The 57,671-nt window shown below is 56.8% G+C and carries 53 protein-coding genes and 1 tRNA gene (2 of these 54 running past the window's edge); 24 read left to right on the top strand and 30 right to left on the bottom strand.

Going from position 1 to position 57,671, the window contains the following annotated elements; all coding sequences use genetic code 11:
* The 5 genes from DSM3645_RS13050 to DSM3645_RS13030 form a co-directional block, all read left to right on the top strand.
* A protein-coding gene (locus tag DSM3645_RS13050) for an ABC transporter ATP-binding protein (RefSeq protein WP_002652660.1) crosses the window boundary here: on the top strand, positions 1-560 show its 3' portion. It extends 361 nt beyond the left edge of the window; the window shows 560 of its 921 coding nt (coding positions 362-921); its start codon lies beyond the left edge, outside the window; the stop codon is at positions 558-560.
* Entirely contained in the window at positions 557-2,641 is a 2,085-nt protein-coding gene (locus DSM3645_RS13045) for a hypothetical protein (protein WP_002652659.1), read from the top strand. Before DSM3645_RS13050 ends, DSM3645_RS13045 begins: the two co-directional genes overlap by 4 nt.
* Positions 2,642-2,976: 335 nt before the next feature.
* Positions 2,977-4,389, top strand: a complete 1,413-nt coding sequence (gene leuC, locus DSM3645_RS13040; protein WP_002652658.1) for a 3-isopropylmalate dehydratase large subunit — start codon at positions 2,977-2,979, stop codon at positions 4,387-4,389.
* Positions 4,390-4,443: 54 nt separating this feature from the next.
* Positions 4,444-5,037: a 3-isopropylmalate dehydratase small subunit gene (leuD, locus tag DSM3645_RS13035; RefSeq protein ID WP_002652657.1), complete on the top strand. Its 594-nt coding sequence runs from the start codon at positions 4,444-4,446 to the stop codon at positions 5,035-5,037.
* Positions 5,038-5,216: 179 nt separating this feature from the next.
* On the top strand, positions 5,217-6,212 hold the full coding sequence (locus DSM3645_RS13030) for a hypothetical protein (RefSeq protein WP_002652656.1): 996 nt from the start codon (positions 5,217-5,219) through the stop codon (positions 6,210-6,212).
* Positions 6,213-6,475: 263 nt separating this feature from the next.
* On the opposite strand, the gene DSM3645_RS13025 is transcribed toward DSM3645_RS13030, so the two are convergent.
* Complete coding sequence (locus DSM3645_RS13025) at positions 6,476-7,774, bottom strand: IS4-like element ISBlma1 family transposase (RefSeq protein WP_002652236.1); 1,299 nt, start codon at positions 7,772-7,774, stop codon at positions 6,476-6,478.
* Positions 7,775-7,936: 162 nt separating this feature from the next.
* On the opposite strand from DSM3645_RS13025, the gene DSM3645_RS13020 reads away from it, so the two are divergent.
* The 3 genes from DSM3645_RS13020 (at position 7,937) to DSM3645_RS13005 (ending at position 12,356) form a co-directional block, all read left to right on the top strand.
* Positions 7,937-9,631, top strand: coding sequence for a putative sensor domain DACNV-containing protein (locus DSM3645_RS13020; RefSeq protein ID WP_040351820.1), 1,695 nt, complete (start codon positions 7,937-7,939; stop codon positions 9,629-9,631).
* Positions 9,632-9,979: 348 nt separating this feature from the next.
* Positions 9,980-10,417: a nucleoside deaminase gene (locus DSM3645_RS13015; protein WP_002652653.1), complete on the top strand. Its 438-nt coding sequence runs from the start codon at positions 9,980-9,982 to the stop codon at positions 10,415-10,417.
* 421 nt (positions 10,418-10,838) lie between these two features.
* Positions 10,839-12,356 (top strand): hypothetical protein, encoded by a 1,518-nt coding sequence (locus DSM3645_RS13005; RefSeq protein WP_202594935.1) that lies wholly within the window; start codon positions 10,839-10,841, stop codon positions 12,354-12,356.
* A 517-nt stretch (positions 12,357-12,873) separates the two neighbouring features.
* Here the strand turns inward: DSM3645_RS13005 and bioB are convergent.
* Positions 12,874-13,917: a biotin synthase BioB gene (gene bioB, locus DSM3645_RS13000; protein WP_002652651.1), complete on the bottom strand. Its 1,044-nt coding sequence runs from the start codon at positions 13,915-13,917 to the stop codon at positions 12,874-12,876.
* Between the two features lie 259 nt (positions 13,918-14,176).
* Here bioB and DSM3645_RS12995 point away from each other — a divergent pair, with 259 nt between their 5' ends.
* A complete protein-coding gene (locus DSM3645_RS12995) occupies positions 14,177-15,016 on the top strand; it encodes a hypothetical protein (protein ID WP_002652650.1) in 840 nt (279 codons plus the stop codon).
* 132 nt (positions 15,017-15,148) lie between these two features.
* A complete protein-coding gene (locus DSM3645_RS12990; RefSeq protein ID WP_002652649.1) occupies positions 15,149-15,712 on the top strand; it encodes a PSP1 C-terminal domain-containing protein in 564 nt (187 codons plus the stop codon).
* A 91-nt stretch (positions 15,713-15,803) separates the two neighbouring features.
* Here DSM3645_RS12990 and DSM3645_RS12985 read toward each other — a convergent pair whose 3' ends face one another.
* Both DSM3645_RS12985 and DSM3645_RS12980 read right to left on the bottom strand, forming a co-directional pair.
* A complete protein-coding gene (locus DSM3645_RS12985) occupies positions 15,804-16,331 on the bottom strand; it encodes a gamma carbonic anhydrase family protein (RefSeq protein WP_002652648.1) in 528 nt (175 codons plus the stop codon).
* Between the two features lie 4 nt (positions 16,332-16,335).
* Complete coding sequence (locus DSM3645_RS12980) at positions 16,336-16,656, bottom strand: tetratricopeptide repeat protein (RefSeq protein WP_002652647.1); 321 nt, start codon at positions 16,654-16,656, stop codon at positions 16,336-16,338.
* Between the two features lie 147 nt (positions 16,657-16,803).
* Between DSM3645_RS12980 and DSM3645_RS12975 the strand changes: the two genes are divergently transcribed.
* Positions 16,804-19,062 carry a DUF11 domain-containing protein gene (locus tag DSM3645_RS12975; RefSeq protein WP_002652646.1) on the top strand — a complete coding sequence of 753 codons (2,259 nt, stop codon included), beginning with the start codon at positions 16,804-16,806 and terminating at the stop codon, positions 19,060-19,062.
* An 83-nt stretch (positions 19,063-19,145) separates the two neighbouring features.
* On the opposite strand, the gene DSM3645_RS12970 is transcribed toward DSM3645_RS12975, so the two are convergent.
* Together DSM3645_RS12970 and DSM3645_RS12965 are read right to left on the bottom strand one after the other, a co-directional pair.
* Positions 19,146-20,324, bottom strand: coding sequence for a ribonuclease D (locus DSM3645_RS12970; protein ID WP_002652645.1), 1,179 nt, complete (start codon positions 20,322-20,324; stop codon positions 19,146-19,148).
* 118 nt (positions 20,325-20,442) lie between these two features.
* Entirely contained in the window at positions 20,443-22,008 is a 1,566-nt protein-coding gene (locus DSM3645_RS12965) for a sodium:proton antiporter (RefSeq protein ID WP_002652644.1), read from the bottom strand.
* 348 nt (positions 22,009-22,356) lie between these two features.
* On the opposite strand from DSM3645_RS12965, the gene DSM3645_RS12960 reads away from it, so the two are divergent.
* The 4 genes from DSM3645_RS12960 (at position 22,357) to DSM3645_RS12945 (ending at position 24,436) form a co-directional block, all read left to right on the top strand.
* Positions 22,357-22,902, top strand: a complete 546-nt coding sequence (locus DSM3645_RS12960; RefSeq protein ID WP_002652642.1) for a hypothetical protein — start codon at positions 22,357-22,359, stop codon at positions 22,900-22,902.
* Positions 22,899-23,624, top strand: a complete 726-nt coding sequence (locus tag DSM3645_RS28250; RefSeq protein WP_002652641.1) for a (5-formylfuran-3-yl)methyl phosphate synthase — start codon at positions 22,899-22,901, stop codon at positions 23,622-23,624. The genes DSM3645_RS12960 and DSM3645_RS28250 overlap by 4 nt, the downstream gene beginning before the upstream one ends.
* Positions 23,625-23,800: 176 nt before the next feature.
* A complete protein-coding gene (locus DSM3645_RS12950) occupies positions 23,801-24,019 on the top strand; it encodes a hypothetical protein (protein ID WP_116344400.1) in 219 nt (72 codons plus the stop codon).
* A gap of 78 nt (positions 24,020-24,097) precedes the next feature.
* A complete protein-coding gene (locus DSM3645_RS12945; RefSeq protein WP_002652639.1) occupies positions 24,098-24,436 on the top strand; it encodes a polyhydroxyalkanoic acid system family protein in 339 nt (112 codons plus the stop codon).
* A 76-nt stretch (positions 24,437-24,512) separates the two neighbouring features.
* Here DSM3645_RS12945 and DSM3645_RS12940 read toward each other — a convergent pair whose 3' ends face one another.
* From DSM3645_RS12940 to DSM3645_RS12910, 7 genes are all read right to left on the bottom strand, one after another.
* Positions 24,513-25,025, bottom strand: coding sequence for a response regulator (locus DSM3645_RS12940; protein ID WP_002652638.1), 513 nt, complete (start codon positions 25,023-25,025; stop codon positions 24,513-24,515).
* 32 nt (positions 25,026-25,057) lie between these two features.
* Positions 25,058-25,528 (bottom strand): chemotaxis protein CheD, encoded by a 471-nt coding sequence (locus DSM3645_RS12935; protein ID WP_002652637.1) that lies wholly within the window; start codon positions 25,526-25,528, stop codon positions 25,058-25,060.
* 48 nt (positions 25,529-25,576) lie between these two features.
* Positions 25,577-26,194, bottom strand: coding sequence for a hypothetical protein (locus DSM3645_RS12930; protein WP_002652636.1), 618 nt, complete (start codon positions 26,192-26,194; stop codon positions 25,577-25,579).
* 8 nt (positions 26,195-26,202) lie between these two features.
* Positions 26,203-29,247: a chemotaxis protein CheA gene (locus DSM3645_RS12925; protein ID WP_002652635.1), complete on the bottom strand. Its 3,045-nt coding sequence runs from the start codon at positions 29,245-29,247 to the stop codon at positions 26,203-26,205.
* Positions 29,244-30,125: a CheR family methyltransferase gene (locus tag DSM3645_RS12920; RefSeq protein WP_002652634.1), complete on the bottom strand. Its 882-nt coding sequence runs from the start codon at positions 30,123-30,125 to the stop codon at positions 29,244-29,246. The genes DSM3645_RS12925 and DSM3645_RS12920 overlap by 4 nt, the downstream gene beginning before the upstream one ends.
* Before the next feature lie 111 nt (positions 30,126-30,236).
* Positions 30,237-32,339: a methyl-accepting chemotaxis protein gene (locus DSM3645_RS12915; RefSeq protein ID WP_040351817.1), complete on the bottom strand. Its 2,103-nt coding sequence runs from the start codon at positions 32,337-32,339 to the stop codon at positions 30,237-30,239.
* Between the two features lie 131 nt (positions 32,340-32,470).
* Entirely contained in the window at positions 32,471-32,983 is a 513-nt protein-coding gene (locus tag DSM3645_RS12910; RefSeq protein WP_002652632.1) for a chemotaxis protein CheW, read from the bottom strand.
* 442 nt (positions 32,984-33,425) lie between these two features.
* Here DSM3645_RS12910 and DSM3645_RS12905 point away from each other — a divergent pair, with 442 nt between their 5' ends.
* Complete coding sequence (locus DSM3645_RS12905) at positions 33,426-33,788, top strand: response regulator (RefSeq protein ID WP_081444812.1); 363 nt, start codon at positions 33,426-33,428, stop codon at positions 33,786-33,788.
* A 61-nt stretch (positions 33,789-33,849) separates the two neighbouring features.
* Here the strand turns inward: DSM3645_RS12905 and DSM3645_RS12900 are convergent, their stop codons facing one another.
* On the bottom strand, positions 33,850-34,965 hold the full coding sequence (locus DSM3645_RS12900; RefSeq protein WP_131282526.1) for a hypothetical protein: 1,116 nt from the start codon (positions 34,963-34,965) through the stop codon (positions 33,850-33,852).
* A 3-nt stretch (positions 34,966-34,968) separates the two neighbouring features.
* Here DSM3645_RS12900 and DSM3645_RS28245 point away from each other — a divergent pair, with 3 nt between their 5' ends.
* The 5 genes from DSM3645_RS28245 (at position 34,969) to DSM3645_RS28240 (ending at position 40,493) form a co-directional block, all read left to right on the top strand.
* Positions 34,969-35,760 (top strand): tetratricopeptide repeat protein, encoded by a 792-nt coding sequence (locus tag DSM3645_RS28245; RefSeq protein ID WP_050769373.1) that lies wholly within the window; start codon positions 34,969-34,971, stop codon positions 35,758-35,760.
* Between the two features lie 24 nt (positions 35,761-35,784).
* Positions 35,785-37,344 (top strand): glycerol-3-phosphate dehydrogenase/oxidase, encoded by a 1,560-nt coding sequence (locus DSM3645_RS12890; RefSeq protein WP_002652628.1) that lies wholly within the window; start codon positions 35,785-35,787, stop codon positions 37,342-37,344.
* Between the two features lie 21 nt (positions 37,345-37,365).
* On the top strand, positions 37,366-38,862 hold the full coding sequence (gene glpK, locus DSM3645_RS12885; protein ID WP_002652627.1) for a glycerol kinase GlpK: 1,497 nt from the start codon (positions 37,366-37,368) through the stop codon (positions 38,860-38,862).
* An 18-nt stretch (positions 38,863-38,880) separates the two neighbouring features.
* Positions 38,881-39,096 carry a hypothetical protein gene (locus DSM3645_RS12880; protein ID WP_040351816.1) on the top strand — a complete coding sequence of 72 codons (216 nt, stop codon included), beginning with the start codon at positions 38,881-38,883 and terminating at the stop codon, positions 39,094-39,096.
* A gap of 98 nt (positions 39,097-39,194) precedes the next feature.
* Positions 39,195-40,493 (top strand): rhomboid family intramembrane serine protease, encoded by a 1,299-nt coding sequence (locus DSM3645_RS28240; protein ID WP_002652625.1) that lies wholly within the window; start codon positions 39,195-39,197, stop codon positions 40,491-40,493.
* A 19-nt stretch (positions 40,494-40,512) separates the two neighbouring features.
* Here the strand turns inward: DSM3645_RS28240 and DSM3645_RS12870 are convergent, their stop codons facing one another.
* Positions 40,513-41,799 (bottom strand): thioredoxin family protein, encoded by a 1,287-nt coding sequence (locus DSM3645_RS12870; RefSeq protein WP_161603336.1) that lies wholly within the window; start codon positions 41,797-41,799, stop codon positions 40,513-40,515.
* A gap of 1,039 nt (positions 41,800-42,838) precedes the next feature.
* Here DSM3645_RS12870 and rho point away from each other — a divergent pair.
* The gene (gene rho, locus DSM3645_RS12865; RefSeq protein ID WP_040352514.1) at positions 42,839-44,164 is read left to right on the top strand and encodes a transcription termination factor Rho; all 1,326 of its coding nucleotides are present in this window, start codon (positions 42,839-42,841) and stop codon (positions 44,162-44,164) included.
* Between the two features lie 20 nt (positions 44,165-44,184).
* On the opposite strand, the gene DSM3645_RS28235 is transcribed toward rho, so the two are convergent.
* The 14 genes from DSM3645_RS28235 to DSM3645_RS12795 all read right to left on the bottom strand — a co-directional run bounded on the left by DSM3645_RS28235 (position 44,185) and on the right by DSM3645_RS12795 (position 54,505).
* Positions 44,185-44,937, bottom strand: coding sequence for a prolipoprotein diacylglyceryl transferase (locus DSM3645_RS28235; RefSeq protein WP_002652622.1), 753 nt, complete (start codon positions 44,935-44,937; stop codon positions 44,185-44,187).
* Positions 44,938-45,090: 153 nt separating this feature from the next.
* On the bottom strand, positions 45,091-46,602 hold the full coding sequence (locus DSM3645_RS12855) for a radical SAM protein (RefSeq protein WP_116344399.1): 1,512 nt from the start codon (positions 46,600-46,602) through the stop codon (positions 45,091-45,093).
* 4 nt (positions 46,603-46,606) lie between these two features.
* On the bottom strand, positions 46,607-47,143 hold the full coding sequence (locus DSM3645_RS12850) for a hypothetical protein (RefSeq protein ID WP_154657804.1): 537 nt from the start codon (positions 47,141-47,143) through the stop codon (positions 46,607-46,609).
* Positions 47,143-47,640: a hypothetical protein gene (locus tag DSM3645_RS12845; RefSeq protein ID WP_002652619.1), complete on the bottom strand. Its 498-nt coding sequence runs from the start codon at positions 47,638-47,640 to the stop codon at positions 47,143-47,145. Before DSM3645_RS12845 ends, DSM3645_RS12850 begins: the two co-directional genes overlap by 1 nt.
* A gap of 11 nt (positions 47,641-47,651) precedes the next feature.
* Positions 47,652-48,101 (bottom strand): hypothetical protein, encoded by a 450-nt coding sequence (locus DSM3645_RS12840; protein ID WP_040351814.1) that lies wholly within the window; start codon positions 48,099-48,101, stop codon positions 47,652-47,654.
* Complete coding sequence (locus tag DSM3645_RS12835; RefSeq protein ID WP_002652617.1) at positions 48,098-48,721, bottom strand: hypothetical protein; 624 nt, start codon at positions 48,719-48,721, stop codon at positions 48,098-48,100. The genes DSM3645_RS12840 and DSM3645_RS12835 overlap by 4 nt, the downstream gene beginning before the upstream one ends.
* A complete protein-coding gene (locus tag DSM3645_RS12830; RefSeq protein WP_002652616.1) occupies positions 48,708-49,274 on the bottom strand; it encodes a hypothetical protein in 567 nt (188 codons plus the stop codon). The genes DSM3645_RS12835 and DSM3645_RS12830 overlap by 14 nt, the downstream gene beginning before the upstream one ends.
* Positions 49,267-49,803, bottom strand: coding sequence for a hypothetical protein (locus DSM3645_RS12825; RefSeq protein ID WP_002652615.1), 537 nt, complete (start codon positions 49,801-49,803; stop codon positions 49,267-49,269). Before DSM3645_RS12825 ends, DSM3645_RS12830 begins: the two co-directional genes overlap by 8 nt.
* Positions 49,800-50,357, bottom strand: a complete 558-nt coding sequence (locus DSM3645_RS12820) for a hypothetical protein (RefSeq protein ID WP_002652614.1) — start codon at positions 50,355-50,357, stop codon at positions 49,800-49,802. Before DSM3645_RS12820 ends, DSM3645_RS12825 begins: the two co-directional genes overlap by 4 nt.
* Positions 50,358-50,490: 133 nt before the next feature.
* Positions 50,491-50,700 carry a hypothetical protein gene (locus DSM3645_RS12815; protein WP_002652613.1) on the bottom strand — a complete coding sequence of 70 codons (210 nt, stop codon included), beginning with the start codon at positions 50,698-50,700 and terminating at the stop codon, positions 50,491-50,493.
* 245 nt (positions 50,701-50,945) lie between these two features.
* Positions 50,946-51,374, bottom strand: a complete 429-nt coding sequence (locus DSM3645_RS12810) for a carboxypeptidase-like regulatory domain-containing protein (RefSeq protein ID WP_050769372.1) — start codon at positions 51,372-51,374, stop codon at positions 50,946-50,948.
* A gap of 82 nt (positions 51,375-51,456) precedes the next feature.
* Entirely contained in the window at positions 51,457-52,461 is a 1,005-nt protein-coding gene (locus DSM3645_RS12805) for a DUF1559 domain-containing protein (protein WP_002652611.1), read from the bottom strand.
* A gap of 71 nt (positions 52,462-52,532) precedes the next feature.
* The gene (locus DSM3645_RS12800; protein ID WP_002652610.1) at positions 52,533-53,963 is read right to left on the bottom strand and encodes a FecR domain-containing protein; all 1,431 of its coding nucleotides are present in this window, start codon (positions 53,961-53,963) and stop codon (positions 52,533-52,535) included.
* Complete coding sequence (locus DSM3645_RS12795; protein ID WP_081444811.1) at positions 53,960-54,505, bottom strand: sigma-70 family RNA polymerase sigma factor; 546 nt, start codon at positions 54,503-54,505, stop codon at positions 53,960-53,962. Before DSM3645_RS12795 ends, DSM3645_RS12800 begins: the two co-directional genes overlap by 4 nt.
* Before the next feature lie 561 nt (positions 54,506-55,066).
* Between DSM3645_RS12795 and DSM3645_RS12790 the strand changes: the two genes are divergently transcribed.
* Both DSM3645_RS12790 and DSM3645_RS29430 read left to right on the top strand, forming a co-directional pair.
* Positions 55,067-55,148: transfer RNA gene (locus DSM3645_RS12790), tRNA-Ser, on the top strand.
* A gap of 350 nt (positions 55,149-55,498) precedes the next feature.
* Positions 55,499-56,670, top strand: a protein-coding gene (locus DSM3645_RS29430; protein WP_085970161.1) for an IS3-like element ISBlma4 family transposase whose coding sequence is annotated in 2 segments (ribosomal slippage) — positions 55,499-55,748 and positions 55,748-56,670 — 1,173 coding nt in all. Because the reading frame shifts where the segments join, the coding sequence is not laid out codon by codon here.
* A gap of 15 nt (positions 56,671-56,685) precedes the next feature.
* On the opposite strand, the gene DSM3645_RS12775 is transcribed toward DSM3645_RS29430, so the two are convergent.
* On the bottom strand, positions 56,686-57,671 hold the 3' portion of the coding sequence (locus DSM3645_RS12775) for a recombinase family protein (protein WP_002652606.1). It continues 565 nt past the right edge of the window; 986 of the gene's 1,551 nt are visible here — the last part of the coding sequence; its start codon lies beyond the right edge, outside the window; its stop codon occupies positions 56,686-56,688.

Raw genomic sequence — 57,671 nt, 5'->3', positions numbered from 1 at the left:
GGCAATTGCCAAGTGATAAACTTGTGGGCGCTTTATCGGTCGGACAGCGACAGAAACTGGCCGTCATCCTGGCCCTGGGTCATCAGCCCGAGTTGTTGATGCTCGACGAACCGGTGGCCAGTCTCGATCCGTTTGCGCGGCGGCAGTTTCTACAGTCGCTGGTGCAGTTTACCGAGGCCGAACAAAACACGATTCTTTTTTCGACGCATATCACTTCTGACTTAGAGCGAATTGCCTCGCATGTGGCCATTCTACGCGACGGAAAGCTGGCTTGGTTCGGTCCGCTCGACACGCTGAAAGAAGGTTGCAAACGACTGCGGGTCCACGCTCAGCAAGCGCTGCCGCTTGACTTTCAAATTCCTGGCGCGATCCGGTGCGAGCTGCACGGGGCGCATGCGCTGGTTTCGGTAGCCCAGATGGATGAAGAGCTCCGCGAGTCGATCGCCGAAAAGTGGCGAGCCGACGTCCAGGTCGAGGATCTCAATCTGGAAGAAATCTTTCTCGAGTGGACCGGCAGCCGTCAAGACCAGGCCTCTTCGCCAGAGAAGGTATCGTCATGAACGCCCAACTTTACCAGGTGTTTCTCACCTATGCTCGTCGGCCGATTCTGCTGTTGATGGGCGCGGTCGCCGCGATGTTGGCGGTAGGCATGTTTGTTGTCGGACTCTATGCGAATACCGGCGGAAACTCGATCGCTCCCGATGTTCCTTTGATGGGAAATAGCGCTGCGATTACCTCGGCCGATTGGAAGGCGAATCTGGCCGGTCGCCAGCCCAGCGAGTTTGACCGCTTGTTCGTCAATGATCCTCTAGGCGCTCCTCCGGCAGATCTAGCTCCCTTCACGCATGCAACCACCATAAAACTCATCAGTCCCCACTTAACCGCGGAGCGGATCGCGCAGCTTGCAGCGCTGCAGCCGTTGCAAAATCTGGAGATTCAATCCCCCAACCTACCGGAGGGCGCCTGGTCTGCGCTTGGTCCCAAACTGCGATTGCTAGAGATCCCCGCGCGGCTATTGGTCGATTATCCGCAAGAGGTTTCGCAGCTTGAGCAACTTGAGGTTCTGCGGATCGACCGTTCGGGACTGTCCCGCGAAGCGATGTCGGTGATCGCGCAAATCCCGAATCTGAAATACTTGGTGCTTACGCATCGCGTCGTAGATTACAAAGCGCCCAAAGACGCCGTGGCGACATTACCGCTGGCTTGGGACCCCGCGCAGTTGGCGCCGCTGCAAAATCATCCGCACCTGCAGGCCATCTTTATGGATTGGCCCGGCCCGCCGCATCGCACCACGCCGGCGCTTCCCGGCGTGACGCTGTATGCCGCTTCCTTCTCGTACGCGCTGCACTATGCATTGCAGCTCTCCGTTCTCTTGACTGCGGCCCTCTCGGTAATCGTCACGCTACAAACCTGGGCACACTTCACGACGCAACAGAGCGTAATTATTCCCGGTTACCACCGGCGTCATCGACAGGCCGCATTACTCGTGTTGCTGGGGGGAAGTTTTGCGGTAGCGCTCCTGCTGTGGAATGCGCAATTTTCGCTGTTGCCTGCTTTGGCGATTGCGTTGGTGATGCCGTCGTTAATCATGACGATCTACACGGGATCTCAGGCCCGCTCGCCGTCGATTCGTATGGCTTGCGTTCCTCTGGGGCTTCTTGCCGGGACATTGATTTGGCTGCCTTGGTTCGGCTCTTTCGCGTCTCCCATCATGGCAGGCGAAACGAACTGGTTCTTTCGAGGAGCAACCTGGTGGTGGGCGGTCGGTCTACTCGCAGGGGAAGTCGTTTTGTTGACGGCGAGCTTTCGACAATTGCCGCGAATTGCGCATCAGGTCTACGAACAATCATCCATGCACCCTGGATTCTCTCCCTGGGATCCTCAGCAACAACGGCGAGTCGCTTACGGTTCCCAGCATTGGTGGCAATCGCTCTGGAGTCGCGGCCGACGTTTTCCCAAACTCGCCGGTAGTTCGGTGTGGCGTCAGGCGCAGCTGTGGAAGTCTGGCAACGCTTATCGCCCGCTATTCGCATTCCCGTTGATGGGGGCGACCTTTCTGGTGGTGGGGATTGGAATGTCGAGCGTCATGCCCGCGCGTCAAACGCAATGGCCGTTGTTGATCGGCTTTCTCTTTCAATTCAGCATGATCACATTGCTGCTGCCGGTCACCGTGTGGTATCGCCGCTGCCGCACCCTCCAAGTGGAGTCATTACGACCCGCAGGCAAAAAAGATCTCACGCGGCAATTGTTTGTCGCGTTGGCGCTCGATCAGGCATGGGCGATCATTCCCATGCTGCTGGGAGTCGGCTACTTGCTTGCCTATCCAGAAAAAGCAGGAAATGACTTCACGGCCACGGCGATCGCCTTGTTGCTGGTAGTCGCACTCGCGTGGGGCTATGCGACCAGCACTTCGATCTTTGCGATCCAACGCTTGTGGGTACTCTTGGGATATTTTTTGACGATGTTCGCCGTCTCGCTCGTGCTCGGTATTGGTCTGACCTCCATGCTTGCCTTGCAAATCATTCCGATGGCTCTCCAAATCCCGGTCTTGTCGGTCGTCTCCCTTGTGCTCCTGATGGTCGCGGCGGGAATCATCCGAGCGACCTACGCTCACGCCGTAAACCGCGAGTGGGGGCTGTAGCCAGCGCCTCCGGATTACCGCCGGACAGAACTCCGCGGCTCCCGACGCTTACCGGCCAGGTCACGATGATCGCCAACCAGACCGCCCCCCCCCGCCAAAAAGGGGGCGGTTTCCCGTGCCTGGCGAACCTCCCTCCCCGCAAAAACCTCTAGTCACAAGCGGCTCGGCGACTCGCCAATCGGCGAAATCTCGGCTATCTTAAATAGTTTGCTGACAGCCTCTTTTCCTCACCGGGAGGGGCTGACTCTGGCAATACGAACCACCCTATGGATTGCCGCCGACCACCAAGTCTGCGGCGCTGGCGCCCAGTTAGGCGAGACTATCGGAGTAACTGTATGAGCGGATCGTCGCCCCGAAACATGTTCCAGAAGATCTGGGATAACCACCTTGTTCTGCAAGAAGAGGGTCAACAGGCGATTCTTTATATCGACCTGCAACTGGTCCACGAAGTGACCAGCGCTCAGGCCTTTGAAGGGCTACGGATCGCGGGCCGCAAATTGCGCCGCCCTGAACGCCATATCGCGACGCCTGACCATAACATTCCGACGACCGATCGCTCGCTGCCGATCGCCGATCCGATCTCGAAGCAACAGATCGATACGCTCCGCAACAACTGCGTCGAGTTTGGCGTTCGTCTCTACGATCTGAACGACAGCAAGCAGGGGATCGTCCATGTGATCGGCCCTGAGCTGGGAATGACGCAGCCCGGTATGACCATTGTCTGCGGCGACAGCCACACCGCGACGCATGGCGCCTTTGGCGCGCTGGCGTTCGGCATTGGGACCAGCGAAGTCGAACACGTCATGGCGACGCAGACGCTGCTGCAAGCGAAGCCGAAGACGATGGAACTGCGCGTCAACGGCACGCTGGCTCCCGGCGTCACCGCCAAAGACTTGATTTTGTACTTGATCGGCAAGCTGACGACCGCCGGCGGCACCGGCTACGTGTTGGAATATACCGGCGAAGCGATTCGCGCGTTGTCGATGGAAGAACGGATGACCGTCTGCAACATGTCGATCGAAGCCGGCGCCCGCGCCGGGATGATCGCACCGGACGAAACGACGTTCGCGTATGTCAAAGGTCGTGAGTTCGCTCCCAAAGATTTTGACGCGGCGGTCGAAAAGTGGAAGCAACTTCCCTCGGACGAAGGCGCCAAGTATGACGAAGTGCTGATCTTCGACGCCAAAGATATCGCTCCGCAGATCACGTGGGGAACCAACCCGGGTCAGGTCGCTCCGGTGATCTCCAAGGTTCCGTCCCCAAGCGATTACGGCGACGCGACCGAGCAGAAGTCGACGCAAGCGGCGCTCGATTACATGGGTCTGACCGCCGGACAGCCGCTGACCGAGGTCAAAATCGACCGCGTCTTTATCGGCTCTTGCACCAATGCTCGGATCGAAGATTTGCGAGCCGCCGCCAAGGTGGTCAAAGGTCACAAAGTCGCGTCCGGCGTTTCGGCGATGGTCGTTCCCGGCAGCGGTCAAGTGAAAGATCAGGCCGAAGCCGAAGGGCTCGACGCCGTCTTTCGCGAAGCCGGTTTTGAATGGCGCGAAGCCGGTTGCAGCATGTGCCTGGCGATGAACCCCGACAAACTCGCCCCCGGCGAACGTTGCGCTTCGACCAGCAACCGTAACTTTGAAGGTCGACAAGGGAAGGGAGGCCGCACGCATCTGGTCTCTCCGGCCATGGCCGCCGCGGCCGGCGTCACCGGTCACTTTGTCGACATCCGCGATTGGACCTATCAATAGCCCGATCGACTGCGCCCAACCCAATCACCGCCTTTGCGAGCTGAATAAAATCATATGAAAGAATTCACCACCCACACCGGCGTCGTCGCGACGATGGACCGGGCCAATGTCGATACCGATCAGATCATTCCGAAGCAATTTCTGAAACGGATCGAACGAACCGGCTTTGGCCAGTTCCTGTTTTTCGACTGGCGCTTCAACGACGACGGCTCGCCCAATCGCGACTTCGAGCTGAATCAGCCGGGCCTGGCTTCGGCGTCGATCCTGGTCGCGCGTCGCAACTTCGGCAGCGGCTCCAGCCGCGAACATGCCGTTTGGTCGCTCGACGATTACGGCTTTCGCGCGGTTTTGGCGCCCAGCTTCGCCGATATTTTTTACAGCAACAGCTTTAAAAATGGCCTGCTGCCGGTGCGTCTTAGCGAAGAGCAAATCGAAGAGATCTTCCAAAAAGCGAAAACCGTGGGCCCCGGCTTTGAGCTGACAATCAATCTGGACGCGCAAACCGTCGCCGATAACGACGGCATCTTGTTCAACTTTGAAATTGACGAGGCCCGCAAGCATAAGATGCTGAACGGTTTGGACGATATCGCGTTGACGTTGCAAAACGAAGACAAGATTACCGCCTTCGAACAAGCGAACGGCCTGTAAACAGCGCTGCTAGCGAAATCGTACGATCCTGGGACGCCGGCGGCGTCCCTTTTTTATGCGCCAAGTCGATTTCTCGCGTTCTCAACGAATCACGCTGCGGTTGCGGCAAGTCGCGCCGCCGGATCATAATTAGAGAGAAGCGAACAAACTGATTTCAAACCTTCGTTGGACTGACATCGATGCGTAAATATCTGCTGCCGCTGGCTTGCCTCTTTTCCGCCGCGACCTTTGTCTGGGCCGACGTCGAAACCGAAGTCGTGATCGGCGAACTGGCCAATCCGACCGGCGTCGCCGTTAACGCCGAAAGCGGCGACGTCTACATCGCCGAGAGCGCCGCCGGCCGCATCATTCGGATCGAAGATGGTAAAGCGGTCGACGTGGTGACCGGCTTCGCGCTCGATAAGTACGGCATGGATCCGACCTACGACATCGGCCCGCTCGGACTGACCTTCCTGGATCAAAATCACATCGTCGTCAGCGGTGGGGGCAAACCGGACGGAGAAGACTTTGTCGCGATCTACGAGTTCGGCCAAAAGTCGACCGCCGATAAGCCGGTGCAAAAGCTCGGTCCATTACCGGCCGAAGGCGATATCAAAGCGGAAGGCAATTTTTACGGCGTCGCAGTCGTTAGGCTTGATAACGTCGACTGGATCGTCACCACCGCCAACGGCGATGACGACAAAGGTTGGCTCGCCGCCGCCGAGAAAGAGAAGGCCAAGTTCAAGCCGCTCACGCGCTACATCGCCACCAAAGAAGCGACCAAGGTCGACGCTCCGGCCGCGATTACGATCAGCCCGCGGCAGGAAGCGGTTGTCGGTCAGATGGGAGAAATTGCGACTCCCGGCGATAGCTTGCTCACCTTTTATGACGTGAAAGCCAAGAAGCTGCTGATGTCGCTCCCCACCGGACTGAGCGACATTGTCGGCCTGGCCTACAGCCCCAAGACGGGTCGCCTTTACGCGGTCGACTTTAGCTGGCACGATCCGTCGCAGGGAGGTCTGTTTCGCATCGACGCCGTGCGCGTCGACGGCAAGCAAGCCGCCAAAGCGACCAAGATTGTCAGCCTCATGAAACCGACGGCGCTCGACTTCGCCAAAGACGGAACTCTCTACATCACCGAGTTTGGTGAAGGAGAGCAGGGGGGCCGAGTGCTGAAGATCAAAGCAGGATTGTAAACAAGCGGAAAAACGCCACACTAGCCAGAGGCGCAAGCCGATGGAATGCGACTGGCCACTTCAAGCGGAGTTAGGATCGCCGACCGTATTCCATCGGCTTGCGCCCAGAAGCGTCCGGGATTTCAGGTTTTTCATCGTTTCGGCCGCCTGGCGTGCGTCATGTGTTGGGATGAGAGGCTGGTGTGCTGATCTTGCGGTCGGCGCCGGTTCAACATCCGCGCAGGCGGCGGCGCGGCTTGCCGTCGGGGTTAGACGCCAGCTTATTACGACTCGGCTTTCTTTTTTGCGCGGCGCTTCGCGGCCGATGCTCGTTCCACGTCACGCTGTCGTTCGCGCTCGCGTAGGATCGGCGCGATTTCTTCCCACGTCGCTGCGCCGCAGGCGACTTGCTCCAGCATCACGAACATATACTTGCTCGGACGATGTCCCAAGTGCAGATAGGTCAGCAGCGCCGCGATCACCGCGACGTAGAAGCTGAGCAGCACGCCCGAGCGGTGATGACTGATCAAGTGATTGAAATTGGCGAAGCATTTCAACCAGCGGAAGAAGAGTTCGATCTGCCAGCGCTGTTGATAGAGCTGGGCGATGACTTCGGCCGACACGTCGAGCAAGTTCGTAATCAGACGCACGGTTTTCGTTTCGTCCTGCTCTTGATACTCGATAATCACCTCGCGCAACGGCACATCGAGAACGATATGTCGCGCTGCTTTCGACGAGCGAAAACGGCCGCGCCGATCACTGACGACGCCTGCTGCGAGATCTTTTTCGCTTAGCGGATTTTCGTCGGCGTCAGCCAGGTGCGGCGCATTGCCGCCAGCCGGTTTGTAACGGATAACGAACTGCGCGCGGGGAGTCCAAGATTCGTTTTGCAGATGATAATGCGCGTTGATGACGTCGAAGCCGCTGAAGCCGCGATCGTACAGATAAAGCCGACCATCTTGCACGTTAGCCGCGGCCGACGCCGACTCGCTGTGCCCCGGTTCGGCGACGACAATCATCTCTGGCGCCCAACTCGTAACGCCGACTTGAAAATCGAGTCGGATATACGAATTTTCTCGTCCATGTTGATTTGAACCGCGCACGGCCCACGCGACCTCGGCCGCCGCTTCTAAAAACGTTCCATCGACGGCGACGGTCCGCTTGAGCAATTCGGATAAGTCGTTCGCAGCGCGGCCGAGCCCGGCCTCTTTGCGGCTCAACTGCTCGCGCAGCGCCTGCAGGATCGGCTCGAGCCGCTGAGGATCGACGAGTCGATGGAAGTCGGAAAGCGTAGTGCGGCAGATTTTTTGAATCGAGAGATGCCGCTGGACTTGCTGCGTTTGACTAAAATCTTCGATCGTTCGCAGCGTGCGAATCGTTGGGTTAAAAAAGGCGAGCAGGTAAGTGACGAAGACGTCATCGAGAAACAACTCGCGATTGCCATGAGAATCGTCACGGCGCCGCAACTCACTAAGCTGCTTCTGCAATAAGCGCACGAACTTCCCCCCCATGACCTGATCAGGCCACAGTGGCAATTCGGCCAACTCCCGTTTCGTTCGGCGCTGTCGCGATTTCGGCTGCATGTCGAAATCATGACAAACTGAAGTCGCTGGCGCAAGTGAAGAAATTGCGAAGAAAATCCCGGACGCTTCTGGGCTTGCGCCTCTGGCTAGTGTTTAATTGGTTCGAAAAAGCGCAGCTTCCAAATACGCAACCATCCATTCAAACGGCGACAAAGGAGGTTCATGTTCGCTGGATTGACGAAAGAAGGACGCGTCGTCATGTTCTCGCACGATTCCGGGGACATTCGCGACCACTTGGAATGCTTCCAAGTGCAAATGGGATTCGAGCCGCTGACCGGCATCGACTACATCCGCACCGACAATAAGATTGTGCCTGACATGGATCGAATGAAGCGGCACGATCTAGAAGAGCATCAGAAATACGCGCTCGAGACCAATCCGGCCTGGGTCTCTGGCGTCGATCTCCCCGAACCGCAGTTGGTCGAAGTCGCGGCGGGTCCTCCGCTAATCTACCCCGACACGTTCGCCAACCTAGTCTTCGAGCAATCACGCAAACTTCCCACGGCGCCTTCGCGCGAACTTGTATCTCATTCGGTCAGTTCGCTCTACTTCGCCAGCTTGGAAAAAGAAGAGCAGATCTCGTACACGCTCCGCATCGAGCTCATCCCACGCACTGTGTTTGAGCAATCGGACATGGAGCAAACCGTCAGCTTCTTTCGGCTCAAGCGTCCGCTGCCGCTCACGCCGGCCAACCTCATCAAACTCGGCCCGGCGATCGATCCGGGTCAAACTTCGATCCTGGCGCAAGAGAACAACGGTCATTTCGAAATCTGGGGCATGGTCGCTCGCGGACGTTCGCTCCACAACTCGATGATGGGCGAAGCGTCGCAGTGGTCGGCCGTCGGCCCGCATCCCGTCTTATTGCGTTCGCGTGCGCCGGGCCATCTGATTGCCGAGGTCCTCGACTATCGAGTCGGCGAATACAAGTCAGGCGCCGTCGTCACCGACTACTTGCCCATCTTTCGCGATGACGGTCCGGTACGGCGATTTCTTGACAGCAAAAAGTTGGGCGCCGCGCCTTGCCGGCTCTCCATCTTGCCGATCATCCAGCGGCTCGTTCGCCGCGCAGTGGACATTGGGCACGGCGGGATCGTGGTCATCGCCGATATCGCCGAGTATGCGCGGCTAAACCAAAGCGATAACGACATCTTCGATTCGAAGTACGACATCGCGCTGAGCGACTCGATCTCGATCTATCGCAGCAGCGAACAAAATAGCCGTCGCTGGTCGCGCGTCAAAGCGGCTCTTCATCAACAACCCAATCCGCTGAATCCTCCTCATGTCGATTTCGCCATCGACAGCGGCGTCCATCGGGCCATCTCACCCGCCGAGGTTTTCAAAAGCAAGATCCAAAAGCTCTCCAACGGGCGTTTCCTCTCACGCTTGGCCGCACACTGGGCCGCGGCCGATGAGATGGCGGCCCGCAATCGTCGCAGCGGCAACACGCAAGGTTTCAACGTCTGGAAAGAGATGCTGCAGTCGTCGGAACGAGCCGTCCGCGACGCCGAATACGCGATCGGCAGTCTCGCGAGTCCCGATGGCGCGCTGTTGTTGGGTACCGACCTCAGCGTCCTCGGCTTCGGCGTGATGATTCGCAACGTCGGCAAAGTGGCCGAGATCTATCGAGCCCGCGACGTCGCCGCCAGCCGGATCGAACGGTTTGACCTGACCAGCTTCGGCACGCGCCACCAATCGGCCGCGTGGCTCGCCAGCCGCTTAGAAAATGGCATCGTCTTCGTTATTTCGGAAGACGAAACGATCACCACGCTGATGCGCTGGCGCGATAAAACCATCGCTTGGCGACCGGTGACGATTGATAACATCAGTGATGGAAAGTGGCTAGAAGAAGCGGTATAAGAGCAAGCCGCCAAAATTTTCGTTTGACGTAACACTAGCCCGCAGCGCCAGTTTTGAGATTGCGTTATTTGGCCGAACGGATTCCGGGTGGCCCGGATAGCTCCGCTATCGGGGCCGACGTAGTCGGTAGGAGGCGTCGAGCCGCGATTGGGCTTACTTCGGTGGTCGCTACATCGTTTGAAATGGCGAAAAGACCCTGAACTGCTTATGGGGACCAATGCCTCCTACGGCTGCGCCGCCCCGAAAGCGGCGCTATCGCGGCCAACCAGGGAAATAGCGCAACCTCAAAAAGCGCGAGCGCTCTAGTGCCTGACTTGCCTCCTAACTTCCAACTTCGAAAGAAACGCCGTGGACGAATTTCTTAAGCTCGCAATCGAAGAAGCCCGTAAAGGTCTTGCCGAAGGAGGCATCCCGATCGGTTCGGTCTTGGTGGTCGATGGCCAGGTCCGCGGCCAAGGACATAACCGCCGCGTGCAAAAGGGAAGCGCGATCCTGCACGCCGAGATGGATTGCCTAGAAGCGGCCGGCCGGCTGACCGCCAAAGACTACCAACGGGCCGTTCTCTATTCGACCCTCTCTCCCTGCGACATGTGCAGCGGCACAGCGCTGTTGTACAAGATTCCGAAAATCGTCATCGGCGAAAACCAAACCTTCCAAGGTCCCGAAGAATACGTCCGCAGTCGCGGCGTACAACTGGAAATCGTCGACAGCGCCGAATGTATCGAACTGATGCGCGAGTTCATCGCGCAGCGACCGGAACTGTGGAACGAGGACATTGGGGTTTAACTCGCACGGTGCAGCAATTTTACTTCGTAGCCCGCAGCGCGAGCTTTGAAGTTGCGATTTCCAAAACGAACCCCCACCACTGTTCTGTCACACGACAAGTTTCGGCTTTGGCGCCCGAAACTTGTCGTATGACAGAACACTAGCCAGAGGCGCGAGCCGATGGCATGCGGCTCGCGATTCCAACTCGGATTGAAGCGGCCAACCACATTCCATCGGCTCGCGCCTCTGGCTGGCGTTTCGTCGCTTGGTCCCGCTGCGGGCTACGAAGAGGACCTCGCCCCCAAAATTTGACATCGGCTCGCAACCTGGGATACTCTCACTACTGATCTCTCGTGCAATCACTCCTGGCGACGCTTGCCCTCCTTCGCCATTGGTAATCACCTCCCGCCTGAACAAGCTTTTGCTGACTGGAGATAGACCCATGCTGGCAAGACTCCTGCGTTTCTCGTTCTGTCTCGTGCTGTTCTCGCTCACAATGCCGAACAGCGTTTCCGCCGCTGACGCTTCGACGCTCTCGGCCGGCGCGGCCAAGATTGACATCACGGACTACAGCGCCGGTCCCGTCAACGATCCGCTCTACGTCAAAGTGGTAGCGATCAAAGATGACTCGCTGACGACGGTGTTGATCTCGGTCGACGCCGTCGCGATCGGGGAAATCGGACGCATCAAGAACGACTATTTGCCGACGATGCGGAAGCGTCTCGAATCGGAACTCGGCATTCCGCCGTCCCACGTCTTGGTGAACGCGAGTCACTGTCACGGCGTGATCCTTCCCGACATTACCGATCACACCGTTCGAGCGGTGAAGGAGGCCATTAGCCATATGACGCCGGTGCGGATCGGCGCCGGCAGCGGCAGCGAGAATCGCATCATGGAGAATCGCCGCTTGAAGCTGAAAAACGGTCAGGAGATCGACGTTCGACACGCCTATTCGCTGCCGCCGGATGAAGAAGTCGCCGGCGTGGGCGCGACCGATCCCGAGATCGGCGTGCTCCGTTTGGATCGCGAAAACGGCGAGACCTTGGCCGTCATCTACAATTTCGCTTGTCACCCGATCCAAGGCGTTCCTAACGGAGCCAACACCGCCGACATCATCGGATACGCTTCGCAGGTGATCGAAGATAACCTCAGCGAAGGGACGCTGGCGCTTTTCCTGCAAGGCTGTGCGGGCGATATTAACCCTGCCTATTACAAAGATGTCGATCATCCTCGCAGCGCAGAACCGCTCGGCAATTTGTTAGGGCTCAGCACTCTGAAAGCCGTTCGCCAAATCGAATGCAAACCCGACAATCGCCTGGCGATGTTGAATCAAACGTTGACGCTGCCGCGCAGCGACCTGGCCGACAAGATCGCAGAGTTGGACGCCGAAGAACGGCGTTTGCTGGGTAACCTGCAGGGGACCACGTTGAACTTCAAGACGTTTATGTCGTTGATGCTGAAACACAAACTGTCGCCTGAATTTCCATCCTATTACTCGCATCGTTATCTTTACGACGAAGTGCAAGAGCGGAGCGATCTGAGGTCGCTGGACGCTCAGAACCGGAAAGCGGTGCAAGCCTACCTGCAAAATGTCTTTACGATGGAAAAGCTGACTCGGTTGCAAGCCAACCGGGCTCTCTTGCGCAAGCATCAGACGAACATGGTCGACTCTGGCAAACGGACGATCGATGTGGAAGTGACGGCGCTGCGGATCGGCGACTTTGTGCTGCTAACGTTTCCCGGCGAATTGACCAGCCCGGTCGGCATGAACATCAAAGGCAACTCTCCCCACGACCTGACCTACGTCGCCGGGTACACCAACGGCTACATTTACTATTGCCCTACGGTAGAACAGATGCAAAACCGCGGCGGGGCCCAGGAAGACAGCGATTGCCTATTGGCGCCCGAGTGGCAAGAGAAATTTGAAACGACCGCGGCCGAGATGCTGAAACAGTTGTAACTGCGAACCATGTCAGCGCCGCCAATGCGTGCGTCGCGTTCCGGTGAGCTCGGCGCCTAAAATTGTTGATTGACAAAGCGCACGGAATTCGGGTCGATTACCGGTGGAGAATCAACCCTCGAATCGCGATCACTCGTCAGCCCAAAACGTTGACGGGAATGGAGATTCTATGCGCCGCTGTACTTCGTGCTGTCACCATCCAACTTTCCAACCATCGCCCATCATCGTCCTCGAAAAAGCGAGACGGTCCGGTCCAACCTTCCGACTCGAAAAAAACGAAGCGGTCCGGTCCAACCTTTCGGCTCGAAAAAAACGAAGCGGTCCGGTCCAGTCCTACTTCCTACTTCGCGAAAGTAGCGAAGTCTGGGTAGGGTGCGTCAAGACGCACCGCGAACCTGCCAAATCGGCAACCAACCGAGAAGCGTGGAAACGCCATTGCTTGAAACCACGCTGGGAATGTTTCCCCCATGCATAAGCAGGGGCATGTGCGTCTTGACGCACCCCACGCAGAGCGGCCCTACGATGCAGGTTGCTGTCCGACGACGGCTTCGTCGCATTTGGTGACCTCAAAGCCGAGATCTTCCAGCATGCGGTAGTCGTCTTCGGCTTGTTGACCGGAGGTGGTCAAATAATCGCCAAGAAAGATCGAGTTGGCGGCGTACAAACCGAGCGGCTGCAAACTGCGCAGGTGGATCTCGCGACCACCGGCGATGCGCAGTTCGCTGGTTGGATTGGCGAAGCGGTACATCGCCAAGATCTTCAAGCAGCGGCGCGGCGTCAGGTCGCGACCTTGCTCGTGCAGCGGAGTTCCTTCGATCGGATTCAAGAAGTTGACGGGGATCGATTCGACGTTCAAGTCACGCAGTTCGTTCGCCATGCGGACGACGTCGAGATCGGTTTCGCCCATGCCGACGATACCGCCGCTGCAGAGTTCGATGCCGGCGTTGCGGACGGCCGAGAGGGTTTCGATCCGGTCTTCGTAGGTGTGGGTCGAGCAGATCTTCTCGTAGTAATCTTTACTGGTGTTGACGTTATGATTGACGCGATCCACGCCGCAAGCTTTCAGCCGCTCGGCCTGATCTTGCGACAACAATCCCAGACAGGCGCAGATCTTCAAGTCGTACTTTTGCTTGATCTCAGGCACGATCGTTTCGACCGCGTTCATTTCGCGTTCGTTGGGACCGCGGGCCGAGATCACGATGCAGTAGGTCTTTACGCCGCGCTCGGCGGCGATCTCGGCGCCTTGCATCAGCTTGTCGCGGCTGAGGAAGTTGTATTTGGGGATCTCGGCGTCCGAGACCTTCGACTGCGAGCAGTAGCCGCAATCTTCAGGGCAGAGCCCGCTTTTGGCGTTCATCAACTGATACAGCTGAACCGTTTTGCCAAAGTGACGTTTGCGGATCGCGAATGCGGCGGACAACAGATCGAGCAGCTCGTCGTCGCTGCTGCGCAAGATCGCCAAGCCATCTTCTTCGCTCAAGCGTGCGCCCGCCAAAACGTCGTGGGCCAGCTTCATCCAGCGGTTCTCAGCCGTCAGGGTCGTCTCTTCAACAATCGCCATCGATCAATCTCGTTGCCCAAAGTGTGTTGCAGAATTGCCCCGTATTGTAAATCGAAGCGGCTGAAGAGGGTAGGTCGGCGGAGCCCTCTCTCGCTATTTCTCCTGGTCTCACTAGATTTCGGCGGCGCCTGCGCGTTTATGGCGCGAGCCCTCTCTTTTTCGCGAGATGCTGAAGTCTCCCCCATTCTCTTGCCGAAAATCAGAGTAATCCCCAACGTGGGGGAAAGATGGCCGCGTTTTTTGTGGGGGAAAACCAACAATGCAAATTGACGCTTCAGCTAGCGCCAACGCGGCGGTCGCCGCGAAACCGCTTTCGCCCGACGATCAACTGCAAAGTCTCTTTACCGAGATCTTGCAGCAAGCAGGCCATTCCGGCTACGAATCGGCGGAGGAGTATTCCTCGGATCAAACGCTGGAAGAGGACGTTCGCAGCAGCTGGACCAACTGGTTTGGCCCGGCCAAAGCGGCCAGTTACGCCGCCGACTATGATCCGGCCCAGTTGAAGCAAGACTACGGCGATATCCTGGTCCGCTCGCTCAACGAAGGAGGCTACTCCGATCCGCAAAGCTTTTTGCAGGGGCTTTCTAAGGACGAATTGCAAACGATTCAGCATGTGCAGCGGCTGGCCGATCCGATCCGAGTCGATAGTCTGAACGAAGAGGGCGCCCTGAATCTGTTGATTCCGCCGCCGGCGCAGGTCGATCTCAACTTCGATGGCTTGACGCAAAGCGGCAAAGGGCTCGGCATTCGCTTTCCTGATAGCCGTACTCCCAAAAGTGCTGCCGACGCTTGGGAGGCGGCGACCGCCGATCTTTCTCCTCAAGAGAAGATGCATTACGAATTGCAGATGAAACTGCCGGTGCTGTTCGCGAATCTGATCGTCGACGACCAAGGCTCCTTTGTTCGGCAACGCGAGCCTGGCGACGTTGACTGGGTCAATCCGCTCGCTCGCGGCGATTACTCGTATGTCGACGCGACGCAGCAGCAACTCGACTATCTGGAGGAGTATCAATACCAGATGTCTCCGCAGCAGTATGAGAGCGGAACCCAATTTTGGTCAAGCTTTCAGCAGTTGCTTCAGCAGCATGGCGCGCTGTGAGGGCCCCTGAAATGACGCTCACGTGACCCAGCCGAGCCAGGCCGACACCGTTCGCCAAGCGGGGCGCCGCTTGGCGAACCGCGCGAAACAAGGCAAAATTGGGGATAGATACCCCCAACCGCAAGGCTTTTCATGATCTCGACGATCCACCGCACTCACCTAGTCCGCGTCGGCGCTGTTGGCCAGATTGGCCGCTTCGTATCGGTCGATGCGGTCGCTTATCGCCGCGGCATGCGGGTCGTTTGCCGTACTTCGCGCGGCCTGGAAGTCGGCGAAATCCTCAGCCCGGCCACCGAAAAGGGGCAAGACACCGACGGTTCGATCCTTCGCGGCATGACGCAGCAAGACGAAATGTTGCTGGCGCGACTCGAGAAAAACAAGCAAGAAGCGATGTCGGCCTGTACGGCGCAACTTGCCCAACGCAACCTGGACGCAACGCTGATCGACGTCGAGCAACTTTTCGACGGACAATCGCTCTTCTTCTATTTTCTGGGAGAAGTATCGCCAGAGATCGAAAGGCTGACGGAAGGTCTGGCCGAAACGTACGACGCCAAAGTGCGGATTCGCGAGTTCGCCAAGCTATTGGACGAAGGCTGCGGCCCCGGCTGTGGAACCGATGAAGGCCCCGGCTGCGGCAGCAGTTGCTCGACTTGCTCGCTGGTGGGCGGCTGCGGCGTCAAGAAGACCAAGGGATAGTTTTTGGAATGTCGAGTGACTAAATCCTAATATCTAAGGAAAGCACGGAGGTTCTGGCCAAGCTCCTGCTTAATTCGGCTTTCCGCTTTTCCTAACCAATTCCCTCATACGCTTCTAAATATTCCTGCGAAGCCAAGCGATAATGCTCGGACGCATGATGGATGCGGGCTAGGTCTTCGTCGGTCGTATGGCGAACCACTTTGCCGGGGACGCCCATCACGACGCTGCGCGGCGGGATCACGCAGTTTTCGGTGATCAGCGCTCCAGCAGCGACTAACGAGCCGGCGCCGATCTTCGCCCCGTTGAGGACAATCGCCCCCATGCCGATCAAGACGTCATCCTCGACGACCGCGCCATGTACGATCGCGCGATGGCCGACCGAGACGCGATCCCCTAACAAGCAAGGAGAGCCGGGATCGGCGTGCAGGACGGCGCCATCTTGCACATTGCACGCGGCGCCGATGCGGATCTGCTCGGTATCGCCGCGCACGACGGCTGAGAAGAGCACGATCGATTCGTGCCCCAACGTGACGTCTCCCAACACGGTCGCGGTGGGAGCAATCCAAGCCGTCGCCGCGATCAAATGGTCGTGGAACTCAAGCTGCAGCCGCTTGGTCATCAGGCTACTCTCCCATCTGACCGAGCGTCATCAACAGTTCCGACATTTCGCCGGCGGCATGCGAGTTCCCTTGCCGCTGGGCTTCCTCAATTCCATCGCGCAGCCAAGTTCGCGACTCATTGGCGCGTCCCGCTTCGGCGAGCATTTGCCCTGCCATAAAGTAGGCCGGCACATAGGGAGGAGTCTGCTGGATTAACTGCTCAAAGCGAGCAAGCGCCTCGGCATGGGCGCCTTCTTTGCGATATTCCATCGCCAGGCCGTACAGCAGGAACGAATCGTTCGGCTCATCTGCTAGCAACGCTTCGATCTGTTCGCGTCTCGACATATTTCTTACTTTCTCCCGACGGACGCTACATCCGTCAAAGTCTCGCTATTTTCCGCTATCGACAAAATACATTAAACCGTTCGGCGCGTTACGACCGATACCAACGTCTGAGACCACCGATTTCCATCCCCCAGTTGGGTTTCAGCTATGTTCCGAAAAGCCATCGTTATCTCGGTTAGCCTTAGCGTCCTCGTGGCCGTCAGCGCCTACTATCTTAGCAGCGACGAAGCCGCTGCGAATGATAGCAACGCCGCTGAGCCCGGTCGAATCGCGGGCCATCTGCCAGGCGCCGTCCATGCGATCGCGCTCGATGATGGGCATTCGCACGGAGCGATTCGCTTGGCCGGAGCGGAAGAAGAGCTGATTCCACTACAAAAGTTCCAGCCCCAAGGCGCGCTGCCGATTCGTCGACCGATCGAACGATCGGTTACCGATCTACCGGCGCCGACCACGCAATTGACCGCCGCGGAAGAGGACGAAAAGCCGTCGAGCCGACGCCGTGAAGCATCTGCTCCCGGTGGAGCATCGAGCGCCGCGGGACTGCCGCCGGCATTGCGAGCCGCTCTATCGGCGATGGAAGAAGGCGGAAACCCAGCCGCCAAGCCGCTCGAATCGTCGCCCCCGCCGGCCGCTGCCGCACCGCAACCATCATCACGACGCTTTAACCCGGCCGCGAGTCAGACCGCCAAACCGGAAGCCCCTGCTGCGACGGCGCCTTCCAGTGAAAGCCGCTTCGCGCCTGCCGCTCCGGCGCCGATTTCGCGCTGGAACGCTGACCCCGCCGAGACTGCTCAACCGGCTCTGCCCAATTCAGCGCCGGCCGACGCCAGCGAGAACCCGATGCGTTTTAGCCGTGGTAACTCGGATCAACCAGCCGCGACGCGTAGCCCAACCGACGGCGCTTTGCTGACGGTCGCATCGCCGACGGTGGCGGTGCAGACGGTCGGTCCGAAGTCGATGGTGGTCGGCAAACCTGGCTTGTTTGAGGTAGTCGCCAAAAACCTGGGCAAAGTCGACGCTCGCGAGCTAACCATCAAGATTCAAACGCCCCACGGCGTCGAACTGGTCAACCAACGCGCCGGCATGGGCACCGCCCAAGCGAACACAATGGGGGGCGCTTCCAACTTTATCGTCTGGCAGATTCCGGTCTTACCGGCCGGGTCCGAAGGGTCGCTGCAATTGGAGCTGGCGACGCGCAGCATTCGCGGCTTTGACCTGGGAGTCGACGTCGCCTTCTCGGCGGCCAGCGCCTCGACCGTGGTCAACGTGCTCGAACCGAAACTGAACATGGCGATTCAAGGCCCCAGCGAAGTGCTGTTTGGCGAAACGCAAATCTACAGCATCGTAATCACCAATCCCGGCAGCGGCGTCGCCGAGAACGTCGGCATCACGCTGATGCCGCTCAAAGCGGGACAAGACCCGACCACGTTCGACCAGATCGGCGACATTCCGCCGGGCGGCAAGAAAGTGATCGAAGTCGAATTCGCCGCTCGCCAAGCGGGAAAACTGAACATCTCGGCCGAAGCGTTCGCCGATGGCGGGCTCCGGTCAGAAGCGTCCGAAGCGGTGATCGTGCGTCGCGCCAACCTGCAGATGGTCGCCAGCGGACCTCCGGTCAAATATGCGGCGACCTCGGCCAGCTACCTGTTCAACATCACGAACAACGGCAACGCACAAGCGAGCGGCGTGACCGCCGAAGCGACGTTGCCGACCGGCGCCAAGTTTGAATCATGCTCGGACGGCGGCAAGTATGACGCTGTGGGCAACAAAGTGGTTTGGACGATTGGCGCGCTCGAAGCCCAAGCGGTTCGCCCGCTAAAGCTCGACTGCACGTTGATGGTCGGAGGCAACAACTCGATCATCGCCAATTGCCGATCGTCCGACGGTTTGCTGGCTTCGCAAAACATCACGACGATGGTCGAATCGGTCGCCGATCTGAAACTGTACGTCAACGATCCTAAGGGCCCGGCGCCGGTAGGCGAAGAAGTAACCTACGAATTTCGCCTGGATAACCGCGGCACCAAAGCGGCTGAAGGGATCGAAGTGACGGTTCAGTTCTCGCAAGGAATCGAACCGACGCAGGTCTCCGGCGGCCAGGCGACCATTGACGCCGGTCAGGTGATCTTCAGCCCGATCCAATCGCTGGGCCCAGAGAAGAACCTGGTCCTGAAGGTGTCGGCCAAAGCGTTGACCGCCGGCAGCCATAGTTTCCGAGCGGAGGTTCGCTGTCGCGAGCCGGTCACGAAACTAGCAAGCGAAGAGACGACTCGCTTCTATGGAGAAGGCGTGTTGTCAAAATCGACGCAACAGCAGCAGTCAACTCCGCTAAAGACGCCGCTCATGGAAGCGCATCGGCCGGTCGAACCGACCCCCTTGTCGCCAACGCCTTACAGCCGCTTTCGCTAATCCAAGCGACCCACCAAGCACCGCTTCGCAGCCTGTTGAGCAATCAACAGGCTGTTTTTCGTAGGCCCGGCATTTGGCCGCGCTTAGTCGTTGCGGCGATCAAACGCCAACGGTTCAACCGCTCGCGGATCACCGACTCGAACGACCAGCGAGCCGTCCAGCAGATCTTCGATCGTCTTGCCGATCACTTCGGCTCGCCAACCTTGAGCGAGCGACGGCGCTTCGGGCGCTCCATCCATATGATGCGCAATCAGGTCCCGGACATCTTGTACGGTGCAAGCCAGGCTGGGGGCGACTTTCGCCTCGCGGCAGATGCTGCCGAGCGCGGCCGCCAAAAATTGGCCGAGTACGCCGTACTGCTTTCCCTGGTTCCAGCTGGGCTGCGATGACGGGCAGTCGTTTTCGTCCAGCTCGAGCGCGATTTGAATCGCGTCGGCGATCTCTTCAAAGTAGCGATTCAGATCGCTGCGTTGCATGCCGCGAATCGCGCGAATTTGCTTCAGGTTCGACGATTTTCGTTTCGCCAACTCGGCGATCAAGTCATCGCGCAGAATCCGACGAGCCGGGATGTTGGCGGCGGAAGCCCGTTTGTCGCGCCACTTCCAGAGTTCGCGGACAATGGCCAACGATCGACGACTGAGACTGCCGGTGCCCGATACGTTTCGCCAGCGTGCGCGCTGCGTCGATTCGATCAGCGCTTCCTGCCAGGAGGTCATTTCTTCCTGCAGCCAACTGGTGCGATCTAACTTGGTCAGCTCTTTTTCTAACTCTTGGGCGGCTGGGCCGAGGTAGGCGACGTCATTGAGCGCATATTCGATCTGTCGCGAGCTGAGGGGGCGAACGCGCCAATCGGTGCGAGTTTCGCCTTTGGGAAGCTTTTCGTCGAGCAATCGCAGGATCAGATTACCGAACGAAGCAGGGTACTCCATTCCAATCAGGCCGCCGGCAATTTGCGTATCGAACAGATTGGCCGGCGCTTTGCCGGTCGCACGATAGCAAAACAAAAACTCTTCGCGTCCCGAATGAACGACGGAGACATGATCGCCGCCGGCGATCAGCTCCCAGAAGACGTTCATGTCGTCAATCCGTTTCGGATCGACAATGGCCAATATCTCGCCGGCCGCGATCTGCACCAGACATAAGTCGGGCAAATAGACGTCTTCCGAGACGAACTCGGTGTCAAAATAGATATGCGACTCCGAGCGAAGTCGGTCGCAAAGTTCAGTGAGTTGGGATTGAGATTCGACGTATTCGTAGTTCACGGCTGCATCTATGTCGCTGGAGCGAAAGTCGGGACTTTGTTCCAGCGTACTAAGTCGAGAGCCGGACGACTAGCGGCGAAACAGAGCGTCCGCCGCGTCGCCAACCAACATTTCCCGCTTATCGCAGGAAGATTAACGACATCACGACCATTACCGGCAGCAGGATCGGCAAGCTGTAAAACAGGACATAACCGAAAAAGCTGGGCATTCGGACGCCCGATTCTTCGGCGATCGCACGAACCATAAAGTTCGGACCATTGCCGATATAGGTCATCGCTCCCATGAAGACGGCGCCTAAACTGATGGCGACCAATTTCAAAGAAGCTTCGGCGCCTCCCTCGGTGTGCAGCATTTCAACCAGATGCTGGCCCGAGTATTGTGCGTCGGCCGTCTTGAAGAAGACCAAGTACGTCGGAGCGTTATCTAACACCGCCGACAAGCTGCCGGTGATCCAGAAAAACTTTTGCGGCGTGTCGATTCCCAGGTTAGGACCATGCAAGTTGAGCAATTCCAGCGCCGGCTGCATGCAGATGAAGATGCCGACGAACAACGCGGCGACTTCGACGATCGCATGGTAGTTGAACTTGTTATCGGAACGAACCGCCTTCGAGCCCAGCCAGAGGCTGAGTCCGACCAAGGCCAGCTGCACCACTTCTCGCAAGTAGACGAACGGATGCCAATCGGTTCCGGGGAACGGCTTTTGCGGATCCAACAAAGCGACCGAAAAGATCACCCCGACCAGCAGCAATGCGTTCGGCAGCAAGCCGCGAATGCGAAGCGGCGAGACTTCGGTTTCGTCGCGAGCGACGTCCGACTTCTTTTCTTTCGGGTAATAGTAGAATTTGTCGATCAGATAGAACATCGCGATCAACAGAATGTTGACCATCAACCACGGCATCCACAGCGCCCACATCGTCCAGAGGAAATCGACGCCTTCCAGATAGCCAAGGAACAACGGAGGATCGCCGATCGGCAACAAACAGCCGCCGCAATTGCAGACGACGAAGATAAAGAAGACGACCGTATGCTGGACGTATTTGCGTTCTTTATTGGTTTCGATCAGCGGGCGAATCAGCAACATCGCGGCGCCGGTCGTGCCGATAAAGCTGGCCAACAAGCCGCCAACTCCCAAGAAGGTGGCGTTGGTCAGGGGGTGAGCCGGCATGTCTCCCTCAATACGAATCCCGCCCGAGATGACGTAGAGCGAGAAGAGGAGGACAATGAACGGGATGTATTCTCTTAAGATCGCGTGATCGACGCGAGAAATCGCTGCGCTAAATCCGCTTCCGAATAGAGGACCATGTAGTAGACCAGCGTAATGCCGGCCAGGATCATCGCGACCAGAAAAGCGATTGTGTTGCTTTTCCCACCAATGAGCCGTATATCCGACCAGCGGAAAAACCGCGATCGCGCCCAACAGCAAAATAAACGGAGCAACCGCCGCCATGTGAGGCGGCGCGTGTGCATGGCCGTGATCGCCTGCGGCATGCTCCGCTTCGTGATGCTCTTCGGCGCCGGCATGTTCGGCATGCGACGCTTCGGCGTGAGACGCTTCGGCGGCGACGTGCGCCGCTTGCGGTTGCGTCCAACCGGCCAAAGTCGCCAACGTAAACGCGATAAGGATAGCGCCGATCGCAAGCAGTACGGGCCGATCCGAACCGCCCTCGTGGTGATCGTGGGACATAGCCGTTCCAGAGAAAGCTGATTCGCTGTGGTCAGAATTGATGGATGCGTTTGGCATGACTCTACTTCCGATGGGTTCGGACATGCATGCCAAAGCGATTGACTTGCATGGTTTGCGGTGGGAAGCGACGACCATTTTCCACCAATTTGGAGAAAATTTGATCGACGCGAATGCAGGCAAACGTAGGTCACTAGCAACGACAAACAAGCTACCACGGAGCCAATTTGCCGCCAAGGCGGCATTAACAAGCCTTAATTTATTGGCGAATCGTCGCATCCCCTCTATGATAAGGCTCTTGCGCCGATGCAAAGTCGCGATAATCGGGCGCATCGCCACTTTCCCGCCATCATGAATAGCCCCATTCCTCCTTCTCTTTGGCTTGCCGCCAATCATCGCCCGGCCCAGGTCGCGGCCTTGTTTTCCGCCATTTTCTTCGCTGGTAGCGGGATATCCGCACTGCTGCGCACCCAAGTCGCTGGGGGATTCGCGCTGGGACTGCTTGCCGCGGCTATCGTCGCGGCGGGGGTGACGCTGCGCTTGCGGCAACCTCCGCGAATCCGCTACGACCATCCCTACTTGGTGCTGCGGTTTCCCGGCGCCGGCATATTTCGCGTCCCATTAGAAGCAGTCGAATGCTTCTTTATCGGCGTCGCTAAATACGAACCAAGCGGATCGTCCCCGCGCGAATCGGTCGCCGTCGTCGTTCGTTTGGCCGAACGCGCGCGCGAGTGGAAGCAACGTGACGTACCTGCCGAGTATGGGCGGTGGTGCGACGGCTATATCGTCTTGGATGGAACTTGGTGCGAACCGATCGCCGAAGCCAAAGTTCTGCAACTCAATCGTTGGCTCATCGACGCCAAAAAAGCGCCGGCAACGACAGGAATCGAGAAATGACCCAGCTACTCGTCTCGGTGCGTTCGGCGATCGAAGCGGAAGCGGCGCTTTCCGGCGGCGCCGATTGGATCGACATCAAAGAGCCGACCCGGGGTTCGCTCGGCGCGGCGGAGCCGCACGTTTGGCGAGAGATTGTGCAAACGGTCGAGCAGCGAGCGCCGGTCAGCATCGCCTTGGGCGAAATCAGCGACGGCGCTGGAGCCTGGGGTCCCGATACTTTTCGGGGGGCGAGCATGGTGAAATATGGTTTGGCGAAGCTATCCGACTGTACCGATTGGATGTCAATCGCTTCGACCGCTTATGATCGAGTCCCCGATTCTTGCTCTCGCGTCGCGGTTTACTATGCCGATGAAGAACGAGCGAGATGCCCGCCGCTCGCCGATGTGGTACAATGGAGCAAGCGGATTTCGGCCTCCGCGATTTTGATCGATACCTTTGTGAAAGATGGCCGAACGCTCTTCGATTTTTTGTCGATCGACCAGCTTGCCGCCGCAACTCAGCAGATTCGCGCCATCGGCGCAATCGCCGCTTGCGGAGGTTCCCTGACCAAGCTGCATTTTGCCGCCGCGATCGTCGCCGGAGCTGACGTATTAGCGGTGCGTGGGGCTGTTTGCAATGGTCGACGCACCAGCGCGATTGATCAACAGCTTGTTCGTCAACTGAAAGCGACGATGAATTCCTTCGATGGCGAATCGAACGTTTCACAGGCATGCGCGACGTAGTTACGTTTTGCTTGACTTTTCATTTTCGCCGTTTGATACTGTTCCTTTCGATTCGGCGGCAAGGCGGGCCGCGCTGGATCGTTGGCGTTTTTGCGAGTAAGCGTGTCGTTTTTGATGCGTCGCGCGGCAGGCGCCGACCCCTGTCCAGTTAATTTCTATTCGAAGGAGACTCTATCGTGCCAAGCTCCGTACTTGAAGCGATCAAGATGGGCATATGGGACTACGAACCCACCGACACGAAATCGACTTCGTTCGATTCGACGGACGCACTGCCTGGCACTTCGGAGAAGTTAGATATTCTGGCCGCTCGCTTAGAAAAGGGACTCCCCTTGTGGCATCCGAGCGATCGCCGTACCTTCGACGATACGGAAGCGACCCGTTTTTTTTCGTTCTAACGTTTTGTTCTGACGTTAGCCCAACGGGATCATCCCGGAACATCCTTCAGCGTCGCCTCGTCGGCCAGGAGTCAACCCATGCCAGGATTTCATGTCGAAGTTCCCCATCCGCTTGGCCAAGAAGCGGCGATAGAAAAAGTGCAGTATGTCCTGGAGAAAATGCGTGGCCGCTTTGAAGGCCAGGTAAAAGATATGCAGCAGACGTGGGAAGGAAACATCATGGTGTTTTCCTTTCGCACCATGGGGGTCGACATCAAGGGGACCATGGATGTCCTCGAAGAACTTGTCATCGTGAAAGGAAGTCTTCCTTTCGCCGCGATGCTGTTCAAAGGTCGTATCGAAAAATCGATTCGCGAAGAACTCGAGAAAATCGTCAATCGACCACCGAAATCGCCGCCGGCAGATCCGCCGCAATAGTTGTCGGCAGCGCGCCAGATTTCATTCTTCCGTTGGTAGATCGCTGCGCGGACCACCAACGGCGAATCGTGGCCAACTAAGCTTCGGCCATGGCGCCATCCACCGTCTTGCCAAGGACGTCGTTCCATTGCTCTACGACGCGACGCACGTCGCGGCATTCGACGCACTGACACGGATCCGATATCGGGCAGGGGAGCCCTTGTTCCTTCTCGCAACGGAGCAAGAACGCTTGCACCGCCGGCATTACGCAGCTTTGCTCGGTGCAGCGAATAGAGGGCTTGATGATAAAATCGGTCGCCCCTTTACGCAGCGCATCTTTCAGCACGCTGGTTTGATCGATGGCGCTGACCATCAGGACGCGAGCGTCGGGGAACTCGGCTCGAATGTTTTCTAAAGCGTAAATGCCGTCGTACTCGGGCATGACGATGTCAAGCGTCATCGCGTCTGGGCGCCATTTGCGAAACGCCTCGAGCGCCGCGAGGCCGTTATCCGCTTCGCCGACAACTTCCCAACCCGCTGCGATCGCCGTTTCTTTAATCATTTCACGAATGATCATTGCGTCGTCAGTAACTAGTAATCGCTTCGACATAATTTCAATCCTACGATCGGAAAATCGCTTCTTTAGATAATGGTTGAGGTCACACCCATGACGACGACTTCCAACTGCGACGTTTGCGGCGAGAAGTGAACTTTACGTCCCTTTGCTCCTCCCACATCCTCGGCGATCAGTGGAATTTTCTTTTCTTTCAATTGCCGACGAACCTCTTCTGCGTTTCGTTCGCCGATATTGATTTGACTGTTGCCGAACATGCAAGCGCCGCCGGTGATTTTGGCGCGCAATTGCTGCGGGTTCGCCCCTTCGTTGCGCAGTTGCTGCAACATCGCGGGAACCGCCGAATCGGCGAATCGTCCCGGGGAACCAGGTCGGCCGCCGGAGGTCGGCAACACGACATGGGCGAACGCCGCAATCCGACGAGACTGATCATAGATCACCACGCCGATACACGACCCCAATATCGAGGTCAGCATTTCGTCATTGCGGGCGACCTGAATCTGGCCGAGCCCCACGTTATGTTGTACTGCGGTAACCATGCGTTTCGCCGATACTTGCCCTAACTGCTTCCGCCGGATAACGATAATTTACGCGTCGATATGCAGCGCGTCTTCCATCCTTTGACGCATCTGAATGTTGGGAACGAAAAACACGTTCCAATTCAGTTCTTGATCGCCTCGCGTAAAACGGGTTCGACAGATCAGCACCTGATCGTCGATTCCGGCCTGTTCCATCAACGCTTGTTGAAGGACGCTGGCGCCGTAGTCTTGTAAAAAATAGGGAGGCGAAGGAACCAACTCCACCGACATGAGTCGGGTCAGCGCGTTCAAGTAAGCGCATCCCAATATATTGCCTGTTTCGCACAGCGCGGAACGTTCGAGCGCCGACCACTGGCCAGAACCTGACTGCTTGGAACTGAGCAGCGACGAGGCCAGTTCGCGGCCATTCTCTTCGTCGAAACAGAGGATCATCGATCCGCCGATTTCACCGTTGAGCGTCAGCACGACCATCGTCAGCATTTCCATGCCAAAGTCATACTCCACCGAAACTTCTTCCAGCGGAATCTCGCGCACCTCGTCAAGCGACATGGTGATCAAGCCGTTGGTCCAACGACACATGGCCGCCGAAGCTTCGTGCGTAGCGGCGCCTAGAAGTTGATGAAGAACTTCCAGATGCACTTTACTTACTGGATGATTTTCTGACATTTGCTCCCTCATTTTGTGCCGACCATCGAATTACGACGTTGGGACGCCGCGTCAATCATGGCCGAAGGATCCAAAATCAACGCGACTCGGCCATCGCCTCGAATGCAAGCGCCGGAAAGGCCGACGACGTTCTCATAATTCTCAGCCATCGACTTCACAACGATATCTTCCTCTCCGAGCAAGTCGTCGACCGCTAGTCCTAATTCTCGTCCTTCCTGACCAATTACGACGATCGTCGCATCAGTTGCGTCAATCGTATCGGTTGCAGGTGGACGAACTCCGTCAAACAGTTGTTCCAGACGGACCACGGAAACCACGCGTCCCCGAATGGATGCGGTTAACACCCCTTGGACAGTGCCAAATTCCTCACGCGGAACTCGGACAATTTCGCTGATTGATTCGATCGGCAGCGCAAAAGTTTCGCCGTTGATCCGCGTCATCAGACTCGGCAAAATCGCCATCGTCAGCGGGAGCTTGATCGTGAATGTAGCGCCTTTGCCCGGCGTGCTGTCAACTTCGACAACGCCGTTTACATTTTCAATTTTGGAGCGGACGATATCCATGCCCATACCGCGTCCAGAAATTTCGGTGATCTTCTCCGCCGTGCTAAAGCCGGGCTCCCAGATCAATTGAAAAATCTGTTGATTGCTCATCTTGTCGGCTTCAGCCGGATCGACGATTCCCCGATCAATCGCTTTTCGCAAAATTAACGTGGGGTCGAGTCCTTTGCCGTCATCGGTCACTTGAATGATGATGCTGTTGCCGCGATGGAACGCGTCCAGCTTGATCGTTCCTTGCGGCGATTTTCCGTTCGCGACCCGTACTTCAGGCGACTCGATTCCATGGTCGGCCGAGTTTCGCACCATATGGATCAACGGATCGCCAAGCTCGTCGATCATCCGCTTGTCGAGCTCCGTTTTTTCGCCGGAGATATCAAGACGAATTTCTTTACCGTTGGTGCGCGAGACGTCGCGGACAACCCGTTTGAATCGCCCGAACAACGGGCCGATGGGGACCATCCGCGTATCCATCACGCATTTTTGAATACCGTCGGAAACTCGTTCCAATTGATGGACCGCTTCATGCAATTCGTTGGATCGGATCCGCATCGCTTGGTAGCGACCGGTCTCACGAGAGATCGACTCCAGGTCTGCGTTCAACATGCGGACATGCGACTTGATCGCGTTCCATTCTCCCTGCCCCTTGGCGGAGCGTTCGTCGATGCTGTCAACCATTTGCAGCAGCTTGCTGCTCAAGCTGCAAGCGTTGTTCATTTTGTGTTGGGCCGATTTGTGGGGAAGTGCGTCTCGCAATCCGTCGCTCAATTGTTCGAATCGGGCCCGATTGATCACCAACTGCCCCGCCAGATTCATCAATTGATCAAGTCGTTCGATATCGACTCGGAGGGTCTCGGCCGGTTTTGACGAAGAATCGACGCCTTTGGGTCGCGCTGCGGCTCCCGGTGAGGCGGCGGGACTGGGCGGTTTTGGCGCTGCTGCGGCGACTTTCGTTGGCGAAGCCGGAACGGCTGGAGTTGGCTCTATTTTTGCAACCTGCGGCGTTGGGGGCGCCGGCGCGACGGCCTGCGGTTCGACTTTCTGAGGAGGCGGCTCGGCGGCTTCGACGGGACATTCGGGTTGGGCCGCGGCGACTTTGGGGATGATTTTCGCCGACACGACGCCGGAGACGTCGACCAAGGAGTAAAGCGACTCGAGCGATTCGTCGGTCGATACTTCGATCTTCAACCGCCCGACGTGCTCCAGGTGATCCAACTCTTCATAGGTTGGAGCGCTATCGTGCACTTCACCGACACGGCTGACCTTTTCCAGTAACAGCTGCGCTTTCAATGTAGAGAGCGGCAGGTTCTGATCGAATGTCAGATCGATGCTATATCCTTCCTCGTCGTCGAAGTTACGATCCGGCGCCAACGAAGTCGTCTCCGCTTCGCTGCTGGGCATCGGCAGCGAAGCATGGACCGGAGGCAGCTCGAAATGGGGAGTCGCACTTTCTCGACCACGCCAGGCCATCAGCAAATCGATGGTCAGTTGCTCAAAGCTGTCCGTTTTACAAGCGCCTTCCTTAAGCTCTTGCACATAGACGCGAAATCCATCGATGCAGGGCAGCAGCGCGTCGGCCAGTTCGCCCGATACGACTCCGCCGTCGTCACGGATCTCCTGCAAAATGTCTTCCATCACATGCGCGAGTCGCGCCGGACGGTTTAATCCAATCGAGGCGGCCGAGCCTTTGATGCGATGCGAAGTGACAAGCAACGTTCGGGTCACCGCTTCGGCGACTTCACTATCGATCGAGACAAGAATGTCGCTCAATTCGTCGACCGCCATTTCGGTTTCGTCAATGAAGATCGAAACGTATTTGGCCGGGACTTCCGACTCATCGGTCACTCCAGCGAACATCGCCGCGACTTCGCCGCGCAGAGCCGCTGCGGCGATTTCGCCCCGGTTGGCCTCGACGTCCGCTTCCGCTTCCGCTTCGACTTCGACTTCGACTTCGGCATCCGCTTCGGCATCCGCTTCGACATCGACTTCGACATCGACTTCGACTTCGGCATCGTCCAAAAACGCTTCGGCGTCCGCTTGCGAGGTTTGCTCGCGGGCGCAGCCGGCTTCGTTGAGGACCGCTTTGATCTGTTCAATCATTTCTTCGCACGGCACATCGTCGGATGCGTTTTCTCGCAATTCGTGCAGCATCGCGCTCAGCAGGTCGACCGAATTGAACACGATCTCGACAACGTGAGACGTCACCTTCAATTCATTTCGTCGAGCGGCGTCAAAAATATTCTCGACGTTGTGAGTCAGGCAATTGATGCTCGGGAGTCCCAACATCGCCGACAATCCTTTGACGCTGTGGGCCGAACGAAACATATCGTTCACCAAGTCGGCGTCCAGGATGGCGCCGCCGTCTTCGGCGGCAAGCTTCGCCCATTCATCGAGTTCGAGCAGGTTATCATTGAGACGATCGATCAATTGCGATGATTCATCCAGGAAGTCGCTCAGCAGATTGTCGAAAAACTCGTCTTGAACGGGGCTGGTCATCGGACACCCGCCTTTCCCCTAGCAGGACTGGCCGAATTCGTAAACCGATAGAGCCAAGACTTTACCCGTTCGTAGCCGGTTAAAAGTTCACTCACCCCTTCGGCGGCGCCCAGCACCAGCATCGAACCAGGTTGCATGACGCGTTTGATGTTTTCGAGCACGCGCAACTTTGATTCGGTATTGAAATAGATCAACACGTTCTTCAAAAAGATGACGTCAAAGGGCCGTTCGTGCAGCGGATCCAGAAGATTGTGCTGGCGAAACGACATCGTTTTCCGCAACAACGGCTTGGGCGTCCAGCAAACTTCTCCCTTGACCTCATCAAAGAACTTTTTCTTGAGAAGGGGAGGAGTCAGCCGCATTGCGCGTTCGTTGAATTTTGCCGCCGTCGCTTCTCGTACGGCGCCAACGCCGATATCGGTACCGAGAATCTTAATTTCCCACTGCGAGTGCGCGGCGATCCCTTCGGCGGCACAACATGCGACTGTGCAGGCTTCGTCTCCCGTGCTGCACGCGGCCGACCAGACGCGAAGTTTTTTAACGCGACCATTGGTCCGAGCTTCGGAAACGATCTGCGGCAGATATTCCGTTCGAAACCAATTCCAGTTACTATCGTCGCGAAACAGATAGGTTTCGTGCGTCGTCACTTCTTGCAAAAAGTGATCCCACTCTTCGTCAGTGACCGGCAAAGAAACCAATTTATTGTAGTAAGCCTCGAACGAATCAATCCCGGTCACTTTCAACCGGCGTCGCACTCGATTCGAGAGCAATTGCTTCTTATGCGGCGAGATTTCCACGCCGGCGACATCGTAGATCAATTTGGCGTACCGCTTCAATTGCGAATCGGTCACCAGTTCATGTCCAGTTGTAGCGGTCATTGTCACGTTGCTTTCATCGTCGCCCCAGACGTCCGCAAAAGGCGACGTCTTCGTTTACTCGCTGCTCCTCTCAACCCACTTGAGAGGAGCTTTGTCGATAGCACGCAGTCCTTACTCGGTACGAAACCTCGAAACCAGGCCTCGTAATGTGACGGCTTGTGCGCCCAATTCTTCGCTGCTGGAGGCCATTTCTTCCGAAGAGGCCGCGTTCTGCTCGGTCACGTGCGAGATCGATTGAATCGCATTGGCGACCTCGTTGGCGTTTTGAGCCTGTTCGACAGTCGCAGTCGCGATTTCGGCGATTTTTGCGGCGGTCGCTTCGACACCATGAATGATCTTCTCTAGCGAGGCTCCCGCTTGTTCGCTCAGTTTCGAGCCATCTTGAACGCGTTGCGTCGACTCTTTGATGAGCGACGAGATCTCTTTGGCCGCTTCGCTGGATCGTTCCGCCAGTTTGCGAACTTCGTCAGCAACGACTGCGAAGCCTAGCCCATGTTCGCCGGCGCGAGCCGCTTCGATCGCAGCGTTTAAGGCCAACAAGTTCGTTTGACTGGCGATCTCGGAAATCACCTGAATGATTTCGCTGATCTGCTCCGAAGAGTTCTTGATCAGGTCCATCGCTTCCACCGATTTCTGGACCGCTTGGCCGCCTTCCTCCGCCATCCGACTAGTGTCGACGGCGACCTTGTTCGCTTCACCCGCATTATCTTTGACGGCGTCGATCGAGCGAGTCAGCTCTTCAATCGATGCGCTCATCTCTTCGACCGACGCACTTTGCGTCTGGGCGCCTTGAGCCATTTGCTGCGAGTTTTCCGCAATCAGCGAAGCCCCTTCGGCGAACTGGCTGCCGCTTTCAATCACGCGGCCAATCACGTCGCGGAGGTCGACAACCATCTTCTTAAGGCCCGCCGCTAAGGTGCCGATCGCGTCAGCGCCTTCCACGGTCACTTCGCAGGTCAAATCTCCTTGCGACGCAGCTTCCACGACGACCAACAGCGAGTCGACCTTCGACTTCAACTCTTCCTGTTCTTCTCGTTCACGCAATTGACGAGCTTGCTCGGCTTTCTCGGCATTAATCCGATCCGTGATCAATTCCCATGAGACCATCGGGCCCAAATATTCTCCCTGATTGTCAAAGATGGCCGCTACTTCCAGCGAAAACCAATGACCACGAAGTTCAAATTGGGTCTTGTGCGGCAGGTTTTTCGGATCCGCCAACAGTTGACGCTGTTTGCTCGGATTAGCGTGAAAAATGTCGTACGACGCACCGACGATTTTTTCGACCGGGATCGGTAAAATCGACGCGATCGAACGCAACGTTCGTTCCGAAGCCGGATTGATATAGGTAATAATTCCGTTGCGATCGGCCAGTATCAGATTGATCGGAGCGTTCTCAATGATCGCCGTCTTTTCCGCCGCCGCTTGCTCCATTTTCAGCTTCTCAGTCACGACGCTCCACGTCACCATCGCGCCCGAATACTTTCCGTCGACGTCAAACGTCGGGCTGACCAACAGATCCAGCTTTTCGCCGGCGACTTCGATAATTGCGTTGCGCGGCAGGTTGCTCGCTTCTTTCAGAAGGTTGCGTTGAAATGACGGATCTTTATGGAAGATGTCGATCTTCTGACCGACCATCTCATCCACTTTGCACGGCAGAAACCTTTCGAGCGTCTTGAGCGTGCGAATGCTAGCCGGATTGAGATAGGTGATTTCAAAGTCACGATTGGCCAGCATGATGTTGATCGGCGCGTTTTCGACCATCGAGGTCATTTCTGACGCCGACTGGGCCAAGCGACGCTTTTCGGTAATCACTTCCCAGGTCACCATCGGACCGAGGTATTCGCCGGCGGGATCAAACGTCGGACTGACCAGCAAGTCGACGAACTGGTCACCGACTTGAATCGTCGTCCGATGCGGCAGGTTTTTGGGATCGGCCAACAGACGACGTTGCATCGCTGGGTCTTTGTGGAAGATGTCGATCGATTGACCAACAATTTTCTCCGGATCAATCGGCAGAAACTCGCGCAGTTGCTTCAGCGTATTTATACTGGCGGCGTTCGCGTAGGTAATCTCAAGTTCGCGATTCGCGACCAAGATATTGATGGGCGAGTTGTCGCTCATTGCCTTAGAGAGAGCCAGCTCACGCCGTAGTTGCTCTCCTGCGGCCGGCTTGCCGCTTGCGACTGATTTGCTGCGGGAATTGGTGACTGCCATCGCTACTACTCTCTCGAAACTATTGGGAAGTATGTTGGATTTACAATAAGTTTCAGTTCGGCGGACGTCGGTCGTTCGAACCGGGTGAGTACGCAACTCGAGCAATTGCGAAGGCAGACGCAACAGCAGAATTAAAGAGAATCGACAATGACGCTTTCGCTGCAGGTCAGGATCTTGTCCATATCAAGCAGAATCAGCAATCGCTTGTCGAGTTTGACCAATCCGGTCAAGTAGTCTCGGCCCAATCCAGCCACCGTCGGCGGCGGAGGTGCGATCTGATCTTTGGCGATGCGGAGAACTTCGCTCACCGCGTCAACAATGATGCCGATCGTCTTGCCGGCGACATTCATCACCATGATGCGGGTTTCGTCGCTGGGCTTTTCTTCCGACAGCCCAAAGCGTCGGCGCAAATCGACGATCGGAATGACCGTGTTGCGAAGGTTGATGAGGCCCTTGATAAAATCAGGCGTTTGCGGCACACGGGTGATCTCGCCCATCAGAATGATTTCCTGAACGCGCGTGATTTCGATGCCGTATTCCTCTTGAGCCAGACGAAAACTGACCAACTGCATTGAGTTGGCGCTCTCGCCTCGTGCTCCGCTCGTAATACGCTCCGAGCCGATGTCTTCAATCGTGGCGGACAAGATTCGTTTCCTTGCATGTGGTGGAAAACTGGCCCTGAAGCGATCGCCACACTGTCGACTTTGATGAGTCGCACCGCGATCACTTCCCCGTCTCGCCCCAAGGACAAGCCGTTCGTTGGAGAATTCGGCATTCGAGACCGCTACAAATTAGCCAACACAGATACTTTTCCCATCTTCCGAAGGCGCCTGCTCTCCTCAGCCTCCGCAATCGCTACAACCGGACGCTCATCGTCCGATCGCACCTGTCCTAGGATTTGCGGCGACTGCGCACGGCGCCCCGCAATCAAGCACCTTTTCTGACTTATCTCGGCTCGTTGCTTGACGCGCTGTCAACGCGACCTATCGTTCGTTAGCCCAAGATAGGTGGGCAGAGACGCGAGCTCGCAAGAGCAGCGGTCTAATACACAATTCACGGGGTCGAGACTCAGGAGTCACCAGTTCTATGTCCACTCGAGTTCTTGTTGCTGACGACTCAAGCACCATGCGCAAAATCATCCTCCGATCACTTCAAGCGGTAGGCGTACCCAACGCGACCGAAGCGGCGGATGGCGACGAAGCGCTCAAGATTTTCAAACCAGGCGATTTCGACCTGGTTTTGACCGACTGGAACATGCCGGGTAAAAACGGCCTGGAAGTCGTTCAAGAGATTCGCAAGATCGACAAGGACGTCAAGATCATGATGGTCACGACGGAAGCCGAAAAAACTCGCGTTTTAGAAGCGATTCAAGCCGGCGTCTCCGACTATCTGGTCAAGCCGTTCACGGCTGATACGCTTCGCGAGAAACTAGAAAAGCACGGCTGCTAAGCCGAGCTTGCACGTTCAAATCCGCCGCCCGATCATATCGCTAGACGATGTGCGGGCGTCTTTATTTCTTGATCGCAGTGATCGTCAGCAACTTATCCCTCAGCTCAAAGCGAAGCGACGTTTTTGCGAACGCCGCTTGCAGAAGCTCCACCAAGCTGGCGTTTTCGACGGAAAAAGAGACGCGGTCATGCAACGCCTCTTGAGCGTCATCGGCGGTTTCGATTTTCAGCCCCAGCGATTTCTCTAAGCTGCTAAGCACGGCGCCCAACGGTTGTTGCTCGACGTTTAGCGAGTAGACCTTCTTGCCAGGCGTAACATTCATGCGCCGGACGGTTTCGCCACGCAGCATCCGACCGGCCAGCGACACATCTTCAAACCGTCCGGTGACCTCCAATGCACCGGTTTGCGTTTTAATCGCGAGTTCCGGAAACTCGGCTTTGACTTTTTTCACCGCGTCATTGAGATCTCCCCGGAAGGGAAAGCGACGCGTTAGCTGCGGATTTTCGGGCAGCGGCGTCAATAGAAGTTGCGGCTTGCCGTCAGCATCTTTCCCAAATCGATACGTCGCGCCGAATCCTGCCAACAGCAACGTCAGCGACTCGGCCGTCGACTGTTTAGGAAACTCGCCAGCTCTCCACAGATCGTGCGGAACAGCGGCTTCTAAATTGGTGAAAGTCAGCCGATGCTGTTTCGCTAAATCAGTCAACAACAGCCGCGGCTCGGTCAACTCGGGCCAGTGAAGCGCGTCGGTTTCCGACAACTCACGGACGGCCGCTTCGCGTCCTTGGCGAGCAAAATCAGCCTGGACCGCCGCGATGGTCGCTAAATCCTTGGCGGTATCGACAGGACCGATATAAACGACCGATCCCACATGGCAACTCCCTGCGCCCGCCCTTTGGGCCAGCATTTGCACCAGCACGTCCAGCGGGGTCGCATCGGCGCTGATCGAGATTGTTTGGTCCGGATCAATGCGGCGATCGAGAAAAAAGGCAATTTCCTGCGAATTCGATAACCGGTCGAGTGCGTCGCGCAGCGGAACATCCTCCCAATGCAGATCGACTTCCGCTTCCAGTTGTTTTTCAAACGCAACGCCGGTCTTCCACTCGGCGGCGCCGAGACTGGTCGAGAGCAACCCCGTCACGAGAAGTGCAAAGAAAAACTGCCGCAAGTCCATCATTTTGTGCTCCATTCGTCAGGCGGCGATCTGGGAGAACAATTTGCCGTTTCCCCTGCGCCCAATTACACTCGAATCTTGTTCGACGAGCGCGTCAAGTCTCCCGTCGCCGCTATCCTGCTGATGGTATCCCCCGTGACTGACCAATCGGAACGTGCACCTGTCCTGCTGCAGACCTACCGCCAATATTTGCAGCGGGAGAATACTGCTGCGTTTATCCGCGATGTCGCACGTCAGTACCAGATCGGTACGCTAGAGCGGCTTGCCGAAAGTAGCACGCCCGATATCCGTCGCGCTGCGATGTTATCTCTCTGTTTTTTGGCCGATTTCGGCTCCAATGCGACCGTCGGTCGCGCGTTGTGCGACATAGATCGCGGAGTTCGTCTGATCGCCGAAAACGGCATTCGCAACCTTTGGGTGCGAGCCGGATCGACCCTCCAACGTCGCCAATTGGAACGAGTCGCGGGTCATTTGCGCGCCACATCCTGGCATGACGCCGTGATTGACGCGACCACGTTGATTCACCATGCTCCCTGGTATGCCGAAGCGCATTACTTTCGCGGAGAGGCCTATTTTCGCCGTCAGGTTTGGGAATTGGCGGCCCGAGACAACCATCAGGCGCTGGAGATTAACCCGTATCATTTTCCGGCGGCGATCTGCCTGGCCCAGTGCAATCTTCACCAGGGCGAGACGATTTTGGCCCTGGAGAACTTCCGTCGAGCGCTTCGCTTGAACCCCAATCTCGACGCCGTCCGTAGTCAGGTCGGCTACCTGGAACGTCAGCTCGAACAAAATTAACCCGCTGTAAAGCGTGGAGTTACTATGGCGATGGATCGCTTCCATGTCGGACCAATCGTGGTGCTCGGCGCCGGTATCAACGGCGCCGCGATCGCCCGAGAGTTGGCGCTGCAAGGCGCCGACGTCCTGCTCGTCGACGCCGAGGATCTCGCCGGCGGCACGACCAGCTATTCTTCTCGGCTGATCCACGGCGGTTTGCGCTACTTGGAATATGCCGAAATCTCTCTGGTTCGCGAATCGCTGGCCGAACGAGATCGCCTGCTTCGTCTGGCGGCAGAGATGGTTCATCCGCTTGAGCTGGTCATTCCGGTCGGCAATCGGCTCTCCGGCTTGATCAGCGGCGCCCAGCGTTTTTTCTTGAAGTCAGGCGCCGCACCCAAAAATGGACGCGGCTCACTGGTCGTGCGACTTGGCCTGACGCTCTACGATCGGTTCGCCAGCGGAGCGGTTCCTTCCCACCGCCGCATAACCTCCGCTCAATTTGCCGAATCTGGACTGAACGCGAAGAAATTTTTCACGGCGTTCAGCTACTTTGACGGACAACTCACCTTTCCTGAGCAGTTTGTGCTGGCGCTGGTGCAAGACGCGCAAGCCGCCGCAAAAGAGCAGGGGGGTGCATTCTCGTTGCGGACCTACCAGCATGTCCGTCGTGAGGGCGAGACCCTCTTCTTTTCTTCGATTCATCCCAATCAAGAGAGCGCCGGCAATGAAGTCGCCGTGACGCCTGCGGCGGTGATCAATGCCGCAGGTCCTTGGGTCGACGCCGCGCTGGCCGGCCTAAACGTCTCTTCCGCCAAGTTGATCGGCGGGACCAAGGGAAGCCATCTCATTTCGCGTTGCCCTGACTTACGGAAGGCGCTGGGCCCACGCGGCGTGTATGCCGAAGCTGCCGATGGCCGCCCTATTTTTATTCTCCCTTGGAATGACGCCTGTTTGATCGGCACCACCGACATTCGTTATGACGGCGATCCGGCGGAAGCGGTCGCCGATGATGAAGAGATTGAATATTTGATCGACGCGACCAACGCCATTTTTCCGGACGTTGGATTTACTCGCGACGACGTGCAGCAGCACTACTGCGGCGTTCGACCATTGCCGGCCGTCGGTCAGGGGACAACTTCCTCCATCACGCGCAGCCATGTCGTGCACCGACACGAAGGCACGCCGTTTCCACTTTACTCGATCATCGGTGGAAAGTTGACGACTTGTCGATCACTGGCCGAAGATACGGTGCAGGTCGTGCTGCCTGACTTGCATCAAACCGTCGAGCACAATTCGCGCGAGCGTCCCTTGCCGGCTCCCTATTTTGGCGACACGCCGGCGGACGCCGAGTTGCTGCCGGACGTGAACATCCCGGTCGCGCACGCCGCCTATGGGATCGAACATCTCGCGGCCAAGACGCTCGCCGATTTGGTCGAGCGAAGACTCATGCTAGTCTTTGATCCTCACTTGTCGCGGCAATGCTTGCATACGCTCGGCGAACAATTGGCGACGGCCGGGTGGCTCGATCGATCGCAGATCGACGACGAGGTGGACAACTACGTCGCTCGCTTGCAGAAACGTTACGGCAAACGAGTCTCCTAACGCCCCCAGCGAGAAACGCTCGTGCAAAAATATATCCTCGCCTTCGATCAAGGAACGACATCGAGCCGCTCGATCGTCTTCGATCATCACGGCAAAATCATCGGCCAGAACCAACAAGAGTTTCCCCAGATATTGCCCACGCCGGGGCATGTCGAGCATGATCCGGAAGAGATTTGGCGCACCCAGATCGAAACCGCCAAAGGCGCCATCGCCGCTGCGAAGATCAACATCGAGCAGGTCGCCGCGATCGGCGTCACCAACCAGCGAGAGACGACGCTGCTATGGGAGCGGGCCACCGGCAAACCGGTCGCCAACGCGATCGTCTGGCAAAGTCGCATCACGACCCCGATTTGCCATCAACTGTCTCATGACGGGCACGGCGCGACGATCCGCGACAAGTCAGGGTTAATCATCGACCCTTACTTTTCCGGCACCAAACTGCAGTATCTGCTCGACTCGGATCCGTCGCTCCGTCGTCGCGCAGAAGATGGCGAGCTATGCTTCGGCACCGTCGACTCCTTTCTGCTTTGGCGTATGAGCGGCGGCAAATTGCACATGACGGATGTGACCAACGCTAGTCGCACGATGCTGATGAACCTGCATTCTCTCGAGTGGGATCCAGAACTGCTGGAGATATTGAACATTCCCGCGGCGGTCTTACCTGAAATTCGCAGTTCGAGCGAAGTGTACGGCATGACCGATGCTTCGCTATTGGGACGCGAGATTCCGATCGCCGGCATCGCAGGCGATCAGCAAGCGGCGACATTTGGCCAGACCTGCTTTGACGTCGGCAGCGCGAAAAACACTTACGGCACCGGCGCGTTTTTGCTGATGAACGTCGGCCATCAGCCGGTTGCTTCCGATAACAACTTGCTTTCGACCGTCGGTTGGAAAATCGGCGATCAAACCACCTATTGCCTGGAAGGTTCGGTCTTTATCGCCGGCGCCGTCGTGCAATGGTTGCGGGATGGCCTCGGAATCATCGACACCTCCGAAGCCGTCGAACCGTTGGCTCTATCGGTTCCCGACAACGGAGGCGTTTACTTTGTGCCGGCGTTTGTCGGACTGGGCGCTCCCTATTGGGATCCCCGGGCCCGCGGCGTGATCCTTGGTTTAACCCGCGGCACAACCGCAGGGCATATCGCCAGAGCGGCAATCGAGTCGATGGCCTACCAAACCCGCGATCTGGTCGAAGCGATGCAGCGCGACGCCGGCGTGCCGCTTGCGCAATTGCAGGTCGATGGAGGCGCAGCGATCAACGATGATCTGATGCAATTTCAATCCGATCTATTGGGGACGAAAGTCCGCCGGCCTGAAGTGTTTGAAACAACCGCATTGGGCGCCGCTTATCTGGCCGGACTCGCGGTCGGCTACTGGGAAGACCTCGACGCGTTAAAGCGAAACTGGCAACTCGATCGTGAGTTTTCTCCCGCCGCCGAGGAAGCGCAGATCGAGCATTTGTATGGACAGTGGCGCCGCGCCGTTGGACGAAGCCGCGACTGGGCGCAAGAAGAATAGCGAGAGAAGGAGAGTTTTATGCAGCTTCCGCATAATCCTTTTATGTTCGCCATTGCGGCGACGATCGGCCTGAGCGCCATTTGGGCGGCCTGGGCGAATCATGACGATGCGTTCGCACTGCGTAAGGTCGCCTGGATCGAGCGTCGCTGGGGACGGAATTCGTCGCGCACTTTGCTGGCGGTGATCGGCGTTTTAATGCTGATCTTGGCGATCAGTTTTTTAACCTTTCCATAAATGTGAGTCGTCGCCGGCTTGTAATTGATTGATTCGCGTCGCAATCGCTTTTATGCTGCGAGATACGCAGTTTCCTTTCGATAGAGCGATTTCCGCGCATGATCATCCCTTATTCGACCGATGCACCTCTTTATCATGCGCCGATCGCAACGACTTCGTTAATCGTCGTCAATGTCCTGCTTCTTTTCCTCTGGCCGGTTCACGTTCCCGACCATACCTATTTACCTCCCGCTATCTGGGAAGGACTGCAGGAAGCCCACGACGCAGGCGAGATCGGCGACGACGAATGGGAAGAAATTGTCAATCTGGCCGGCGGCGAGCCCGCAGCTCCAACAGAGACGGCGGCGTCCCCCGACTTCGACTGGCGTACGCTGCACTACGGCGACGGCATCAAACCCTGGCAATGGCTAACCGGCAACTTTATGCATGCCGATTTCTGGCACTTGTTTGGCAACATGCTGATCCTGTGGCCGTTCGGCGCATTGATCGAAGGGAAGATCGGCTGGAAAAAATTCTTGCTCCTCTATGCGGGAATTGGCGTTTTTCAATCCGGGATCGAGCAATTCCTCTTCTTGTTCAATGACGTACCGAGTTACTCCTTGGGAGCGTCGGCGATTATTTTCGGCCTGATCGCGATGGCGCTGGTCTGGGCGCCGATGAACGAAGTGAACTGTTTTTTGCTGCTCGGCTTTCGACCGCTGTCGTTTGCGCTGCCGATTTCGGTCTACTGCGCCTTCAGCATCGTGATCGAACTATTGATCATGTACTTCACGTACTCCCCCGACGAAGGAGGCCTGATCACGAGCAGCTTCTTTCATGTCTTTGGCGCGGGCATCGGTCTGGCGGTCGGCACGGTGATGGTTCGCCAGAAATGGGTCGATTGCGAGAACTACGACTTCTTCACCGTCTACTTTGGCAACCCTGACGCGCCGCGTGAAGAAGTGGTCGACGCGGTCGGCCTGCAAGCGGCGCAGCAGCGCTCGACGCTCCTTGGTCTGCAGCAGATTCGCCAGATTTTGAAAGAGGGGGGAGATCCCGCGATGGCCTACCGCGCACATCTCAAACTGGGACATTCCAACTCAAGCTGGCATCTCCCGGAAGAAGACCTGTTGGAGATCATCCAAGGCTATTTGAAACAAAAACGCAGCAGTGACGCATTGCCGGCGATGATTGAATATGTTCGCCGCGGAGGCGCTCGGCAATTTCCGGTTCGATTGCGGATCGCCCATGTGCTGATTGACGCCGATTCTCGTCCTGGCCAGGCGCTGCAGGTTCTCTCGAAGATCGAACCGAACAAACTGAATGCGCAAGATCGTCAGCGTTACGAAACGCTGCGCAAGAAGGCCCAAGAAATGAGAGCCGCCGGCGTGATTGAGCCGGCGGCGGAAGATATCTAGTTTTGCAAGCAGTCGCGTTCTAACGCAATTGCTGCGAGTTTCGCAGCATCGCTTGCTGCACTTGAGCGGCGTAACGCTGCGGCGATCCCCAGAACGTCTTCAAACTCTCTTCGCTGGAGAAGAGATAGAGCACGCCGTTGTAGGTCAAACCGTGAGCACGATCCCCTTCGACCAAGCGACCTTGCTCTAGGTAAGCGACCGGATCATTCCCCGATAGCACCGGGCTAAAGCGATCCGGCGACGCGAGAAACTTCCGCTGCTCCGCATCCGAAGCGAACAGATAAACGCGACCTTGGTGGACAGCGCCCCAACGAGCGTCTCCCTTTTGCCATTTCATCCCTTCCGCCAGCGTGACCGGGCAGTAACCGTCGAGGGCGAACTGCGGCTGTTGCGGCTGCTGGGGAGCCGGCTGTGCCTGCGGAGCAATCGAGTGATTCGGCTGCGGCATTGCGGTCGCCGGCGGAGCAGATTGCGAAGCGTATTGATTTTGGGCCGCAGGCGGCGCTTGCTGCGAGACAAAACGATCTTGCGTTTGCAGAGCCGGTTGAGCCGGCGGCTGATTGCTTTGCGGCGCGGCGCCTCCATACGAAGCTCCGCTCGGCTGAGCAGCGAAACGCGACTGAGCAGGAGTCGAGTTGGTCGCGTATTCGCTCTGACCAGGTCCAGCGGCGTAACCGCTGGGTTGCTGCGGAGCGGCGGCGGCCGTGTCGTTCGGATTACTGGAACTGCTTGCAAATCGAGACTGCGTCGGAGCAACCGGCTGAACCGGAGTGCTGTCTTGGCCGTAAGAAGAGGCAGGCGGCTGGGCGGCAAACCGGGATTGAGCGGCAGGCGCCGCAGCGGTTTCGGCTTGCGGTGCGCCGCCAAAGCGAGAGTAGCTGGCCGCAGGAGCGACCGCTTCTCCGGGGTACGAAACGGGCTGCGAATCAGGACCGCCGCTAGAAGCGAGTTGTCCCATGCCGGCCGTCTTCACGGCGACGCCGTGCAAGACCGCCAGGTATTGGTCTTTCTCTTTTTCCTGCTTGCTGACCATGCGATAGACCATCTGTCCACTGGGCAAAATGATCACGTCTTGAGGCCAACGATCGACGCCGTATTGATTGGCGACCAGCGTTTCTTCGGCCGCATTCACTTTGACCGGCACAAAGTCTTTCGAAACCTGCGCAGCAAAGTCCGGATCGCGAAACAAAGTCGCGTCGAGCATGCGGCAGGGAGGACAATTAGGCGCCCAGAAGTGAATCATCACCAATTGATTCCTCTGCGCAGCAAGCTGCTTGGCGGCATCCAGGCTAGCGGCCCAGGGCATCGCCTCCTGAGCGCTCGCAACCGAGCCCATCGACAGCAGAAGAATAACGGTCCAAATAGAGCGATTCGCTCCCATTGCGGCGCCTTTCGCTAGCAAGCGTAGTCCAGCCAAAATCAACAGTCCTTTGTGGTATCGGACGTTGACTTTAACGACCGTAGCAAAAAGTACGATTTTTCCATCAATTCCCAATTCGCACGTTACGGGATTTGTCACAACTGCTTGCGGCTACAAGAAATCGAACAAATTTTCCCTTTTCACCCAGATGGAACGGCGATGATAGCTTGACATGCCCGATAGAATGTGGATAAGATGCCGAAGGTTTAAGAATGCCAACTCGGCATAAACCCTCACGCCCAATCGTCTAAGATGTCTGCGGGCGAAGTTTGGCGACGCGGTCGCGAGTCTTCAAGTTTTATAGTTGATTTCTCATTCGCGTATGCGTTCGGCAAACCATAGACGCTCTTGAGATTTGGTTTTGTAACGATCGTCTTGGCTGTTACAGCGTTTGCTGTCACTACGGCGACCTTGCTAGACCAGTTTCAAGAAACCTTCCCCGCGGCGATTTCGCCAAATGCGACGGAAGTTTTGATTGGGCGGGAAGGACCTCAGTCCCTGGCTCTTAGAACGAGCCGATAGGACCGTGTGAGTTATCCATCACCGGTGGCGGTATCGATCCTTCGGTACAGTTAATTCAACTGTCTGAAGCGACTTTGCCGTAAGCCATGTGCATCACAAGCGACGACGGCGGACAAGATATCCGCAGCGACGCTTGAAGTCCGGTGCAATTCGATTCTCCCTGAGAGCGGCGCCGGGTTCATTTATGAGCCTCGCAACCTCTCAACCCTCGTTTCAGACGCGCCGCAGAGTCGGCTAACTCTGATACTTTCGGTTTCATACGATCTTCGTTGATTCAAACCAAACGGAAGCTGCGCAAGCGACAATGGAATGACCATCGTTTGCAACGCATAACACAGGCGGCGCTATGCAGCGCTCCATTCTCTACTATCTCGATTTGCTTCGCGCAACTTAGGTGATTTCGATGGCGAAAAAGAGGCAGGCCCGCTCTCGCTCAGGCGGCGGGCGGCGTCGAGGAGGCCAGAACGACGGACAGCAACAAGGCGGCGGACGCTCACGCGGTCGCAACCAAGGCGGAGGCGCCAACCACCGTCGTGCTACAGCCCCCAGCTCCAATGTTCCACGCAACAATTTGGAGCAGGAAGAATTCGAACCAGGCGAACCGATTCCGTTGGAACCCGGCTTTGGCTTGCTCGAAATGCATCCCAACGGCTATGGTTTTCTCCGCAGCCCAGAAAACAATTACGCTCGCGAGCGTACCGATCCCTTCGTGCCGGGCACGATGATCGAAAAATATCAACTTCGCGAAGGTCTGATGCTTCGCGGCATGGTGCAACGTTTTCGCCGTGGCCAAGGCCCGCGTCTACGTGAGCTATCGGACGTCGACGGCATGCTGCCCGAAAAGTATGCGGTAACCGCGCCGTTCGATAAGCTGACGCCGATCAATCCCCGCGAGCATTTAAAGCTCGAGACTGACGGGGGTCCGCTCACCAATCGCATCGTCGACTTGCTGACTCCGCTCGGCAAGGGTCAACGCGCCCTGGTCGTCGCTCCGCCGCGAACCGGCAAGACGATGCTGATCCAAAACCTCAGCAAGGGAATTGCGGCGAACTATCCCGGCGTCAAGTTGATCGTGCTTCTGATCGACGAACGTCCGGAAGAAGTCACCGACATGCAGCGCAACATCAACGGCGAAGTGATCGCCAGCAGCTTGGATCGTGACGTCGAAAGTCACGTTCGGCTGTCGCAGTTGGTGATCGAACGCTGCAAGCGTCTCTCCGAAATGGGACACGACGTCTTCTTGCTGCTCGACTCGATCACGCGTCTGGCGCGTGCGTTCAACAAATGGGTCGGCGATAGCGGCGGCACGATGTCTGGCGGCGTAAATATCAAGGCGCTCGACATCCCCAAAAAGCTGTTCGCCACCGCTCGCGCCTTCGAAGAAGGGGGCTCGCTGACGATCGTCGGCACCGCGCTGATCGACACCGGCAGCCGCATGGATGAGCTCATCTTCCAAGAGTTTAAAGGAACCGGCAACATGGAGCTGGTGCTCGATCGCAAGCTGGCCGACCGTCGCGTCTGGCCCGCGATCGATATCTCGCAGTCCGGTACGCGTCGCGAAGAACTGCTGCTCGACGAAGGGACCCTGGGGGCCGTCATCGCGCTGCGTCGCACGTTAACTTCGATGCATCATATCGAAGCGATGGAACAACTGACGCGTCAGTTGGGCAAGTACAAGAGCAACTTGGAATTTGTCAGCCTGATTGCCGGAACGCAGAGTCGCCACTAACGGCCGCTCTCCTAGCACGTTCAATCTGCAGCCGCGTCCGCTGGACGCGGCTCTTTTTGTGCGCTCTCCGCATTCAAGACCGCCTGATCGCGGCGCCAGAGCCAGACAAAGACGATCGCCAGACCGATCGCGCCCCACTGGTAGGCGGTCAATCCGACAAACAGTCGCGGTTCGGGCCGAATCATCTCGGTCAAAAAACGATAGCCGAGATAGGTCAATAGATAAAGCTTCATCAACTGGCCGCGAAACCAACCTTTTCGCCCCAGCCACAGCAGCACGCAGCCCATCGTCAAGTGAAACAGACTCTCATAGATCTGCGTAGGATGACGCAGCGCCAACGGATCCTCAAGCGCCGTGGGAAACGCGACGCCCCACGGCAAGTTAGTCGGCGTCCCAAAACAACACCCGCCAAAGAAGCATCCCCAGCGTCCGATCGCGATCGAGAACGCAACCGGCGCCGCGAAGGAGTCGCCGGTCTTGATCCGGACCTGCATGATCCACTTGGCGATTTCGACCCCCAGATAACCGCCGGCCAGCCCGCAGACGATCGTCTTGCCATGTGCAAACCAGGCGCCGCCGCTCCAGAGCCCTTCTAAGTCGTACAGGACAAAAGGCAACTTGGCGCCGATCATCGCACCGCAAAAGCCTCCCAGTCCGAGGCCGAACTTTTCTTCGGTCGTCAGCGGCAACTTTTTTTGCGACCGCCGCACCAGCAAACTGCACAGCACGATCGCGGTCGCCATGATCACGATATACGTCGGGTTGATCATCATCCGCCGAGTTCCGTTGTGAGCGTGTCTTGAAGTTGCGTTTTGCCAAACCGATTGGACACTAGCCCGCCAGCGCCAGCGAGCGAGGGAACACTTCAAACCGTCCGAGTAGCGCCAACGGCATTCCCTCGCTGGCGCTGGCGAGGCAGTGCTCTGTCAAACAACACGATCGAGCGGCGGCAGCGGCACGTGTCCATCGCGGTACAGCACGTTGTAAGCGCAAAACGGAATCAAGTGCCCGCTGGGCAGCACATGATGGATGCAGCACTTCATCACACGACGAACGTCAAAGTTGTAGGCGTCCAGAAACGAAGTAACCATCACGCGAAAGACGTCGCCGGCGCCTAGCTCTTGTCGCATCGCCTTCGTAAAAAAGTCGACAGCGGCGGCGCCGATTTCTGGATCCGAGAACATCTCTGGCGAAAGCGCCAGTTCCGCCGGCTCGCACGCCGCTGGCTCAATGATGGCAAACGGATCATCACTGGCCGCCGGAGTCGCTGGTCCGCAGCTTCCGCTGCTGCAACAACCTTGCCGCGCCAGATACCTCTCCAGCAGATCACGCACCGCGGGCCGCGTGAACGATATGCCGCTCGCCAGCAGATCGATATGCTGCGTCGCGTCGATGAATCGCATCAACGGGATCAGCTTGCCCTGATAGCGATAGGCGTAGCTCATCTGATGACAATTTGGATGCGCACACGGCAGCGGCATGAAGTCGCTTTGGCGGAAGCGGCCTGCCGTTTGTTCATCGATCTCGCGAATCACGTCCGGGTAGGTGATGCGGCGTTCTAAAACTTCCGGCAGCACATGCCGACCGCTGTAGGTCGCCGGTTGCAGGCTGAGCCCAGTAATCCACGGCTTGTCGACGCAGAAATCGACCAGTGCGCCCAGCTGATCTTGATTGACGTCGGTCTGCAGCGTGGCGACCAAATTGACGTGCAGGCCGGCTTCACCGCAGCGCTCGACCGCTTGCCGTTTGGTTTCGACCAGCGATTCTCCGCGCAGCAGCAGCGACGCCTCGTCGCTGAACCCGTCGAACTGCAGATAGATTTCGATTCGATCCTTGTGCTGAGCCAATCGCTCTACGAACTGCGGATCGCGGGCCAAACGGATTCCGTTGGTGTTGATCATCACGTAGTCGATCGGTTGCGATAAGGCGTAGGCCAAGATCGTTTCAAAATCGGGATGAATCGTCGGCTCGCCGCCAGAAAGTTGCAGCACCTCTGGCCGACCTTCGACTTCGACCAACCGATCAATCGCGGCCTGACACTGCGCCACGCTCAAGTGTTTGCCGCCGGGTCCGCTGCCGGCATAGCACATCGGGCACTCGAGATTGCAGCTCGACGTGATCTCCAGCAATCCGATACAGCTATGCTGCTCATGCTCGGTGCAGAGTCCGCAGTCGAGCGGGCACCCTTTCTCGGGCGTCACGCCAAACGCATGCGGCACTTTGCCTGGCACGCTGTACTGCAGCTGATCGTACTGCGAGACGTCGGAACAGACAAAGTCGTCCCGTTCGCCATGCTGTGGGCAACGTTTGCGAAAATAGACGCGGTTTCCCTTGGTGATGATCTTGGCCGGCACGACCGCCAGACATTCGGGGCAGAGACTTTGCGTCACGCCCAGCACGATGTAGTCGCGTCGCGAAAGCTCGTGTGGTTTTAGCACGAAATCATCTCCCCGTATTTGACATATTGGTACACATTTCAAACAGCGCCGCAAAAAAGCCGAACACCAATGCCAGAATCGCCAAAATCACCAACACGACGATTCCCAACGTCCCAAAAACTGACAGAAATACCAGATATATCGGGGTAAGAATTTCGCCGGCGCTACGAATATCTTGATTCGTACTCAGCAGCGCTTGGCGCAGCCCGACGGCGATCGCCAACAATGGCAAACTAATGAATACGACAAAATAGACGAACCAAGTCACGTTCAGGTAAAACAGTCCGATCCCAATTACGAGCAGCGCCGGTATCAAAAAACAGAGCAGTAAGTTGGCGTAGACGCCGCTCGGTTGTTGGGCGAACTCCGGCTTGTCGCGCGTCATCTTCGCGTCGCTACCAATTTCTTCATGCAGTCGGCTCTGGCAAATCCAACACAGCACGGCGTTCGCATAATTTTCGGCGCCGCACCGCCGACATTCGATCGTCGGGATCTCCTGTGACTTCAGGCTCGGCTTTCGCAAATCGTCCGGTTCGTTCATCAATGCCATGTCGTGCGCCCCATGGCCACCATGCACATCGCCAGAAATGCAATGCCAATCGAAATCATGACCAAGCCGCACACGAGGATCATGCCCAAGGCCGAAAGCAGACTCTTCTGCGGCGCCAAGTTCTTACGCTCCTGCACCGGCGTCCGCTCGCGCCGCCACCAATAAAGACAGGGGGAAAGAACAACGACGACAAACTGAGGAAGCTTCGACAGATCGGTGATCGCTATTCCGCCCCCTACGACAATGATCCCGACCGCCGCTAGTATCCATATCGGTTTACTTTCAGGCCGCGACAGCTTTTCGAAGAACGCCGGCGGTTCGATCGGCGGCGTAGTCGGCAATTCAATTTGCTCCTCAAGCCGATGCTGGCAAATCCAACAGTTCACAGTCGTCGCGTCGTTCTCGGCGCCGCAATCAGGACATTTCATCCGGAAAGTGGTCCGCGAGTCTGCGGCGCTCTCATCTTGATGGCTATCCGATTCGCTCATTCACACCACGTTTAAGAAAGGGCCATGGAGACGCAGAGCATGAAAAACAGAATCCCAACCGAGATCGCCAACAGTCCGCCGACGCTGACGAAAATCAAGAGCCCCGTCAAACCGCTGGTCGCTGTCGGTTTGTCTCTCGCTTTTAAGATCCCGCGTAGCGAAAGGCCAACCGCCAGACAGGGGACGCAGACTAAGATGATGTAGAAAATGACCAACACGGGATGAATCAACGACACGCCGCAGCCCACGATCACCATCGCCGCCAACGTCCAGAACGTCAGAGCATTGGCGACCTTCGTGTTGACGCCGGGCACAAATGAAGGAGGTTCATCGCGTATGACGGAAACCAATTCCGCTTCTTCCACCAGCGGGCGCTGGCAAATCCAGCACTTCGCCGCAAACGCGTTGTTGTCGGCGCCGCATTCTGGACAGCGAATTTGCGGCAAGGGGCGAATGTTCAAACTTCGCCCTCCTTCCTGACTCTCTGGGCATAAGCGACCGCTAGATCATTGGCGCGACGCACGATCTGTCCGACGACGATCCCGGCGCCTCCTAAGCTGACCAACGTTATCGCTTGGCTGATCACCGGCACGGTATGCTCCGCGTCGAACCACAACTTGTCGACGGCGCCGACGCTCGCCATAAATCCTGCCATACAGGCCAACGTCGTGAACCAGACCAGCGGCAAATCAAAGCGAAGCCCGGCCAGGATGAGGATGAAAAAGTAAAATGTATCGAGCTGCGTCGCGGTTGGTCCGCCAGACACCGCGATCAGCGCCGAGAGAAACGCAACGTCGACCGCGGTGCTAACATAACTGAGCGCCGGCGGAAACCATTTGCGCAGCAATACCAGCCAGACGGCGAGGGAAAGAAACAGCCAACCGCAGGCGATCAGCGTCGCAAGTTGATGAAAATCAGCGTTGGCCGTACGGCCCGCTTCGTCGAGCAGTCCCAAGTGACGCCACAATTGCAGGCCATAGCAAACGACGATCGCCGCCATCCGCAGCGCAACGACACGCATCTCGGCGACGTACGACTGCCAACGGCGAACGATATACCAATCGCGATCAGGTGTGGTCACTCGGCTCGTTTCCTAGATAAATGGATTGCGGCGAAATCGCTTGGCGAGAATGCATATTTAGTCTATCGACCGAAGCGGGACCGAGGAAATACAACAACGCCAAAACGACCACCGAAGCGACAGCGGCCCCGACAATCACACAGAAGAGGATGATGTCCCCATACTGGACTTGGTAACGCAAGCGATCTTCAACCAAGCTATGGGTACTAATGCAAGTCGCGAAAAAAGTCACGTAGCCTGCCACTGCCGCTACGCCGACAAAAAAGATCGACAACGCCAACGATTTGATCGTGGACCCTACTTGCAAACAATCGGCGTTCCGTTTTCTCCACAAATCAATCGATGATCGAATCACAACGACAAACACCAGCCCACTCGCTGCTAATCCGAAGCCGAAGTCGATGTAGTAGTAAACAGCAAGGGAAATCCCTAGCAAGAAAATCGTTCCCACAAGAAACTCAATCACGATTCGCCATTCAAGCGTTTCCAGTGACTCAAGCTTGGCGAAAACCGCTGACGATTGGAACGGGTTCCCTCCTTGATTCTCATTCATTCGTATCGCCTTTCTCCGCAGGCAATGTCGCTTCTTTCGTCCCTGGACGTCTTGCTTGCAGCATCTTTTTCGACGGCGGCCCCATGAGCCAAACCAACACGCCGAAGGCGACAACCCCGATACCGTAGGCCACGGCGAGCACGATTCGGCCCCGTGCACCGACCGAATGCAGCATCGGGATATCTGTCGCGATCGCGATGCTCATACAACTGGTGACAAATGCGATCCCACTCCCGATTCCCGCCGCAATGACAATCAACACCGATTGGCCGATGGCGAGCAACTGCGTTTTCGTACTGATGACCCAGCCAATTTCAAATTTGCGTTGGAGATCGATCAGCGAACGCAAACTGACCGCCGCGACGGCGATGAAGATTATCGAGCCGAAGAGCCAATCATCCCACAGAAATGGCAATACCAGCAAAGAGGACAACGCCGACGCCGCCCACCAAACGTGCCAACCGCGCCATGGCGCAGCGACCGCCGGATCATACGGTGACTCATACGGATTGTCGCCCTCTTCACTCACGACGCCGGCCCGCTTTCGTTCGTCCTCTTGGGGGCATTTGGCGGACCGCCATGCAGCGCGCGGCGCCGTTCCAGCTGGGTCACCTTCGATGGCCCCATCAGATAGAAGAGCCCCATAATCGCGCCAATCCCTATCAGGACGCCGACGACCATGAACAGGCCGATCAGGTCCCCCCCTGCGCTCGGCGATATCTCTCCGAGGCCAATGGCTCCCGTGAAACAAACGGTGCAACCAGCGATGCCGCCTGCGATGATCGCGACGCTGGCGATCGCTATCGAAGCGCAGAATGACTGTAGCTGCACGCCGGTATCGATGATCCAACCAGCAGCTTGCTTTCGTCCGAGGTCGTAGATCGTTCGCAACAAACTGGGAACGCCCACCAAGGGGATCAAAAAAGTAAGTCCGATCCATGAATCGGAAAAAGCAGCGCCCACGGCGATCACCGTCAGCAGGGCGGTCGCCGACCAAAGCGCCCACCAACGACGCTGGTCGACACCCGCGACTGGCGCGAGCGGCGATTCAAACGGATTGGATTCTTCTTTTTCGGCGTCCATGGGATCGGCTCTGAGGGCAAGGAAGTATCGTCACTGGCGACGATTCTATCCGCAGCACTACCCAAGACGCGAGGAAGGCGCCCCCAGGAGACAGAAAAAATCTCCCCCGAAAAGAAGAGAGCAGGGGAGGACACTAATTTTCGACCGGCGTGATCTCCGTCGCCCAGCTCCACTCGATGCTGTAATCTTCGTCGTCCATGTGCAGGATGCAGATCAGACGGCGGAAATGATGGTCTAAACGCAAGAACGTCGCTTCCAATTCATACTGCGATTGACCGACATCCACAAAGAAACGGTACCGCTTTCCTTCGATCAGCTGATCTGGATGTTCTATCGTCGTCATAACGTCGAATTGCAAACCATCGAAAATACTCCGGCGAAGCAAGCGGCAAAGCGAATCGAAGGCGCGATCACCAAGTCACCGCGTCTTTCGCCAACCCGGCAGCTATTTTATAGGCATTTGGTGCGATGGCAAACATTTCCACGCACAAACCCCCTCCTGTGGCATCCGCCCGGGCGTACCCAAAAAAACGCGGCAGCTGTTGCTACCGCGTTAATAAGGGAACAGTTTTCCGGCGACTTCGCCGATCATTTGCCAACGACATGAAAATCAATCACGTTTTTTCGGCCGGATACTTCCACGATTTGCGTCGTTTCGGAATTGTATTCTTTCGGAAAAAATTCCTTTCGGCCGGCGTCGCGTAACGCTCCTTCATCGCTGGCGACTCGATCGCGCCCCGTCGTTAACTGAACCTTATGCTCGCCCACCAACGCACCGGCCGATGTCGCGTTGAACTTCAAGACATAGCGTCCGTCGCTATCGGTCACCGCGCTTGAGCTGCGGCCCCCTTCGAGCGGCACAAACACAACATTGCAACCATCCACCGGCGCGTCGTTAAAAGTGACTTGTCCTTGTACTTCACCAAGCGGCGGCGTATTGCTATCGCCGCAACCGACCAGGGCAAAGCCGAACATTACGATCGCTAAACATTGACTGCATTGAGAAAACTGAATCATTAAAAACTCCTGTTTCGCTCCCAACCCGACCAAGCAGGAGGGATGCATCGATGGGGTAAGACTGCAAGTTCTAACCAAGCGGCTAATAGGCGCCGTTCACTTGACCATCGTTGCAAGACAAGATCCGCTCGTAGGTCGTATCGACGGGACCGCCAAAATCGTCATCAATATTTTCGCTGAGCAAGTGAACCGAGCCGTCAGCGAAGGCGAATTGAGATCCGCCTGGGTGGAGGCTCGAAAACCCTTGGCGACCATCTCGATCATCACAGGCCGTACCGCAAGTGTCGTTCATGTTGATGTGCGTCTTGCCGCCGCCGACGACAGCGATAAACCCATCCATATAGTTGTGGCAGTCTTCGATATCTTCGTTGCCTGTATGGCCATAGATTAAGCCGGCGCCAAGCTCGACTCCCCCTAGCATCCAAGCACGCTCGCCGACCATCGCGGTATTGCTTGTCCCATCCAACACGTCACGCAGGCGACAGACCATTCGTCGGTTCTGGGCGACGTTCGTCCCGGCGACAAAGATGCCGTTGACCGCCGCAATCTTGGTAGTCCGACCAATGTCGCCGCTATGATTGACCCCTAGATAATTGGCCGTCGCAATTTCGACATCTTGCGACTGGTTTCCGGAACCATTATTGATTTTCAAGCGACTGTTTAACGCGGGCCCAACGTCCGACGGACAGCGCCAACTGGTGATCGGCGATTGCAACACGCGCAGCTTTTCCGCTTTGTTCACCGCTTCGTGCATGCGGTCAGGTTTGCTGGGTGAAAGAATGTCGTACGCGGCCGTTTGTTCGATCTGGGGCAGGATCATCGTTCCCCAACTCCAACTAGCGTGCCGGGTCTCGTCGCCGCCGTTGACTTCGTGGTCATAGCTGATCGCCGGAAAAGCGCCGAAGGTGTCGTGGTAGTTGTGCAGCGCCAAGGCAAGTTGCTTGAGATGATTGGTGCACTGCATCCGGCGCGCCGCTTCACGGGCCTGCTGCACGGCCGGCAGCAACAGCGCGATCAAGACGCCGATAATAGCGATTACGACTAACAGCTCCACTAAAGTGAAGCCATGCTTTCCAGTGGTCTTCATAACAATTGCAATCCTGAGGTAGTAAAAAAAAAGAGAGAGAGGGGACTTCACCGCCAGCATCTTTGCAGTGGTCAAATCGGGCGAGCCACCAAACAGGGCAAGACCCAGTCGTCGGCTCGATTGCCGATCGGGCCAACTTTCAATTCGCCTCCCTGCGGCAGAATGACGCGCCAAACTCGCAGCACCACGTCGATCGATGCTCCAGCGCCTTTCGCTTGCTCCAGTTCATAGTTGATTTTCGTCTCTTGATCGTGATGCGATCCCTTGTCGAGTCCAACGAGCCAACCTGTATCCGCAAAATCACGACGCAGCCATTCGGGCTTAGGCAACCGCTCATCGACCAGCAGATACGCGACCGCTGGGCGCGAGAATTGATAGGTGATTGTCAGATCTTCCCGCAGCGCCAATTGATCATCGAACTTCCAATCATTGGCCATCCGCACATAGTCCAAGCCGACCAACTGCGGGGGCAATCCCGATGCGAGCACGCCGTTCCATTGATGGATCCGATCGGTGTAGGCAGGCGCGTCTTCGACAAATCCTCCGCGCATGATCTGATAGGTCGCTTCCTGATCCGCCCCGTTGTGATGAACCTCGCTAATCACCGACAGGGGGATGTCGCTGTATTCCAAAAAGGAAATGGGATCCATAAACGCCAATTCCTCAATTTTGCCTGTCGTTGGAACGGCGAAGGCATCCCCTTTCGCCATATTGCGTCTCGCCGAGCCGCTGGTAAGTTCCACTGACCCGTCGTACACAATGATCTTGGAATCCCCTTTGCGGTCGACGGCGACGCCAAACTTGGTTCCCAGATCAACCACGCTCGCCTGATCCGTTTGGATCGTAAATCCATGCCCTTCGCTCGGCACTTCCGCGATCAACTTCCCATAGTACAGACGCCAATGCAGCGGTCTCACAACTCGGATACGTAAGGGACCGGTTAGCTGCAGTTGTGCGCCAGCGGATGTTTTGGCCTTGTATTTACCAAGGGGAAGTTCGATCTCGTCGCCGCCAAAAAAATTACGCGGCCCCGCTTCGCCAGACAGGCCGAAAACTTGCACCGCCGGCGGAACTGGTCCGCTGGCGGCAATCAATTGCTGATTGATCCCCGGCGTCATCCAACGATATCCCACGATGGTGCAGCAGCAGATCAATACCGCCGCTAAGCCGATCGCCAACGCGATCCACGCGCCGCGACTGACGGGGAGGATGGGGATTCGTCGGTCCAAGCGTTTTCGTCCCGACAGCGACAACGTCGCTTTCTCGGCTTGGCTTTGTGGCGCGACTTCGGGGACTGCGTCGAATTGTGCGATCAAAGCGAGCCGCGCGCTGGCCTTCGCTTGCGCCGCAAAGCAATCGCGCACTTCGGGTTGAGCCACGATTAAATCGCTAAATGTCTTCCATTGCTCTGGGCTCGCCCGATCGGTCAGGCAGAGATCCATGAGGTCGAGAACCACGGCGTTGGAGATTAACTTGCCTTGGACGTTGCGTCGTGCATTCATAAGTTGTCTCCCCAAGCCGATAGTCGCAAGTCAATGCACTGGTGAAGCCGCTCGCGAATCTTTCTCAGCCGTTTGTAAACGGCGTTGGACGAGAGCCCAAACAACTCACCGATTCGCTCCACCGTGTTCGCTTTTTTGTAGGAAGCCCAGAGAAGCGATCTTTGCTGTGCGGGAAGCTTCTTGACGCATTGTTCCAGCGCCGCCAAGCGATCATTCCAACCATCCTCTCGTGCAATCATCGCGTCATCCAACGCTTCCATTGCCGCGTCGCTTAACATCAGCTCCTGCTTTCCTTTTTCGGCGAGAAAGCGCTTCGCTTCGATGCGAGCCATCCCAAACGCCCACGGTAAAAACTCGCGCTGCGGATCAAACTGCTCCCATTTCTTCCACAGCCCAAGACTGGTCCGTTGGAACACTTCCTCGGCGTCATTCCAATTGAAGATCAGAGAATAGACGTACGCCTTCAATCGTTCCTGATTGACGATATAGGCCTCGGCAAAACTTGCCTGATTCATCGAAGAGGGTTCAGGGGTAGAAATCATGTGGTTTCGCCGGCTGCCGCGCCCGCCCTTTTTGCAAACGACCCAATGGTTCTGTTTCAGGTGCACTCCAGGGGAATGCCTTAGTTTGGCCACGAAAACCAACGAATCGCAGCGAATATTCTCGATATGAGGAAATCCTCACACAAAGCCCAACTTTGGAGGCCAACCTCACGGCACGCGCGAGCTTTCAGATCGAGCGATATCTCTGTTCCGCTCGAAAATTCGTACTCCCAGAACAAAAGCCGAAGCCGCTTCGACCCTAGCGTGGATCGAAAAATTCGGCGTCGCATGTCTCTTCCCAAGCACTCCCGTAATTCGCCAGCATTTTGGCCTAAATTTTCTAAACATTTTGAAAAAAACCGCTGGTTCGCGAAAATTCTCCCCCCAACCTTTCATATGAGGGCGCCTGAACTTACAACGACCCACTGTGTCCAGAAAAACGGCGGCCTGCACCCCAACCAAATGGCTCCGTTGTCGGATCGCAGGTCGCCGGCTAGAATGGGCGACGAGAATTGCCCTTTGGCAAGATCGTGAAGTGGGCACGCCCACCCACGAGCCTAAGGAGGGTAAGCGAATGGTTAGCGGCTTCATTGGAAATGAAGTGCTCCGTAAGGAGTTGCGAGTTCGAATCTCGTGCCCTCCGCTACCGCGTAAGGCCGTCAACGCAAGTCGTTGACGGCTTTTCTTTTGCGCTGATCCCAACATTTCTTGATTCTCCTTTGTACTAGTTTTGTACTAACCCTACGGTCCGGAATTATCCGTTACAATTCGGTTGGAACCGGTAATCAGGTTGATCAACTCGTGAGCCTGCTTATCGTTCACATGTACGTAGTAATCCAGGACTCCGTCATCAAGAGTTCCTACCCATCGTCGAACGATCTCCCGCGGGACGCGCAGGTCAATAACGGCGTGGGTAACGAAGGATGGAATTGCCCATGAAAAGTTGACAGTGGATCGAGAGATGTCAGACTTCTCTGACAGGAGATCCGATTCATGCCCAAGCGTCGAACATTCAGCCGAGAATTCAAACTGGCCGCTGTCAAGAAGATCACCGAACAAGGGCTGTCGTACGCAGCTGTCGCCAAAGACTTGAGTGTGGGTGAAACCTTGCTTCGTAAATGGAAGAAGTCCCTGGATGAAACAGGGGCCCTTCCGGTCGCCCCCGCTGGCGGCCAGTCGGTCGAGGCTGAGTTGAAACGGCTCCGTGAGGAGAACCGTCAACTCAAGATGGAACGCGACATTTTAAAAAAAGCGACGGCGTTCTTCGCCAAAGAAAGCAACTGAGGCTCAAGTTCATTGACAGGCATCACGATCGGTGGCCGATCGCGGTGCTCTGTCGAGCTCTCGAAGTGACGCGTGCGGCGTACTACCGATTCACTCATCTCGATGTCACGGCGACCGAGACAAAACAAAAGCAAATCACTCGCGCCATTCAAGAGGTTCATTCCGAGAAGCATTTCGATGCTTACGGAAGTCCAAGAATGCACCGAGAACTGATAAGTCGCGGTATTGAATGCTGCCGAAACACGGTCGCAAAATGCATGCGGATGGCTGGAATCCAGGCAAATCGCCGCACCAAATTCAGAATTTCGACAACCGACTCCAACCACGACCAACCGATTGCCCCCAATCTGCTTGACCAAAACTTCTCCACGGAAACCATCAATCAAGTTTGGCTCACGGATATCACTTACCTACCGACCAAAGAGGGATTCACTCACTTGTGCGCTTTTGTCGACCTGCATTCACGCAAGATCATAGGTTGGAAGACCAGTCGCAACATCGATTCGGAGTTGGTGGTCGCGGCGTTGGACCAATCACTTGCGTTTCGCTCACCGAGAGCCGGACTGATAGTTCATAGTGATCGCGGTTCGCAGTATGCCAGCGAACATTTTCGCAGCCGGTTAGCCGTCCACGAAATCGTTCAGAGCATGAGTCGTCGCGGCAACTGCTACGACAACGCGCCGATGGAATCCTTCTTCAAGAGCTACAAGACCGAGGAAGCCCAGATGATCTACGAAACGCACGAACACGCCACACGTGGCGCATCGGACTACATCGAACGCTTTTACAATCCTCGTCGCCTGCACTCGTCACTCGATTACCGAAGTCCAATCGAGTTCGAGCAAGCGATCAAAGAACCGTTACTCGTGGGCGCGCTCTGATCCAGGCCGCGCCAATTACCTGCCCGTTAAGACCGATCCACTGTCAACTTTTCGTGGGCAATTCCAAAGTTCTAGGAGATCACCCGACATTCGCTCAATTTCTTTTCGGATGATCATTGGTGAAATCGAGGCCGGAACAATGACGTGCTCTTCCAGGCAAGCCAATTCTGCCCTGATCTCCTCCCACTTCTGCTCCTTCGTTGCCAGAAGATTCAAGAGCGTCTGAAATTGGCCATTAGGGCCACTCTTTGCGAGAGCCTCTCCCAAGTTGTCACATTCGTTGCGTAGCTGTTCCATCTGTTTCTTTAACTTGTGACAAATGGACTCGTGGTCGGTATCCTTCTTCAGAACTGTACCAATGTGCTCTACCAAGACTTCCATTGTCGAATTCAACGAGAGCAATTCTCTGACAACCACTTCACTGATTTGGCGATGAGTTAACCCTCGTAGTGCCGTCGCCTTATTCCAGCAAGCTCCGCTACCAGAATTACTGCAGCGATACCCACCTTCGTTTCGGCCATCAGACCACATTTTTCCTCCGCAGATACCGCAGACGAACAGAGTAGACAGGGGGAATCGAGTAGTTCTCGGGATACCCGCGAGAGGATGCTCGTCTCCGGAAGGAACACCATTGTTCCTCCGTCGCTCGTCGATTTTTCTATTAGCCGCGTACCACAGTGCATCAGACACGATACGCAAATTAGGCATTTCTCGGGTAAGCACCTGGTCTGGTCGGTGTCGCTGTTTGGACTTGCCAGTTCGAAGCTTCTTTTCTGATACCTTGTGGCGATAGACATCGTGTCCACGATAGATTGACCGGCGGATCAATTCGTTGACATTGGTTTTGGAGTAGGCAATATTTTTTGCGCCTACGCATTTCCTAAGACCTTTTTTAGTTAGCCAGCCAGCCACCAAAGTGGGGTGATCGCCAGCTGCAATCATTTCGTATGCGGATTTGACAAGTGCAGCTTCGACCGTATCGATGCTATCGAAAAATGGTC

The organism is Blastopirellula marina DSM 3645, from assembly GCF_000153105.1.
GTDB lineage: Bacteria > Planctomycetota > Planctomycetia > Pirellulales > Pirellulaceae > Blastopirellula > Blastopirellula marina.
Note: the sequence above shows the minus strand (reverse complement) of the source record. Positions and strands in the feature narration are given on the sequence as shown.

Bases quoted from the DNA above. Each gene is read 5' to 3' on its own strand.
- leuD (WP_002652657.1), top strand. From the start codon at position 4,444: ATGAAAGAATTCACCACCCACACCGGCGTCGTCGCGACGATGGACCGG.
- DSM3645_RS12905 (WP_081444812.1), top strand. From the start codon at position 33,426: ATGTCCACTCGAGTTCTTGTTGCTGACGACTCAAGCACCATGCGCAAA.
- DSM3645_RS12935 (WP_002652637.1), bottom strand. From the start codon at position 25,528: ATGGTTACCGCAGTACAACATAACGTGGGGCTCGGCCAGATTCAGGTC.
- DSM3645_RS12975 (WP_002652646.1), top strand. From the start codon at position 16,804: ATGTTCCGAAAAGCCATCGTTATCTCGGTTAGCCTTAGCGTCCTCGTG.
- DSM3645_RS13030 (WP_002652656.1), top strand. From the start codon at position 5,217: ATGCGTAAATATCTGCTGCCGCTGGCTTGCCTCTTTTCCGCCGCGACC.
- DSM3645_RS12945 (WP_002652639.1), top strand. From the start codon at position 24,098: ATGCCAGGATTTCATGTCGAAGTTCCCCATCCGCTTGGCCAAGAAGCG.
- DSM3645_RS28235 (WP_002652622.1), bottom strand. From the start codon at position 44,937: ATGATGATCAACCCGACGTATATCGTGATCATGGCGACCGCGATCGTG.
- DSM3645_RS28240 (WP_002652625.1), top strand. From the start codon at position 39,195: ATGATCATCCCTTATTCGACCGATGCACCTCTTTATCATGCGCCGATC.
- DSM3645_RS12810 (WP_050769372.1), bottom strand. From the start codon at position 51,374: ATGATTCAGTTTTCTCAATGCAGTCAATGTTTAGCGATCGTAATGTTC.
- DSM3645_RS12930 (WP_002652636.1), bottom strand. From the start codon at position 26,194: ATGTCAGAAAATCATCCAGTAAGTAAAGTGCATCTGGAAGTTCTTCAT.
- DSM3645_RS12800 (WP_002652610.1), bottom strand. From the start codon at position 53,963: ATGAATGCACGACGCAACGTCCAAGGCAAGTTAATCTCCAACGCCGTG.
- DSM3645_RS12920 (WP_002652634.1), bottom strand. From the start codon at position 30,125: ATGACCGCTACAACTGGACATGAACTGGTGACCGATTCGCAATTGAAG.
- DSM3645_RS28250 (WP_002652641.1), top strand. From the start codon at position 22,899: ATGACCCAGCTACTCGTCTCGGTGCGTTCGGCGATCGAAGCGGAAGCG.
- DSM3645_RS12815 (WP_002652613.1), bottom strand. From the start codon at position 50,700: ATGACGACGATAGAACATCCAGATCAGCTGATCGAAGGAAAGCGGTAC.
- DSM3645_RS12820 (WP_002652614.1), bottom strand. From the start codon at position 50,357: ATGGACGCCGAAAAAGAAGAATCCAATCCGTTTGAATCGCCGCTCGCG.
- DSM3645_RS12870 (WP_161603336.1), bottom strand. From the start codon at position 41,799: ATGCCCTGGGCCGCTAGCCTGGATGCCGCCAAGCAGCTTGCTGCGCAG.
- DSM3645_RS12940 (WP_002652638.1), bottom strand. From the start codon at position 25,025: ATGTCGAAGCGATTACTAGTTACTGACGACGCAATGATCATTCGTGAA.
- DSM3645_RS12845 (WP_002652619.1), bottom strand. From the start codon at position 47,640: ATGAGCGAATCGGATAGCCATCAAGATGAGAGCGCCGCAGACTCGCGG.
- DSM3645_RS13005 (WP_202594935.1), top strand. From the start codon at position 10,839: ATGCTGGCAAGACTCCTGCGTTTCTCGTTCTGTCTCGTGCTGTTCTCG.
- rho (WP_040352514.1), top strand. From the start codon at position 42,839: ATGGCGAAAAAGAGGCAGGCCCGCTCTCGCTCAGGCGGCGGGCGGCGT.
- DSM3645_RS12960 (WP_002652642.1), top strand. From the start codon at position 22,357: ATGAATAGCCCCATTCCTCCTTCTCTTTGGCTTGCCGCCAATCATCGC.
- DSM3645_RS12890 (WP_002652628.1), top strand. From the start codon at position 35,785: ATGGCGATGGATCGCTTCCATGTCGGACCAATCGTGGTGCTCGGCGCC.
- DSM3645_RS12850 (WP_154657804.1), bottom strand. From the start codon at position 47,143: ATGAACGAACCGGACGATTTGCGAAAGCCGAGCCTGAAGTCACAGGAG.
- DSM3645_RS12900 (WP_131282526.1), bottom strand. From the start codon at position 34,965: ATGATGGACTTGCGGCAGTTTTTCTTTGCACTTCTCGTGACGGGGTTG.
- DSM3645_RS12795 (WP_081444811.1), bottom strand. From the start codon at position 54,505: ATGATTTCTACCCCTGAACCCTCTTCGATGAATCAGGCAAGTTTTGCC.
- DSM3645_RS12995 (WP_002652650.1), top strand. From the start codon at position 14,177: ATGCAAATTGACGCTTCAGCTAGCGCCAACGCGGCGGTCGCCGCGAAA.
- DSM3645_RS12805 (WP_002652611.1), bottom strand. From the start codon at position 52,461: ATGAAGACCACTGGAAAGCATGGCTTCACTTTAGTGGAGCTGTTAGTC.
- DSM3645_RS12980 (WP_002652647.1), bottom strand. From the start codon at position 16,656: ATGTCGAGACGCGAACAGATCGAAGCGTTGCTAGCAGATGAGCCGAAC.
- DSM3645_RS12925 (WP_002652635.1), bottom strand. From the start codon at position 29,247: ATGACCAGCCCCGTTCAAGACGAGTTTTTCGACAATCTGCTGAGCGAC.
- bioB (WP_002652651.1), bottom strand. From the start codon at position 13,917: ATGGCGATTGTTGAAGAGACGACCCTGACGGCTGAGAACCGCTGGATG.
- DSM3645_RS12990 (WP_002652649.1), top strand. From the start codon at position 15,149: ATGATCTCGACGATCCACCGCACTCACCTAGTCCGCGTCGGCGCTGTT.
- leuC (WP_002652658.1), top strand. From the start codon at position 2,977: ATGAGCGGATCGTCGCCCCGAAACATGTTCCAGAAGATCTGGGATAAC.
- DSM3645_RS13020 (WP_040351820.1), top strand. From the start codon at position 7,937: ATGTTCGCTGGATTGACGAAAGAAGGACGCGTCGTCATGTTCTCGCAC.
- DSM3645_RS12985 (WP_002652648.1), bottom strand. From the start codon at position 16,331: ATGACCAAGCGGCTGCAGCTTGAGTTCCACGACCATTTGATCGCGGCG.
- DSM3645_RS13045 (WP_002652659.1), top strand. From the start codon at position 557: ATGAACGCCCAACTTTACCAGGTGTTTCTCACCTATGCTCGTCGGCCG.
- DSM3645_RS12965 (WP_002652644.1), bottom strand. From the start codon at position 22,008: ATGTCCCACGATCACCACGAGGGCGGTTCGGATCGGCCCGTACTGCTT.
- DSM3645_RS13025 (WP_002652236.1), bottom strand. From the start codon at position 7,774: ATGCAGCCGAAATCGCGACAGCGCCGAACGAAACGGGAGTTGGCCGAA.
- DSM3645_RS12915 (WP_040351817.1), bottom strand. From the start codon at position 32,339: ATGGCAGTCACCAATTCCCGCAGCAAATCAGTCGCAAGCGGCAAGCCG.
- DSM3645_RS12880 (WP_040351816.1), top strand. From the start codon at position 38,881: ATGCAGCTTCCGCATAATCCTTTTATGTTCGCCATTGCGGCGACGATC.
- DSM3645_RS12830 (WP_002652616.1), bottom strand. From the start codon at position 49,274: ATGAATGAGAATCAAGGAGGGAACCCGTTCCAATCGTCAGCGGTTTTC.